At 56.8% G+C, this 57671-nt stretch carries 55 protein-coding genes and 1 pseudogene; 35 read left to right on the top strand and 21 right to left on the bottom strand.

What is annotated here, in order from left to right; translation table 11 throughout:
* Entirely contained in the window at window positions 1-270 is a 270-nt protein-coding gene (locus IM299_RS12730; RefSeq protein ID WP_028012502.1) for a GrxA family glutaredoxin, read from the bottom strand.
* A gap of 185 nt (window positions 271-455) precedes the next feature.
* On the opposite strand from IM299_RS12730, the gene nfsA reads away from it, so the two are divergent.
* The 9 genes from nfsA to rlmC all read left to right on the top strand — a co-directional run bounded on the left by nfsA (window position 456) and on the right by rlmC (window position 8905).
* Complete coding sequence (gene nfsA, locus IM299_RS12725; protein WP_028012503.1) at window positions 456-1178, top strand: nitroreductase NfsA; 723 nt, start codon at window positions 456-458, stop codon at window positions 1176-1178.
* Between the two features lie 69 nt (window positions 1179-1247).
* Entirely contained in the window at window positions 1248-2150 is a 903-nt protein-coding gene (rimK, locus tag IM299_RS12720) for a 30S ribosomal protein S6--L-glutamate ligase (RefSeq protein WP_028012504.1), read from the top strand.
* 63 nt (window positions 2151-2213) lie between these two features.
* Complete coding sequence (locus IM299_RS12715; protein ID WP_003858385.1) at window positions 2214-2690, top strand: YbjN domain-containing protein; 477 nt, start codon at window positions 2214-2216, stop codon at window positions 2688-2690.
* A 350-nt stretch (window positions 2691-3040) separates the two neighbouring features.
* Window positions 3041-4153, top strand: a complete 1113-nt coding sequence (potF, locus tag IM299_RS12710) for a spermidine/putrescine ABC transporter substrate-binding protein PotF (protein ID WP_041910676.1) — start codon at window positions 3041-3043, stop codon at window positions 4151-4153.
* Between the two features lie 103 nt (window positions 4154-4256).
* Window positions 4257-5390 carry a putrescine ABC transporter ATP-binding subunit PotG gene (potG, locus tag IM299_RS12705; RefSeq protein WP_045630953.1) on the top strand — a complete coding sequence of 378 codons (1134 nt, stop codon included), beginning with the start codon at window positions 4257-4259 and terminating at the stop codon, window positions 5388-5390.
* 9 nt (window positions 5391-5399) lie between these two features.
* Window positions 5400-6353 (top strand): putrescine ABC transporter permease PotH, encoded by a 954-nt coding sequence (gene potH, locus IM299_RS12700; protein ID WP_041910674.1) that lies wholly within the window; start codon window positions 5400-5402, stop codon window positions 6351-6353.
* A complete protein-coding gene (potI, locus tag IM299_RS12695) occupies window positions 6350-7195 on the top strand; it encodes a putrescine ABC transporter permease PotI (protein WP_028012508.1) in 846 nt (281 codons plus the stop codon). The genes potH and potI overlap by 4 nt, the downstream gene beginning before the upstream one ends.
* Before the next feature lie 65 nt (window positions 7196-7260).
* Window positions 7261-7734: a YbjO family protein gene (locus IM299_RS12690; RefSeq protein ID WP_028012509.1), complete on the top strand. Its 474-nt coding sequence runs from the start codon at window positions 7261-7263 to the stop codon at window positions 7732-7734.
* 40 nt (window positions 7735-7774) lie between these two features.
* On the top strand, window positions 7775-8905 hold the full coding sequence (gene rlmC, locus IM299_RS12685; RefSeq protein ID WP_193357588.1) for a 23S rRNA (uracil(747)-C(5))-methyltransferase RlmC: 1131 nt from the start codon (window positions 7775-7777) through the stop codon (window positions 8903-8905).
* Between the two features lie 90 nt (window positions 8906-8995).
* Here the strand turns inward: rlmC and IM299_RS12680 are convergent, their stop codons facing one another.
* The gene (locus IM299_RS12680) at window positions 8996-9445 is read right to left on the bottom strand and encodes a hypothetical protein (RefSeq protein WP_048957079.1); all 450 of its coding nucleotides are present in this window, start codon (window positions 9443-9445) and stop codon (window positions 8996-8998) included.
* Between the two features lie 430 nt (window positions 9446-9875).
* On the opposite strand from IM299_RS12680, the gene IM299_RS12675 reads away from it, so the two are divergent.
* Window positions 9876-10583 carry a response regulator transcription factor gene (locus IM299_RS12675; RefSeq protein WP_048957081.1) on the top strand — a complete coding sequence of 236 codons (708 nt, stop codon included), beginning with the start codon at window positions 9876-9878 and terminating at the stop codon, window positions 10581-10583.
* Window positions 10567-12036: an ATP-binding protein gene (locus tag IM299_RS12670; protein ID WP_193357587.1), complete on the top strand. Its 1470-nt coding sequence runs from the start codon at window positions 10567-10569 to the stop codon at window positions 12034-12036. Before IM299_RS12675 ends, IM299_RS12670 begins: the two co-directional genes overlap by 17 nt.
* Before the next feature lie 86 nt (window positions 12037-12122).
* Here the strand turns inward: IM299_RS12670 and artJ are convergent, their stop codons facing one another.
* From artJ to IM299_RS12640, 6 genes are all read right to left on the bottom strand, one after another.
* Complete coding sequence (gene artJ, locus IM299_RS12665; protein WP_010429085.1) at window positions 12123-12854, bottom strand: arginine ABC transporter substrate-binding protein ArtJ; 732 nt, start codon at window positions 12852-12854, stop codon at window positions 12123-12125.
* Window positions 12855-13033: 179 nt separating this feature from the next.
* On the bottom strand, window positions 13034-13702 hold the full coding sequence (artM, locus tag IM299_RS12660) for an arginine ABC transporter permease ArtM (RefSeq protein ID WP_010429086.1): 669 nt from the start codon (window positions 13700-13702) through the stop codon (window positions 13034-13036).
* Window positions 13702-14418, bottom strand: a complete 717-nt coding sequence (artQ, locus tag IM299_RS12655) for an arginine ABC transporter permease ArtQ (protein WP_041910669.1) — start codon at window positions 14416-14418, stop codon at window positions 13702-13704. The genes artM and artQ overlap by 1 nt, the downstream gene beginning before the upstream one ends.
* Window positions 14419-14424: 6 nt before the next feature.
* Window positions 14425-15156: an arginine ABC transporter substrate-binding protein ArtI gene (artI, locus tag IM299_RS12650; RefSeq protein WP_008500032.1), complete on the bottom strand. Its 732-nt coding sequence runs from the start codon at window positions 15154-15156 to the stop codon at window positions 14425-14427.
* 19 nt (window positions 15157-15175) lie between these two features.
* On the bottom strand, window positions 15176-15904 hold the full coding sequence (artP, locus tag IM299_RS12645) for an arginine ABC transporter ATP-binding protein ArtP (RefSeq protein ID WP_008500030.1): 729 nt from the start codon (window positions 15902-15904) through the stop codon (window positions 15176-15178).
* A 226-nt stretch (window positions 15905-16130) separates the two neighbouring features.
* A complete protein-coding gene (locus tag IM299_RS12640; RefSeq protein WP_028012515.1) occupies window positions 16131-16649 on the bottom strand; it encodes a lipoprotein in 519 nt (172 codons plus the stop codon).
* Window positions 16650-16746: 97 nt separating this feature from the next.
* Here IM299_RS12640 and IM299_RS12635 point away from each other — a divergent pair, with 97 nt between their 5' ends.
* The 3 genes from IM299_RS12635 to IM299_RS12625 all read left to right on the top strand — a co-directional run bounded on the left by IM299_RS12635 (window position 16747) and on the right by IM299_RS12625 (window position 18794).
* On the top strand, window positions 16747-17070 hold the full coding sequence (locus IM299_RS12635) for a heavy metal-binding domain-containing protein (RefSeq protein WP_028012516.1): 324 nt from the start codon (window positions 16747-16749) through the stop codon (window positions 17068-17070).
* Window positions 17067-17897, top strand: coding sequence for an N-acetylmuramoyl-L-alanine amidase (locus IM299_RS12630; protein WP_047362768.1), 831 nt, complete (start codon window positions 17067-17069; stop codon window positions 17895-17897). The genes IM299_RS12635 and IM299_RS12630 overlap by 4 nt, the downstream gene beginning before the upstream one ends.
* A 273-nt stretch (window positions 17898-18170) precedes the next feature.
* Complete coding sequence (locus IM299_RS12625; protein ID WP_028012518.1) at window positions 18171-18794, top strand: helix-turn-helix domain-containing protein; 624 nt, start codon at window positions 18171-18173, stop codon at window positions 18792-18794.
* Here the strand turns inward: IM299_RS12625 and IM299_RS12620 are convergent, their stop codons facing one another.
* Both IM299_RS12620 and IM299_RS12615 read right to left on the bottom strand, forming a co-directional pair.
* A complete protein-coding gene (locus IM299_RS12620; RefSeq protein ID WP_193357586.1) occupies window positions 18795-19433 on the bottom strand; it encodes a hypothetical protein in 639 nt (212 codons plus the stop codon).
* On the bottom strand, window positions 19433-20998 hold the full coding sequence (locus IM299_RS12615) for an ExeA family protein (RefSeq protein WP_193357585.1): 1566 nt from the start codon (window positions 20996-20998) through the stop codon (window positions 19433-19435). The genes IM299_RS12620 and IM299_RS12615 overlap by 1 nt, the downstream gene beginning before the upstream one ends.
* A gap of 301 nt (window positions 20999-21299) precedes the next feature.
* On the opposite strand from IM299_RS12615, the gene gspC reads away from it, so the two are divergent.
* The 15 genes from gspC to IM299_RS12540 all read left to right on the top strand — a co-directional run bounded on the left by gspC (window position 21300) and on the right by IM299_RS12540 (window position 37511).
* Window positions 21300-22031 (top strand): type II secretion system protein GspC, encoded by a 732-nt coding sequence (gene gspC / locus IM299_RS12610; RefSeq protein ID WP_041910664.1) that lies wholly within the window; start codon window positions 21300-21302, stop codon window positions 22029-22031.
* A gap of 13 nt (window positions 22032-22044) precedes the next feature.
* Complete coding sequence (gene gspD, locus IM299_RS12605; protein WP_193357584.1) at window positions 22045-23979, top strand: type II secretion system secretin GspD; 1935 nt, start codon at window positions 22045-22047, stop codon at window positions 23977-23979.
* A gap of 14 nt (window positions 23980-23993) precedes the next feature.
* Window positions 23994-25472 carry a type II secretion system ATPase GspE gene (gspE, locus tag IM299_RS12600; RefSeq protein ID WP_006809432.1) on the top strand — a complete coding sequence of 493 codons (1479 nt, stop codon included), beginning with the start codon at window positions 23994-23996 and terminating at the stop codon, window positions 25470-25472.
* Window positions 25472-26680 carry a type II secretion system inner membrane protein GspF gene (gene gspF / locus IM299_RS12595; protein ID WP_045261802.1) on the top strand — a complete coding sequence of 403 codons (1209 nt, stop codon included), beginning with the start codon at window positions 25472-25474 and terminating at the stop codon, window positions 26678-26680. The genes gspE and gspF overlap by 1 nt, the downstream gene beginning before the upstream one ends.
* 3 nt (window positions 26681-26683) lie before the next feature.
* Window positions 26684-27133: a type II secretion system major pseudopilin GspG gene (gene gspG, locus IM299_RS12590; protein WP_193357583.1), complete on the top strand. Its 450-nt coding sequence runs from the start codon at window positions 26684-26686 to the stop codon at window positions 27131-27133.
* Window positions 27133-27618, top strand: a complete 486-nt coding sequence (gene gspH, locus IM299_RS12585; protein WP_063154602.1) for a type II secretion system minor pseudopilin GspH — start codon at window positions 27133-27135, stop codon at window positions 27616-27618. The genes gspG and gspH overlap by 1 nt, the downstream gene beginning before the upstream one ends.
* A complete protein-coding gene (gene gspI / locus IM299_RS12580) occupies window positions 27611-27988 on the top strand; it encodes a type II secretion system minor pseudopilin GspI (protein WP_193357582.1) in 378 nt (125 codons plus the stop codon). The genes gspH and gspI overlap by 8 nt, the downstream gene beginning before the upstream one ends.
* Window positions 27985-28602: a type II secretion system minor pseudopilin GspJ gene (gene gspJ, locus IM299_RS12575; protein WP_193357581.1), complete on the top strand. Its 618-nt coding sequence runs from the start codon at window positions 27985-27987 to the stop codon at window positions 28600-28602. Before gspI ends, gspJ begins: the two co-directional genes overlap by 4 nt.
* On the top strand, window positions 28599-29609 hold the full coding sequence (gene gspK / locus IM299_RS12570) for a type II secretion system minor pseudopilin GspK (protein WP_193357580.1): 1011 nt from the start codon (window positions 28599-28601) through the stop codon (window positions 29607-29609). Before gspJ ends, gspK begins: the two co-directional genes overlap by 4 nt.
* Window positions 29610-29624: 15 nt before the next feature.
* Complete coding sequence (gene gspL, locus IM299_RS12565; RefSeq protein WP_193357579.1) at window positions 29625-30758, top strand: type II secretion system protein GspL; 1134 nt, start codon at window positions 29625-29627, stop codon at window positions 30756-30758.
* Window positions 30755-31240: a type II secretion system protein GspM gene (gspM, locus tag IM299_RS12560; RefSeq protein WP_193357578.1), complete on the top strand. Its 486-nt coding sequence runs from the start codon at window positions 30755-30757 to the stop codon at window positions 31238-31240. Before gspL ends, gspM begins: the two co-directional genes overlap by 4 nt.
* The gene (locus IM299_RS12555; protein ID WP_047362778.1) at window positions 31237-32034 is read left to right on the top strand and encodes an A24 family peptidase; all 798 of its coding nucleotides are present in this window, start codon (window positions 31237-31239) and stop codon (window positions 32032-32034) included. Before gspM ends, IM299_RS12555 begins: the two co-directional genes overlap by 4 nt.
* Window positions 32035-32290: 256 nt before the next feature.
* Entirely contained in the window at window positions 32291-35002 is a 2712-nt protein-coding gene (locus tag IM299_RS12550) for a glycosyl hydrolase family 18 protein (RefSeq protein ID WP_193357577.1), read from the top strand.
* A 108-nt stretch (window positions 35003-35110) separates the two neighbouring features.
* Complete coding sequence (iagB, locus tag IM299_RS12545) at window positions 35111-35551, top strand: type III secretion system invasion protein IagB (protein WP_045261797.1); 441 nt, start codon at window positions 35111-35113, stop codon at window positions 35549-35551.
* 133 nt (window positions 35552-35684) lie between these two features.
* Window positions 35685-37511 (top strand): chitinase, encoded by a 1827-nt coding sequence (locus IM299_RS12540; protein ID WP_193357576.1) that lies wholly within the window; start codon window positions 35685-35687, stop codon window positions 37509-37511.
* Window positions 37512-37655: 144 nt separating this feature from the next.
* Here the strand turns inward: IM299_RS12540 and IM299_RS12535 are convergent, their stop codons facing one another.
* From IM299_RS12535 to poxB, 4 genes are all read right to left on the bottom strand, one after another.
* Window positions 37656-38669 (bottom strand): NAD(P)-dependent oxidoreductase, encoded by a 1014-nt coding sequence (locus IM299_RS12535; protein WP_028012536.1) that lies wholly within the window; start codon window positions 38667-38669, stop codon window positions 37656-37658.
* A 91-nt stretch (window positions 38670-38760) separates the two neighbouring features.
* Window positions 38761-40197 carry an SDR family oxidoreductase gene (locus IM299_RS12530; RefSeq protein WP_193357575.1) on the bottom strand — a complete coding sequence of 479 codons (1437 nt, stop codon included), beginning with the start codon at window positions 40195-40197 and terminating at the stop codon, window positions 38761-38763.
* 10 nt (window positions 40198-40207) lie between these two features.
* Window positions 40208-41209, bottom strand: coding sequence for a low-specificity L-threonine aldolase (gene ltaE, locus IM299_RS12525; RefSeq protein ID WP_048957116.1), 1002 nt, complete (start codon window positions 41207-41209; stop codon window positions 40208-40210).
* 38 nt (window positions 41210-41247) lie between these two features.
* Complete coding sequence (gene poxB, locus IM299_RS12520) at window positions 41248-42966, bottom strand: ubiquinone-dependent pyruvate dehydrogenase (protein WP_041910648.1); 1719 nt, start codon at window positions 42964-42966, stop codon at window positions 41248-41250.
* Between the two features lie 151 nt (window positions 42967-43117).
* On the opposite strand from poxB, the gene IM299_RS12515 reads away from it, so the two are divergent.
* Window positions 43118-43552 carry a DoxX family protein gene (locus IM299_RS12515; protein ID WP_048957119.1) on the top strand — a complete coding sequence of 145 codons (435 nt, stop codon included), beginning with the start codon at window positions 43118-43120 and terminating at the stop codon, window positions 43550-43552.
* A 115-nt stretch (window positions 43553-43667) separates the two neighbouring features.
* Here IM299_RS12515 and hcr read toward each other — a convergent pair whose 3' ends face one another.
* From hcr to aqpZ, 4 genes are all read right to left on the bottom strand, one after another.
* A complete protein-coding gene (gene hcr, locus IM299_RS12510) occupies window positions 43668-44636 on the bottom strand; it encodes an NADH oxidoreductase (RefSeq protein ID WP_193357574.1) in 969 nt (322 codons plus the stop codon).
* A gap of 10 nt (window positions 44637-44646) precedes the next feature.
* Window positions 44647-46299: a hydroxylamine reductase gene (gene hcp / locus IM299_RS12505; protein WP_193357573.1), complete on the bottom strand. Its 1653-nt coding sequence runs from the start codon at window positions 46297-46299 to the stop codon at window positions 44647-44649.
* A gap of 144 nt (window positions 46300-46443) precedes the next feature.
* Entirely contained in the window at window positions 46444-47343 is a 900-nt protein-coding gene (locus IM299_RS12500; RefSeq protein ID WP_028012543.1) for a lysine exporter LysO family protein, read from the bottom strand.
* A 179-nt stretch (window positions 47344-47522) separates the two neighbouring features.
* Window positions 47523-48218, bottom strand: a complete 696-nt coding sequence (gene aqpZ, locus IM299_RS12495; RefSeq protein WP_041912036.1) for an aquaporin Z — start codon at window positions 48216-48218, stop codon at window positions 47523-47525.
* 291 nt (window positions 48219-48509) lie between these two features.
* On the opposite strand from aqpZ, the gene IM299_RS12490 reads away from it, so the two are divergent.
* Entirely contained in the window at window positions 48510-50168 is a 1659-nt protein-coding gene (locus IM299_RS12490; RefSeq protein ID WP_041910643.1) for an ATP-dependent endonuclease, read from the top strand.
* Here IM299_RS12490 and IM299_RS12485 read toward each other — a convergent pair.
* Window positions 50165-51121, bottom strand: a complete 957-nt coding sequence (locus tag IM299_RS12485) for a VirK/YbjX family protein (RefSeq protein WP_045630014.1) — start codon at window positions 51119-51121, stop codon at window positions 50165-50167. The two genes, IM299_RS12490 and IM299_RS12485, sit on opposite strands and share 4 nt — an antisense overlap.
* 159 nt (window positions 51122-51280) lie before the next feature.
* Between IM299_RS12485 and macA the strand changes: the two genes are divergently transcribed.
* Both macA and macB read left to right on the top strand, forming a co-directional pair.
* On the top strand, window positions 51281-52396 hold the full coding sequence (macA, locus tag IM299_RS12480) for a macrolide transporter subunit MacA (protein WP_041910641.1): 1116 nt from the start codon (window positions 51281-51283) through the stop codon (window positions 52394-52396).
* Window positions 52393-54333: a macrolide ABC transporter ATP-binding protein/permease MacB gene (gene macB, locus IM299_RS12475; protein WP_193357572.1), complete on the top strand. Its 1941-nt coding sequence runs from the start codon at window positions 52393-52395 to the stop codon at window positions 54331-54333. Before macA ends, macB begins: the two co-directional genes overlap by 4 nt.
* A 70-nt stretch (window positions 54334-54403) precedes the next feature.
* Here macB and cspD read toward each other — a convergent pair whose 3' ends face one another.
* On the bottom strand, window positions 54404-54625 hold the full coding sequence (gene cspD, locus IM299_RS12470) for a cold shock-like protein CspD (protein ID WP_006809408.1): 222 nt from the start codon (window positions 54623-54625) through the stop codon (window positions 54404-54406).
* Window positions 54626-54892: 267 nt separating this feature from the next.
* Here cspD and clpS point away from each other — a divergent pair, with 267 nt between their 5' ends.
* Window positions 54893-55213, top strand: coding sequence for an ATP-dependent Clp protease adapter ClpS (gene clpS / locus IM299_RS12465; protein ID WP_006174393.1), 321 nt, complete (start codon window positions 54893-54895; stop codon window positions 55211-55213).
* A gap of 27 nt (window positions 55214-55240) precedes the next feature.
* Window positions 55241-57520: an ATP-dependent Clp protease ATP-binding subunit ClpA gene (gene clpA / locus IM299_RS12460; RefSeq protein ID WP_028012550.1), complete on the top strand. Its 2280-nt coding sequence runs from the start codon at window positions 55241-55243 to the stop codon at window positions 57518-57520.
* Between the two features lie 64 nt (window positions 57521-57584).
* Here clpA and IM299_RS22945 read toward each other — a convergent pair.
* A pseudogene (locus tag IM299_RS22945) lies at window positions 57585-57671 on the bottom strand (hypothetical protein); the annotation flags it as partial.

The following is a 57671-nucleotide window of genomic DNA, read 5'->3' as shown; positions in this document are numbered from 1 at the left end:
TTACTGCTCGGCAAACAGGCCCAGATGCTCTTTAGCGTAGGCCTCAAAGTCGGTGCAACCGCCGATGTGTTTCTGATCGAGGAAGATCTGCGGCACGGTTTCAACCGGCTTACCGACGGTTTTTTCCAGGTCGGCCTTGGTGATGCCTTCCGCGTGGATGTCCACATAGCGGAAGTTGAAGTCATCGCGCTCTTCGGTCAGTTTCTCAGCCAGCTCTTTCGCGCGCACACAGTAAGGGCACCCTGGACGACCAAAAATTACTGCAAACATTTCTCTCTCCTCAAAAAACAAGCCTGACGGCGAATGACACGTATAGTGCCCCATAACCCGCCGTCATTAAAGAAGGTTTCGCCTGTCGTTATAATACCTATGAGCTATGTTTCGCCAATTACACCGCGCACATCATTGCCTATACTGGCTGCCATACGTATTAAGCAAGACTAAAGAGAGACAAGATGACGCCAACCATAGACCTGCTCCAGTCCCACCGCTCCATTCGCCACTTTACCGATGAGCCGATTACCGAGGCGCAGCGTAATGCGATTATTGACAGCGCAAGAGCCACCTCCAGCTCCAGCTTTTTGCAGTGCAGCTCGATTATCCGCATTACTGATAAAGCCATGCGTGAACAGCTGGTGACGCTCACCGGCGGGCAGAAGCATGTGGCTCAGGCAGCCGAGTTCTGGGTGTTCTGCGCCGACTTTAACCGCCACCTGCAGATCTGCCCTGAGGCCGAGCTGGGGCTGGCCGAACAGCTGCTGCTGGGCGTGGTGGATACCGCGCTGATGGCGCAAAACGCCTTTACGGCCGCGGAATCGCTGGGGTTAGGCGGTGTCTATATCGGCGGGCTGCGTAACAACATTCAAAGCGTGACCGACCTGCTGAAGCTGCCAAAACACGTGCTGCCGCTGTTTGGCCTCTGCCTCGGCTGGCCGGCGGACAACCCGGATCTCAAGCCGCGCATTCCTGCCGCGATGCTGGTGCATGAAAACCATTACCAGCCGGTCGATCAGGATGTCCTGAATCAATACGACGAAGAGCTGGCGAACTACTACATGACGCGCGGCAGCAATAACCGTCGCGACACCTGGACGGATCATATTCGCCGCACCATCATCAAAGAAAACCGCCCGTTTATTCTTGAGTATCTGCACAAGCAGGGCTGGGCAACGCGATAGTCCATTCCTCCTGCGCCTGCCTGCGTATATGATATGCAGGCTTTTTCCATGTCTTCAGAGAGGTGCAGGGTGAAAATTGCCATATTGTCCCGGGACGGAACGCTCTATTCATGTAAGCGCCTGCGAGAAGCGGCGGCGAAACGCGGGCATCAGGTTGAGATCCTCGACCCGATGTCCTGCTATATGAACATCGACCCCGCCGCCTCGTCGATTCACTACAAAGGCCGCAAGCTGCCGCACTTCGATGCGGTGATCCCCCGCATCGGCTCCCAGATTACCTACTACGGCACCGCCGCGCTGCGCCAGTTCGAGATGCTGGGCAGCTATCCGCTCAACGAATCCGTCGCCATTTCCCGCGCCCGCGACAAGCTGCGCTCCCTGCAGCTGCTCGCACGACAGGGGATCGATCTTCCGGTCACGGGCATTGCCCATTCACCGGACGACACCAGCGATCTGATCGATATGGTGGGCGGCGCGCCGCTGGTGATCAAGCTGGTGGAAGGCACGCAGGGCATTGGCGTGGTGTTAGCGGAAACGCGTCAGGCGGCGGAGAGCGTGATCGACGCCTTTCGCGGGCTGAATGCGCACATTCTGGTGCAGGAGTACATTGAAGAGGCGAAAGGGCGCGACATTCGCTGTTTCGTGGTGGGGAACGAGGTCGTGGCGGCCATCGAGCGCCAGGCCAAAGAGGGCGATTTCCGCTCTAACCTTCACCGCGGCGGCGTTGCGCGGGTAGCCGATATTAGCGAACGCGAACGGGAAATAGCCGTGAAAGCGGCGCAAACCCTGGGGCTGGACGTAGCGGGCGTGGACCTTCTGCGCGCGACGCGCGGGCCGCTGGTGATGGAGGTGAACGCCTCCCCGGGGCTGGAAGGTGTGGAAAAAACCACAGGGGTCGATATTGCAGGTAAAATGATCTCATGGATCGAGCGTCATGCCACGCCGGGTTACTGTCTGAAAACGGGCGGTTAAATGGATTACCGGGCGCTTTTTGAGTACCCTATGCGAAGTTTTTACTAAAGAGGCTGCAAAGCGATGGATTTACAGGTCGTACCTACACTGGATACGTTACGTCAATGGCTTGATGATGCCGGGATCACCTTCTTCGAATGTGATTCCTGCCAGGCGCTGCATCTGCCTCATATGCAGAATTTCGACGGCATTTTCGATGCCAAAATCGATCTGATTAACGACGTGATCCTTTTTTCCGCGCTGGCCGAAGTGAAGCCTTCTGCGCTGCTGGCGCTGGCCTCCGATCTCTCGGCTATCAACGCCAGTTCTTTGACGGTGAAAGCATTTCTCGATATACAGGACGATAATCTGCCAAAACTGGTCGTTTGCCAGTCTTTATTCTCCGGGGCGGGGCTGTCGTTCAAGCAGTTCGCCTGGTTTATGCGCCTGAGCGAAGAGCAAATTTCCATGGTTATGATGGAAGCCAATGCACATCATCTGCTGTATAGCGCGGAAGACGATGCTGAGAATAATGATGCATCTCCCAATTTTCTTCACTAAGCCTGTCTGACTTTTGCGCAGTCGCTGCCATAGCGGCTGCAGAAGGCCATTTTTTCTGCTGCCTTTAACCTTTCTTTAAAGAATTTTTCACCTCCCTCAAGGCCATTTCGGCTTATCACGTAGACTTAACCTGCATAAAAAATTGATAAAAGGCGTTTTTTCGTCTGGGCTATAGCCGGAGACACGGGCTACAGTTATTCTTGCGATGCTTAAAAAAGCGAGCGGATCCTGCCGGGTAAAGAGGTTTCTTTTTATTTTGAGCAGAGCGACAAACTATGCATGATTTTTGCATATATCCAGATTGCACAGTTTAGTTCGTTTGTTAACGAGCTTTCAGAAGGAATAACACTATGATCGCCTTGAATAAAAAATGGTTATCGGGTCTGGTTGCGGGTGCTCTGATGGCCGTCTCTGCCGGCACGCTCGCTGCGGAACAAAAAACGCTGCACGTATACAACTGGTCTGACTATATTGCGCCGGACACGGTCGCTAATTTTGAAAAAGAGACCGGCATTAAAGTGGTCTATGACGTTTTCGATTCCAACGAAGTGCTGGAAGGAAAGCTGATGGCAGGCAGCACCGGTTTTGACCTGGTCGTACCTTCCGCAAGCTTCCTGGAACGTCAGCTGACGGCGGGCGTCTTCCAGCCGCTGGACAAGAGCAAGTTATCGAACTGGAAAAACCTCGATCCGGAAGTGCTGAAGCTGGTGGCGAAGCACGACCCGGACAACAAATACGCCATGCCTTACCTGTGGGCGACCACCGGTATCGGCTATAACGTGGATAAAGTCAAAGCCGCGCTGGGCCCGGACGTTAAGCTGGACAGCTGGGACGTGGTGCTGAAGCCGGAAAACCTTGAGAAGCTGAAAAGCTGCGGCGTCTCCTTCCTCGATGCGCCGGAAGAGATTTTCGCCACCGTGCTGAACTACCTGGGCAAAGACCCGAACAGCAATAAAGCCGATGATTACACCGGCCCGGCGACCGATCTGCTGCTGAAGCTGCGTCCAAACATTCGTTACTTCCACTCGTCCCAGTACATCAACGACCTGGCGAACGGCGACATCTGCGTGGCGATCGGCTGGGCAGGGGACGTGTGGCAAGCGGCGAACCGCGCGAAAGAGGCGAAAAACGGTGTGAATGTGTCCTACTTCATTCCGAAAGAGGGGGCGCTGGCCTTCTTTGACGTCTTCGCCATGCCGGCTGACGCGAAAAACAAAGACGAAGCCTACCAGTTCCTGAATTACCTGATGCGTCCTGAGGTGATTGCCCACATCAGCGACCACGTTTACTACGCCAACGGTAACAAGGCCTCCGTGCCGCTGGTGAGCGAAGCGATCCGCAGTAACCCGGCAATCTATCCGCCAGCGGACGTGTTCGCCAAGCTGTTCACCCTGAAGGTTCAGGATCCAAAAATTGACCGCGTACGTACCCGCGCGTGGACCAAGGTGAAGAGCGGTAAATAAGTTACCGTGAGTCGTAGGCCGGGCAAGCGTTAGCGCCCCCGGCAACAGGCGCACCGTTCTGGTGCGCCTGCACCATGATTTGATCTCTACCGGAGAGCACCCCGTGAATGACGCGATCCCCCGCCCGCAGGCGAAAGTCCGTAAAGCGCTGACCCCGCTTCTTGAAATTCGTAACCTCACCAAATCTTTCGATGGCCAGCATGCCGTGGACGACGTCAGCCTGACTATCTATAAAGGCGAAATATTCGCGCTACTGGGCGCATCGGGCTGCGGTAAATCGACCCTGCTGCGTATGCTGGCCGGTTTTGAACAGCCCACCGCCGGGCAAATCATGCTCGATGGTGTGGATCTCTCCAGCGTGCCGCCGTATCAGCGCCCGATTAATATGATGTTCCAGTCTTACGCGCTGTTTCCGCACATGACGGTGGAGCAAAACATCGCCTTTGGCCTGAAGCAGGACAAGCTGCCGAAAGCCGAAATCACCGCGCGCGTGGCCGAAATGCTGAGCCTGGTGCATATGCAGGAGTTCGCGAAGCGGAAGCCGCACCAGCTCTCCGGCGGCCAGCGTCAGCGCGTGGCGCTGGCGAGAAGCCTGGCGAAACGCCCGAAACTGCTGCTGCTCGACGAGCCGATGGGCGCGCTGGACAAAAAGCTGCGCGACCGTATGCAGCTCGAAGTGGTCGATATCCTCGAGCGCGTGGGGGTGACCTGCGTGATGGTCACCCATGACCAGGAAGAGGCCATGACCATGGCCGGGCGTATCGCGATCATGAACCGCGGGAAGTTCGTGCAGATTGGCGAGCCGGAAGAGATTTACGAGCATCCGACCACCCGCTACAGCGCGGAGTTCATCGGCTCGGTTAACGTCTTCGAAGGGCTGCTGAAGGATCGTCAGGAGGATGGTCTGGTCATCGAATCGCCGGGGCTGCAGCATCCGCTTAAGGTCGATCCTGACAGCTCGGTGGTGGATAACGTGCCGGTCTACGTGGCGCTGCGCCCGGAGAAGATCATGCTCTGTGACGATCCGCCTGCCGATGGCTATAACTTTGCCGTCGGGGAAGTGGTGCACATTGCCTATCTGGGCGATCTCTCCATTTACCACGTGCGCCTGAAAAGCGGACAGATGCTCAGCGCGCAGCTACAGAACGAACATCGCTACCGCAAGGGGCAGCCGACCTGGGGCGACGAAGTGCGCCTGTGCTGGGACGCGGACAGTTGCGTCGTGCTGACGGTATAAGGAGCGATCATGAGCACACTTGAACCTCCAGCCCGCGTCAAAAAACCGGGCGGCTTTGCCCACTGGCTGACGCGCCTTAAGATGAACCACGGGCGCAAGCTTGTAATCGCCATGCCTTACGTGTGGCTGATCCTGCTGTTCCTGCTGCCGTTCCTGATCGTCTTTAAGATCAGCCTGGCGGAGATGGCGCGGGCGATCCCGCCGTATACCGATCTGTGGGAGTGGGCCGACGGGCAACTGACGCTGACGCTGAATCTGGGCAACTTCCTCCAGCTCACCGAGGATCCGCTCTATTTCGAAGCCTATCTGCAGTCTCTGCAGGTGGCGGCGATCTCGACGCTCTGCTGTCTGGTGATGGGCTACCCGCTGGCGTGGGCCGTGGCGCACAGCAAGCCGTCGACGCGTAACATCCTGCTGCTGCTGGTGATCCTGCCGTCGTGGACATCGTTTCTGATACGCGTTTACGCGTGGATGGGGATCCTGAAAAACAACGGGGTGCTAAATAATTTTCTGATGTGGCTTGGGGTTATCGATCAGCCGCTGACCATCCTGCACACCAACCTAGCGGTCTATATCGGCATTGTGTATGCCTATCTGCCGTTTATGGTGCTGCCGATTTACACCGCCCTGACGCGGATTGACTACTCGCTGGTGGAAGCCTCGCTCGATCTCGGCGCGCGTCCGCTGAAGACCTTCTTCAGCGTGATTGTCCCGCTGACCAAAGGCGGAATCATTGCCGGGTCGATGCTGGTGTTTATTCCGGCGGTCGGAGAGTTTGTGATCCCGGAACTGCTCGGCGGGCCGGACAGCATCATGATTGGCCGCGTGCTGTGGCAGGAGTTCTTCAATAACCGCGACTGGCCGGTGGCGTCGGCGGTGGCGATTATCATGCTCCTGCTGCTGATCGTCCCGATCATGTGGTTCCATAAGCATCAGCAGAAACAGATGGGAGATCGCGGATGAACAACTTACCGGTAGTACGCTCCCCGTGGCGCATTCTGATCCTCGTTATCGGCTTCACCTTCCTGTATGCGCCGATGCTGATGCTGGTGATCTACTCGTTCAACAGTTCCAAACTGGTGACGGTCTGGGCGGGCTGGTCGACGCGCTGGTACAGCGAACTGTTCCACGACGACGCAATGATGAGCGCGGTGGGGCTGAGCCTGACCATTGCCGCGCTGGCGGCCACGATGGCCTGCGTTCTGGGCACCATCGCCGCGCTGGTGATGGTGCGCTTCGGGCGTTTTCGCGGCTCAAACGGTTTCGCCTTTATGATCACTGCCCCGCTGGTGATGCCGGACGTCATCACCGGCCTGTCGCTGCTGCTGCTGTTCGTGGCCCTGGCGCACGCCATCGGCTGGCCGGCGGATCGCGGCATGCTCACCATCTGGCTGGCGCACGTCACCTTCTGTACCGCGTATGTGGCGGTGGTGATCTCCTCGCGCCTGCGCGAGCTGGACCGCTCCATTGAAGAGGCGGCGATGGATCTCGGCGCCACGCCGCTAAAGGTCTTTTTCATCATTACCCTGCCGATGATTATGCCGGCGGTGATCTCCGGCTGGCTGCTGGCGTTCACGCTCTCCCTCGACGATCTGGTTATCGCCAGCTTTGTCTCAGGGCCGGGCGCGACGACGCTGCCGATGCTGGTCTTCTCCAGCGTGCGCATGGGGGTGAACCCGGAGATCAATGCTCTGGCCTCTATCATCCTCGGCGTGGTCGGAATTGTCGGATTTATCGCCTGGTATTTGATGGCGCGCGCGGAAAAACAGCGCGTGCGCGATATCCAGCGTGCAAGACGCGGCTGAAGGATTTAAAATTTCCGGTGATGTGCCGCGCATGACGCGGCACTGTTTTTCAGGGAAGTAAAACATTGGGATTAGTAAAAAAATCACGTATTACGCACGCTCGTCCTAACGTTCCTGCGCTGGTTCAGGTGGCGGCGCTCGCCATTATTATGATCCGCTGCCTGGACGTGCTGATGATTTTGAATACGCTGGGCGTGCGCGGCATCGGGGAATTCATTCACCGCAGCGTGCAGACGTGGAATCTGACGCTGGTCTTTTTAAGCAGCCTGGTGCTGGTGTTTATCGAGATCTACTGCGCGTTTTCGCTGGTCAAAGGGCGAAACTGGGCGCGCTGGGTCTATCTGCTCACGCAGGTGACCGCCGCCAGCTATCTGTGGGCCGCCTCGCTGGGCTATGGCTATCCTGAGCTGTTCAGCATTCCGGGTGAGTCGCGACGTGAGATTTTCCATGCGCTGGTCATGCAAAAACTGCCGGATATGCTGGTGCTCTGCCTGCTTTTCGTTCCGGCGTCCAGTCGACGGTTCTTCCGACTGCAATAATGTGTATAATCGCAGCCCTCGTTTTCCTTAAGGTTTTCATATGCAGTGCGCACTCTATGACGCCGGACGCTGCCGCTCCTGTCAGTGGATAGAACAGCCGGTTTCTCAACAACTCACCGCCAAAATGGCCGACCTGCAACAGCTGCTGGCAGCGCACGCGGTGGGCGAGTGGTGCGCACCCGTCAGCGGCCCGGAGCAGGGCTTTCGCAACAAAGCCAAAATGGTGGTCAGCGGCAGCGTTGAAAAACCGCTGCTGGGGATGCTGCACCGCGACGGCACGCCGGAAGACTTAACCGACTGCCCGCTCTATCCCGCCTCGTTTGAGCCGGTCTTTGCCGCACTGAAACCGTTTATCGCTCGCGCGGGGTTAACGCCTTACAACGTTGCCCGCAGGCGCGGCGAGCTGAAGTACCTTCTCCTGACGGAAAGCCAGATCGACGGCGGGATGATGCTGCGCTTCGTGCTGCGCTCGGAAGCCAAGCTGGAGCAGCTGCGCGCGGCGCTGCCGTGGCTGCAGGAACAGCTTCCTCAGTTAAAGGTGATTACCGCAAACATTCAGCCGGTGCATATGGCGATCATGGAAGGGGAGAAAGAGGTTTTCTTCACCGACCAGCACGCGCTGGCGGAGAGCTTCAACGACGTGCCGCTGTGGATCCGCCCGCAAAGCTTCTTCCAGACCAACCCGACCGTGGCAAGCAGCCTGTACGCCACCGCCCGCGACTGGGTGCGCGCGTTAAACATCCATCATATGTGGGACCTGTTCTGCGGCGTGGGCGGTTTTGGCCTGCACTGCGCCACGCCGGAGATGCAGCTCACCGGCATTGAGATCTCCGCCGAAGCGATTGCCTGCGCAAAGCAGTCCGCCGCCGAGTTGGGGTTAACCAATCTGCACTTTCAGGCGCTGGACTCCACGCAGTTCGCGACCGGGCAGGGCAACGTGCCGGAGCTGGTGCTGGTTAATCCGCCGCGTCGTGGGATTGGCAAATCCCTGTGCGACTACCTGAGCCAGATGGCGCCGGAATACATCGTCTATTCAAGCTGTAACGCACAGACCATGGCGAAAGACATCGCTCAACTGCCGGGCTATCGCATTGCACGCGTGCAGCTTTTCGATATGTTCCCGCATACCGCGCATTATGAAGTGCTGACGTTGTTGGTGAAAACGCGCTAATCCTAAACATCGCCCGGTGGCGCTGCGCTTACCGGGCCTACAATCTGGAGTAGGCCGGGTAAGGCGTAGCCGCCACCCGGCTTTGTTTGCTCAGCCCAGTAATGCGACTCCCGCCTCTGTATTTAGCCAGCGTGGCGCTTTCAGCTGGTCGGCAAAATAGCCTGTCAGCTCAAAGAGCAGATCACCCATCACGCGGGCTGACTCCGGCGCAAGTACTCCCCCAATTAAGAGTTGCGTAATCTCCTCACAGTAACGGCACAATTGATCAGGCTCTGCGTTGAACGCGGGTTCGCTTTCCGGGAAAACATCCACCGTTAATCGTTCATACAAATGCTCCGGCACAGGCTCCAGCAGCATCGGGCGGAGCAAGGCAAGACAGGCGGCGAGGCGGCTACAGAGCGCGATTTTTCTGGCAGGGTCGGTTTCTTCAACCAGCGCTTCGCAGTAGCGCTGGCAGTTGTCGGCCAGATCGGTGAAATCGGTATTGTGATGAACAGGAAGTGTGAGAAGTGTGTCTGAAAAAGACGAGACAATAGACATATAAACATCCTCAGTATGTTGGTTTGTCACCGCCACTGAAAATGCCAATTTTCTTTGGTGGCGGAGTCGGACGAGGTTGGCATAACCGGACATACTGAGAACCGGCGCGCTTTTCAGCGCCCTCGTCCGACTCACCATTGAAGTGTAACCGGACGCACAGCGTAAAAAAAGTATCACGCCGTCAGTATGTTATGCAGGATGCCAATCCCGGCACCAGATTTTGCTGGTGTGAGATGAACATACGCCTGTAAAACCTTAATAAAAAGAGGGGTAGCAAGGATAAGTTAAATCCTGCGAGGCTGCTTCAGAAAATACAGAGGGGACCGGTTTGTATGGTTGGTTTGCCTTCAAATGTTCAACAAAATGTGAACTCTTCATCCCGGCGAAATCAGGTAAGCTTACGTCATAAGACATGAATACAGGCTTACCCATGAAGCAGATCCTGCTGGTGGAAGACGACCACGATATCGCGGCGCTTCTGCGACTCAATTTAGAAGACGAAGGCTACGCCATCACCCACGAGCCCGACGGGGGCAACGCCTTACAGCGTCTTGAAGCCCAGACCTGGGATGCGGTGATCCTCGACCTGATGCTGCCCAACGTTGACGGTCTGGAGATTTGCCGCCGCATCCGCCAGATGACCCGCTACCTGCCGGTGATCATCATCAGCGCCCGCAGCAGCGAAACCGACCGCATCACCGGGCTGGAAACCGGCGCCGATGATTATCTGGCAAAACCCTTTTCAGTGCAGGAACTGATTGCCCGCATCAAAGCGCTGTTCCGCCGCCAGCAGGCGATGGGGCAGGCGCAGGCTGACGGGCAAATCCAGGCCCATGGCCTGACGATCGATCCTCTGGCGCGCAGCGTGCTGCTTCACGGCCAGGTGGTGGATCTCACCCCGCGCGAATTCGAACTGCTGTACTTCTTCGCCCGCCATCCTGGCGAGGTGTTTTCCCGTCTGGCACTGCTGGAGCAGGTGTGGGGCTATCAGCACGAGGGCTATGAGCACACCGTCAACACCCATATCAACCGCCTGCGCATCAAGATTGAGAAGGACGCCGCCGAGCCGGAGATAATTCGCACCGTCTGGGGCAAGGGCTATAAATTTGCGGAGCCAAACCATGATGCGCCGCTTTAGCCTGAGCCAGCGCCTGACGCTGCTGTTTGTCCTGCTGATGATGCTCTGCGCTACCGTCGCCTGCGCGGTACAGCTCTACAGCAGTATGCAGTACGGCAACGCGATGGTGCAGCGGTTGTCAGGCGGCCTGGCGCAGCAGATCGTCCAGCGGGAACCGATTCTGGACGCGCAGGGCAGAGTTGACCGCACCGCGCTGAAGCCGCTGTTCGACCGGCTGATGACCTTCAACCCGAGCGTTGAACTGTACGTTATCTCGCCGGACGGCGAAATCCTGGCCGATGCCGCACCGCCGGGCCATATTCAGCGGCAAAAAATCGACCTGGCACCGATTCAGACCTTCCTGAGCGGTACCGCCATACCGGTACTGGGCGACGACCCGCGCAGTCAAAATAAAAAAGTGTTCAGCGCCACGCCGCTGCGGCAGGACGGCGAGCTTAAGGGCTATCTGTACATCATTTTGCAGGGCGAGGAGTCGAACGCGCTGGCGGAAATGGCCTGGCATAAGGCGCTCTGGAGCACGGTGCTCTGGTCATTGCTGTGGGTCGCGCTGTTTGGCCTGCTGGCGGGACTGCTGGTCTGGTACTGGGTGACGCGTCCGGTTAAGCGCCTGACGGAAGAGGTCACCGGCCTGGAGCAGGACAGCATTAGCGCAATCAGGCTGCTCGCAGCACAGCCGCCGGATGCCGCGGCCAATGACGAAGTGGCGCTCCTGCGCAACAGTTTCATCGAGCTGGCGCGGAAAATTACCCGCCAGTGGGACCAGCTGGCCGACAGCGATCGCCAGCGCCGGGAGTTTATCGCCAACATTTCGCACGATCTTCGCACGCCGCTGACCTCGCTGCTGGGCTATCTTGAAACCCTGTCGCTCAAATCCGCCACCCTGACGCCGCAGGAGCACCAGCAGTATCTCGCCACCGCGCTGCGTCAGGGACAAAAGGTACGACATCTTTCCCAGCAGCTTTTCGAGCTGGCGCGCCTTGAGCACGGCGGCATTAAGCCGCAGCGCGAGCGTTTCGCGATGGGAGAGCTGATTTCCGACGTGGCGCAGAAGTTTGAGCTCACCGCCCGCACGCGCGAGGTGAATCTGCATATTGACGTGCCGGGACCGCTGCCGCTGGTGTTTGCCGATGTGTCGATGATCGAGCGCGTGGTGACCAACCTGCTCGATAACGCAATGCGCCATACGCCGACCGGCGGGGAAATTCGTCTGGCGGTCTGGCAGGAGAATGAACAGCTTCAGGTCGAAGTGGCAGACAGCGGAACGGGCGTCGATGCCGCGCTGCGAGACGATCTGTTCCAGCGGCCGTCGGCATTGACGACCCAGGCGTCGCGTGAGGATCGCGGTGGATTAGGGCTGCTGATTGTTAATCGAATGCTGGAACTGCACGGCGGCGGGATCAGGCTGATGGAGTCGGCGAGCGGGGCGCGGTTCAGGTTCTTTGTGCCGTTGTGAGAGAGTGCCGGGTGGCGCTGCGCTTACCCGGCCTGGAACTCCCCCCGTAGGCCGGGTAAGGCGCAGCCGTCACCCGGCAAAAACCATTACTGCGGGAACCACTGGTCGCTGATTTTCTGATACGTACCGTCGGCTTTAATCGCTTTCAGTGCACCGTTCAGTTTTTCCAGCAGGGCTTTATTATCCGGACGTACCGCGATGCCCAGACCCGTGCCGAAGTACTGTGGATCGGTCACCTTCTCGGTTGCGGTCCCCAGCTGCGGATTGGTTTTCAGCCATTCGTTCACCACCGCGGTATCGCCGAACACACCGTCGATGCGGCCGTTTTTCAGGTCGATAATCGCATTCTGGTAACTGTCATAGGCCACGGTTTTCACTTCAGGATGTTTGTCCTGCAGGTATTTCTGGTGCGTGGTGCCGTTTTCCATCCCGATGCGTTTGCCTTTCAGCTGGTCGAATGAGGTGTACGCGCCTTTCTTCGCAATCACCACCGCAGAGTTCGCGTAGTACGGGTCGGTGAAGGAGACCTGCTTGCTGCGCTCTGGCGTGATGTCCATCCCGGAGATCACCGCGTCGTATTTCTTGAATTTCAGCGACGGGATCAGGCTGTCGAAGGCATGGTTGGTAAAGGTGCAGTCGGCCTGCATTTGTTTGCACAGCGCTTTCGCCAGATCGATGTCAAAACCGACGATCTGGTTGCTGGCATCCAGCGATTCAAACGGCGGATAGGTGGCGGAAACGCCGAAATTGATTTTGTCTGCGGCGGATGCGCCAGCGGCGAAGGTTGCCAGTAATGCGGCCAGAACTAACTTTTTCATTGTAATGCTCCCGTCTGTCTATCTTGTCATTATGCGCCGTGTCTGCGGCATGGATGTACAATGCCAGTTAATGAATTTATATGCAATAAATATGATTAAATATTATATCTCACACAAAAAAAAGCGGATAACCCATCAGGTTACCCGCCTTTGATATACAGATTTATGCATTTTCCAGGTTAATTTCTGCGCTCAAAAGCCAGCGCTTTACGCTCGATCAGGCGCATCATCAGCGTCAACAGACCGTTGACCACCAGATACACCAGCCCCGCCGCACCAAACACCATGACGTCGTAGGTGCGTCCGTACAGCAGCTGTCCGTGGCCCATCACTTCCATCAGCGTGATGGTGTAGGCCAGAGAAGTACTCTTGAACACCAGCACCACTTCGTTGGAATAGGAAGAGAGCGCGCGCTTGAAGGCGTACGGCAGCAGGATCGCCAGCGTGTCTTTCTTGCTCATGCCCAGCGCCCCGCATGACTGCCATTGTCCTTCCGGGATGGCGCGGATCGCCCCGTAGAACAGTTGGGTAGTATAGGCCGCACTGTTTAGTGAGAGCGCAATCAAGGCACACAGCCACGGCTCAGAGAGCAGATGCCAGATAACCGGATACTCCTGCAGCGACGGGAACTGGCCCGGGCCATAGTAAATCAGGAAGATCTGCACCAGCAGCGGCGTGCCGGTAAACAGGGTGATATAGGCACGCACGATCCACACCAGCACCGGCGTTTTCAGCGTCAGGATGATGGTGAAGATCAGCGCCAGGATCAGCGCCACGACGATGGACGCCACGGTCAGCGTCAGGCTGGTGTGCAGCCCCTTCATCAGCTCGGGTAAGTAGTCAAGCATCAGCCCGGTCTCCGTTCAAAACGCGTTGCACGCAGGTCGATGCGCTTGAGGATGTACTGACTCAGCAACGTGATCACCAGGTAGATCGCCGCCGCCACGATGTACCAGGTAAACGGCTCCTGGGTACGGGTGGCGATACTTTTGGTCTGCAGCATTAAATCGTTCACGCTGATGAGGCTCACCAACGCGGTATCTTTCAGCAACACCAGCCACTGGTTACCCAGTCCCGGAAGAGCATGACGCCACATCTGCGGCATCACCAGACGGAAGAAGATCGCTGCTTTCGACATGCCCAGCGCCTGACCGGATTCCCACTGCCCCTGCGGTACCGCTTTCAGCGCACCGCGCAGGGTTTGCGACGCGTACGCGGAGTAGAGCAGGGAGAGGGCAATCACGCCGCACAGGAACGGGCTGACGTCAAAGTTGTCAATCTGCATCTGCACCGGGATCTGCGCAAAGCCAAGATTGAGGGTGAAGCCGTCCGACAGCGTGAGCAGCAGCTGTGAGGAGCCGAAATAGATGAACAGGACCACCAGAATTTCCGGTAGCCCACGCAGTACGGTGACCAGCGCGGAGCCCGCCCAGGCGACGGGGAACCATTTTGCTGATTCCCACACCGCAAAGAACATCGCCAGCACCAGGCCGATAATCAGTGCGCAAACGGCAAGGCCGACGGTCATCCCGGCGGCGCTTGCTAAAGGAAAAATTTCATTCATCAGGAATTACTTCTGGAACCATTTTTTGTAGATGGTTTCGTAGGTGCCGTCTTTCTTCACTTTTTCCAGCGCAGCGTTGAATTTCTGCTGCAGCTCGGTGTTGCCCTGACGAACGGCAATCCCCAGACCGGTACCGAAGTAATCTTTATCGGTCACTTTGTCGCCCACTGGCGCCAGTTTGTCGTTGGCTTTCAGCCACTCGGTCACGACAGCGGTATCACCAAATACGCCGTCGATACGGCCATTCTGCAGATCCAGCTTCGCGTTCTGGTAGCTGTCGTACGGAACGGTGGTGATTTCCGGATGTTTATCCATGATGAACTTCTGGTGCGTGGTGCCGTTCTGCACGCCGACTTTCTTACCTTTCAGCTGATCGACAGAGGTGAATTTACCTTTCTGACCAATAAACAGGGCGGAGTTGTCATAGTAAGGGGTGGTGAACAGCACCTGCTTTTCGCGCTCAGGAGTGATGTCCATACCGGCCATGACGGCGTCAATACGGCGGAACTTCAGGCTTGGGATCAGGCTGTCGAACGCCTGATTGCTGAAGGTACAGGTTGCGTCGATCTCTTTACACAGGGCGTTTGCCAGGTCTACGTCGAAGCCAACAATTTTGTTGTTCGCATCAATGGATTCAAACGGAGGGTAAGAGGCTTCCGTGGCGAAACGAATAGTCTGAGCTGCGGTAGCGGAAAGGGTAACGCCAGCAAGCAGCACGGCAAGTAATACTTTTTTCATTATATTTCCCCTGACACAATCAATGAGATAAATAGTTTTTGAAGGCATCGGTTTGCGGGTTCGCGAAGCAGCTCGCGTCACCTTGCTCAACGATATACCCGTTTTCCATGTAGACCACACGGCTGGCGGTTTTACGCGCCACTTCCACTTCGTGGGTAACAATGACCTGCGTAATATTGGTTTCCGCCAGCTCGCGAATGATGCTGACGATCTGGGCGGTGATTTCCGGGTCCAGCGCCGCGGTCGGCTCATCAAACAGCAGTACCGCGGGCTCCATCATCAGCGCGCGGGCAATCGCCACGCGCTGCTGCTGACCCCCAGAGAGGTGCAGCGGATAGCGGTCGCTGTAGGGCTTAAGGCGCAGACGCTCCAGCAGCTTTTCAGCACGCGCGATGGCCTGATCTTTGCTTAACCCCAGCACGCGGCACGGGGCTTCAATCAGGTTTTGCAGCACCGTCAGGTGCGGCCAGAGATTGTATTGCTGGAAGACCATGCCGACGTTTTGACGCAGTTCGCGTATAGCTTTATCTGACGGGGTTTTCGCGAAATCAAAATGGTTACCGGCGATAGCCAGCGTACCGGAACGGGGCATTTCAAGCAGATTAAGGACGCGCAGAAGGGAGCTTTTGCCTGCACCGCTTGGGCCAAGTAAAACCAGCGTTTCGCCTTCAGGGCAGTTCAGCGTGATGTCAAACAGCGCCTGGTGTGCGCCGTAGAAGCAGTTAATGCCGTTTAGTTTAATACTCATCGGGGCAGTCTTTACTCATCCAGGCAATCTATAGCAATTGAGGCCGCAGATAGTACCGTTGACAGAATAGTTATGCAATATTTCTGCGTTAAAAGTTAAATATAACCCGCATTTCCTCTTAAACATAGCACAAAATAGCGAACGGCAAGGTCGGCGAGTATAAATGTCGGCATTCCGCGTGAAATGCCGGACATTTTACGGGGGTAACATTTTTATCACTAGTGATCTAGCGGTTCTCAATCGACTGGCGCAGCGTGCCGGCCGGGGCATGAACGCTGCCGCCGATATAGCGCACATCGTCCACCGCCCAGCACTGGCCTTCACGGATCATCAGCACTTCGTCCTGCCAGGTTTGGGTTCCCTGGGTCAGCTTCACGCGCAGCGGAATGTTCCGCGCATCGGTGTTCGGGATGGTTGACGCGCTGGCCACCTCGGCGCTGTCCGGCAGCGTGGTGCGGCTGGAGAACGGATCGGATTTCAGCAGGGCGTTATGCTGCGGATCGCGAGTGGCATCGTTGAGCAGTTTTGCAAGATTATCGCTCAGGTACGGGCGCAGGGCGGTGAGATCATTTCCGCGATGCTGAATGCGGTAATCATAGAACTGTTGCGCCACGGTATCCGGGCCGCCGTCTATGCAGGGGCCGCTGCGGGTACCGATATCCTTAAAGGCTGGCGTGACCGTGGTAGTACAGGCGCTGAGCACCAGCGCGCAGGGCACTAAAAGTGTTAAAGCAGAGTAGCGCATGTTGATTTCCTTATTTATTAACTATCCTTTCAATCATAGCGTAACGAACCGATAATGCTGTTGCTAACGCATTGAACGCTAAAGAAGGAGAGAAAGTATGCAGTTTTCAACAACGCCAACCCTGGAAGGACAGACCATTACCGAGTATTGCGGCGTGGTCACCGGCGAAGCGATTCTGGGCGCGAACATTTTCCGGGATTTCTTTGCCGGGATTCGTGACATCGTCGGTGGACGCTCTGGCGCGTACGAAAAAGAGCTGCGTAAAGCGCGCGAAATTGCGTTTAAGGAGCTGGGCGAGCAGGCCAAAGCGCTGGGTGCAGATGCCGTTGTAGGAATCGATATTGATTATGAAACCGTCGGCAAAGATTCGAGCATGCTGATGGTGAGCGTAAGCGGCACGGCGGTGAAAACCCGTCGATGAAGCGCTCGCTTTCAACGCTCCTGCTGGCGATGTTGCTGGCAGGATGCGTCCAGGAAAAAGGCATTGTTGATAAAGGTGCCTACGAGCTGGATACCCGCCATCAGGCGCAGGCGGCCTACCCGCGCATAAAGGTGCTGGTGATCCACTACACCGCCGACGACTTCGACACCTCGCTGGCCACGCTGACGGACAAAAACGTCAGCTCCCACTATCTCATCCCCGCAAAACCGCCGACGCCGGACGGGAAGCCGCGCATCTGGCAGCTGGTGCCGGAGAGCGAGCTGGCCTGGCATGCGGGCATCAGCTTCTGGCGCGGCACCAACCGCATCAACGACACGTCTGTCGGCATTGAGCTGGAGAACCGCGGCTGGCAGAAGCGCGACGGTGTGAAAGTTTTCGCCCCGTTTGAGCCCGCGCAAATCGCGGCGCTTATCCCGCTGGCGAAAGACATTATCGCCCGGTACGACATTAAACCGCAGAATGTGGTGGCGCATGCTGATATCGCGCCCCAGCGTAAGGACGATCCCGGCCCGCTGTTTCCCTGGCAGGCGCTGGCGAAGCAGGGGATTGGGGCCTGGCCCGATGCCGGGCGCGTGAACTTCTATATCAATGGTCGTCCGCGCTATCAGGAGGTAGATCGTGCAGCCCTGCTCGATCTGCTGATGCGCTATGGCTATGAGGTGCCGGACAACGCCACGGATCAGCAGCAGCAACGCGTTATCACCGCCTTCCAGATGCACTATCGCCCGCAGGTATGGAACGGCGTCGCGGATGTGGAAACGATGGCCATTGCAGAAGCCCTTTTAGAGAAATACGGGCAAGGGTAAACCTTCGGTTTGCGCCCGAATGCGCGTTTTCCCCTTATTTGTGCTTGAGATTAATCTTAAGTACAAACTCAATTCATTTTTAGTAAATTGACTTAAAATTATCCGGATTTAAGATAGACACATAGCTTGCTAAGTAAATCAAAAAAATATTGCTGGCGGCAGGCATTCTTATTTTCTCCTTGAGCCTTTCAACAGGAAAAGATTGTTGGTTTTTCGGTTTTAATACCGCGGCCATGCTATGTCTAATAAATCTAATCTTAAATGGGTATAACAATGTTAAGCATTTACGGTAAAAAATTACGTCCACAACCTGAAATGGAAGCCATTATTTCTGCCACTGAAGGTTTTGAAGAGAAAACCTTAAAGAAATGGCAGAAAATTTCCACGGCTGACTCTCAGTATATTCATATTATCGTCAGCGGCGAAGTCGAATTCCGTCGTGAATCAGACGAACTCTGCATGTTTACCGTCACCGGACAGTGCGTGTTTGGCCTGTCCGCTATTTTCTATCAGTCAGCCCATATGTACGGCCTGGTCCGCGCAAATACCGTGGTACGCAGCATCAAAAAAGAGGCCTTCGCGCAGCTTATGACCGAGAAAAATCTGTGGCCTGAATTGACCAAAGTGCTCTCCTGGTACATCTGCCTGCTGAGCAAACGCGATGATGTTCTGGTCGCCCGTAGCGCCTATTCTGTGGTCCGCGAATTCCTCTACGAAATTAATGAGCTGATTGTTCACCAACAGCGCGATATTAATATCTATGACTATATTCAGGAATATACCAATCTGGCCCGCAGTACCATTATTAAAATCCTCTCCGACCTGAAAAAAGGTCAATATATTGTGGTGGAGAAAGGTCGTCTGCTTAACCTCACTACGCTGCCTGAAAAATATTAACTACTCCAGCCGGTCTCCTTTTTTACTCAAAGGAGACTGGACGTTATCGTTATGCAACAAACTGCTTTGTGATTGATCCTGCGTTTCGTCAACCGGCGGCGCGGGAATTTTGCCTTGAGAATAATCCTGCTCTTGTTCTTTTAACGCCTGCTTAAACAATTCGGCTAACGAAGCATCTTCACTACCCGACGACGCGGTGGCGTTTTTGTGCGCCTCGGTTCCCGGCAGGGTATCACGCGACGTATCGTGCCCGACATCCTGCGGCACGGTGCTGTCAGGGGCCTGCTGCCAGTCAGCATCATCGGTGCTTATCGGCAGATCCTGCATGGGCGGCATCTCTTCCCGTACCGGCGCCGGTTTAGGATGCGGATGCGGGAACGGTTTACTCACGTACACATAATGCATATCGGAAAGCTGCGTTTCCGGTTTAGCGACGCTCGCTTTTACCGGTTCAGGGGCCGGGTGGCGCAAATTCCAGTAAATATGCGCGTACAGCCCTGCCATGACCAGGGCGCACAAACCCAATACCCATAAAAAGGTATGATCGCAAATTTTTCTCAGGCTGGGGAGGCGGTACGAAAACCAGACCGCCTCTCCGGTGGTGTAGCTGCGCTGAGCCGCAAGACAGATGGTAGACATTAGGAATGCTTCTCCTGCGTGTTGGCGTCCGGTGTGGCATGCGTGGCCTGAATCAACACGCTCGGCGTGGTATGGGTTTCACGCATTAACTGCATCAGCGTATCTTCCCCTGGAATGCCATCCACATGCAGATGCATTTTTTGCTGGAACTCGCGGGTGCGTTTCATCATCTCAGCCGTCCAGGTCTGAGCATGGGTTTCAGGCTGGCCAAGAGCCAGACTCAGCGCCTGATCCAGCCAGCCCATGTCTTTCGCATCGCTGGCGGCGCTGATGGCATCTTTGCCTTCCGGCGTCAGGCGATGCAGCTGGGTAAAGTTACCGGTGGCATGCTGGTTAAACCAGCTGCGGCTCACCTGCCAGGTGCGGTTATTCATCAGCAGATCCATCGAGTCATCGCCTACGCGGGCGACAACAGCGTAGTTAAGATGGTTACCGGTTTTGAGTTCACTGACCCACGGATAACCCTCCTGTGCCAGCGTATCCGGTGACGCGTTGCCCTGTTTACACATCAGATTGACCTTCCCGGCGTTCTGACACAGCGCATCATCCGCGGAGGCGTCATACCCCCACATCAGGTACAGCTGGTGCATCGCATCCGGCTGATTAACCACTTCATTGTCGATAACCGGCACGACAGGCGCGTCGGCTTTTGGCTTCTGCTGTTTCCAGCTCGCCGGTACGGGAAGCTGAATCGGCAGTTTTGCATTGATTGAGGCGGTTAAATACCATCCGCAGGCGGCGAACAGAACCGAGGCGAACAATCCCACGGTCGCCAGGCGCTTACCGTGTTTTTTTGCCGGGAGGATCTCGCCTGCCGCCAGGCGTAAATGACGCGGGCTGACCTGCGCGGCACGTTCGGTCCAGGCCGCGAGCATTGACAGGTGCGCCAGTTCATTCAGTTTGCTGATGTTGCCTTTGGTCAGCGCGTGCATCTTGCGCACGCGCGCCGGGGTTAGCGGCGAATTCTCGCACCCGTGTTCTTCACACTGCGCCTGCACATAGCTGAGAAATTCCCGGCAGGTCAGGGGACGCAATGTATGACGGGTATGGGCATATTCGCAAAGTTCAGATGGGTGTAAGAGGGCGGCTTCCTGCTCCGCGCTGCCCATCAGCACGATGGACAGACGGAACTCCAGCTCCTGAGCACGCGTAAGCAACATTCCCAGCACCTCACGGCAGGTCTCCTTCATCGCTTCCGCGTGACGGATGACCAGGGTTTTGCTGCGGTTTTTTCCGCCCTGCCACTGATGCAGCACGGCATCCACCGCCTGAATGCGGCTCTTGCTCTCTTTCGTTCCTGGGTTGAGCTTGTACAGCAGGCTACTGGCACTCAGCTTAGAAAACGCGTTGATGGCAATGGCGCCAGGAAGGCTGGCCTTCAGCGCATCGCTGAAGTGGCCCAGCAGCGGTGCGTCGTTGCAAAAGAGCCCGATAATTCCCGCCACCTGGCTTTTCTCTTTCAGCAGGTTGAATACGTCCTGATGATAAGGCACCAGAAAATCGCCGGAGAAACCCATGATTGTTCTGAATGGCGGTTGTTTAAATTTAAAGTGGCTCTGATACATAACGACTTACCGTCTCTGATTAGGAATAGCAACAGGACGAGAAAGTAAAGCAACGCCACAGGGTGGTCAATTTGCGCACAGGGTAAAAATATCCAGTTGCAATGACCTAACATCCCGATTTTATTTGGTCAATAGTTTTTTTTATTAAAGTTAATGGCGAAGTCGATGGTCGTATTTACGGCAGTTAATTACTCTTTTTCACACATATTGGCGCAGCCCGACGCTGCTTATTTCCGCTTTGCTAAAGGCCAGATGAAAAATGAGGTTCTCATTTCTGTCACGGTGGATAACGCCTTGTATTATGTTTGTGCTGTTAATTTTTTGCGGCCAGCAAGGCTATCTGACGTTTAAAGATTATAAAAAAGTTACGAATAAGTTGGCTAAGTCTGATGAACAGCCGCTGAAAAATCGTCGTGAAGAAAAGACATTTACTCTGTTCACGGCTGCGGTGCGTCAGGATAACTTACCGGCTGCCGCGAAAGCCCCGCTGGCAGCGGAAATTGAAGGAATTGTCAGCAGTGACGATGCCTGGCTCTCCTTTGCGGTGATTAAAACCCCGGCAGGCCAGCGCAGCTATCGTGAAGGCGAGCCGCTGACCGGTTTTAACGATGCTTTTATTCAGGAAATTAACAAAGACAATGTGGTGGTTAATTACGAAGGTGCTACGCAGGTACTGGCGTTAAATAAGCCTGACTATTTTAAGGGCGGCGTTGATAGCGGCCCGGTAACCAAATCGACGAAAGATGCAGGCGCGGAAAGCGTGCATCTGGATGATTATCTGGTGTTAAAACCGGTAATCGAAAAAGGCCAACTGGAAGGCTACAACATCAATCCAAGGAATGCCTCAGCGTTCTTCAGCCATTCCGGGCTGGAAAAAGGCGACGTGGCTGTGAAAGTCAACTCTGTCGATATGACCGATGAAGCAAAGGCAAAAAGTATTATTGCCAACTGGTCGAAAATGAAAGAAGCGGAGGTCGTCGTCAGACGTCACGCTCACCTTGAAAATATTCGGGTTAATGTTCTAAACAATTAACAAGTGTACAGACATGAAGAAATTTCCTTGGGCGTGCGTGGCGCTGACCGCATTGTCGTTATATTCCAGTTCGCTGCTTGCAGCCAACTTTAGCGCGAGCTTTAAAAATACCGATATCCGCGAGTTTATCGATACGGTAGGCCGCAATCTTAACAAAACGATTCTCGTCGACCCGTCCGTTCAGGGCACGGTGTCGGTCAGAACCTATAACGTGCTGACGGAAGATGAGTATTACCAGTTCTTCCTGAGCGTGCTGGACCTGTACGGTCTGTCGGTGATCCCGATGGACAACGGCATGGTCAAAGTGGTGCGCTCAAGCGTAGCCCGCACCGCCGGGGCCCCGCTGGCAGACAGCAAAAATCCGGGCAAAGGCGATGAGATCATCACCCGCGTCGTGCGCATGGAAAACGTGCCGGTGCGTGAGCTGGCGCCGCTGCTGCGCCAGCTGAACGATGCCACCGGTATCGGTAACGTGGTGCATTTTGAGCCGTCGAACGTCCTGCTGTTAACCGGGAAAGCCTCGGTGGTGAACCGCCTGGTGGATCTGGTGCAGCGCGTCGACAGAGACGGCATTCAGCGTCGCGAAATCGTGCCGCTGCGCTTTGCGTCCGCCAAAGAGCTCTCCGACATGTTGAACAACCTCAACAACGAAGAGCAGAAGGGGCAGAACGCGCCGCAGCTCGCCACCAAGGTGGTAGCGGATGACGAGACCAACAGCCTGGTGATCAGCGGTTCGGAAGATGCGCGCATGCGCACCCGTTCCCTGATCCATCAGCTGGATCGCGAGCAGAACAACGAGGGGAATACCCGCGTCTTCTACCTCAAATACGCCAGCGCCACCAAAGTGGTTCCGGTGCTGACCGGTATTGGCGAGCAGCTGAAAGACAAGGCGGGTGCGCCGAAATCGAAAACCGCCACGGCGGCCAGCGATCTGAATATTAGCGCCGACGAGTCAACGAACTCGCTGGTGATCACCGCGCAGCCTAACGTGATGAACTCCCTGGAGAAGGTGATCGACAAGCTCGACATCCGCCGTCCGCAGGTGCTGGTGGAAGCGATCATTGCTGAAGTGCAGGACGGTAACGGCCTGGATCTCGGGGTGCAGTGGACCGGCAAGCACGGCGGCGTGCAGTTCGGCTCCACCGGCCTGCCAATCAGCCAGATTAAGAACGGCACCATGAAAGGGGCGAGCTTCACCGGCCTGGCGACCGGTTTCTTCAACGGCGACTTCGGCGCCCTGATGACCGCGCTCTCCACCGACGGTAAAAACGACATTCTCTCCACGCCGAGCGTAGTCACGCTGGATAACAAAGAAGCGTCGTTTAACGTGGGCCAGGACGTGCCGGTCCTTGCCGGTTCGCAGACCACCAGCGGCGACAACGTCTTTAACTCCGTTGAGCGTAAGACCGTCGGTACCAAGCTGAAAATTGTGCCGCAGATTAACGACGGTGACATGATCCACCTGAAGATTGAGCAGGAAGTCTCCAGCGTTGACAACAGCGCGACGGAAGACGCCAGCCTCGGCCCGACCTTCAACACTCGCACCATTAATAACGAAGTGATGGTCCACAGTGGCCAGACGGTGGTGCTCGGCGGCCTGATGGAAAACGTCACCAAGCAGTCGGTTTCCAAAGTGCCGCTGCTCGGCGATATCCCGCTGGTGGGCCAGCTGTTCCGCTACACCTCGCAGGACACGTCGAAACGCAACCTGATGGTGTTTATCCATACCACCGTCCTGCGTGACGACGACAACTACAGCGCCGCGTCGAAAGAGAAATATGACCAGATCCGCGTTCGCCAGATGCAGCGCGTGGAGGAGAAAAAGCTCGGCATTATTGAGCCAGCGGATAACGCCATTCTGCCCGCGTTTCCGTCTGCCGACACTAAGACGGCCACCCATGCCGCACCGGTGAAAACCAGCGCGACACGCAATCCGTTTAAAGAGTAAGGCGGAGGGGCAACGTGGACGAACTGAGTAAAACACTGTGTAGCAGCAGCTACGCAAAAGATAACGGCGTTTTATTTTATAACAATGACGTCTATATCCGTGATGACACCCCGGCATTTGCACTGCTGGAAGTGCGCCGGGTGCTGGGACGCGCGTTCGTCCCGGTCACCCTCACGCCGGAAGCGTTTGACGAGATGCTGGCCAAAATCTGGCAGCAGAGCAGCGGCGTCTCGCAGCAGCTGGTGGACGATATGGACGCCGATATCGACCTGATGGCGTTAACCGAGGAGATCCCGGATAACGAAGATCTGCTCGATAACGACGAAAACTCGCCGGTGATCCGCCTGATCAACGCCATTCTCGGCGAGGCGGTGAAGGACGGCGCGTCGGATATTCATATCGAAACCTTTGAGCGCACGCTGAGCATTCGCTTCCGCGTTGACGGCGTGCTGCGCCCGGTGCTGCAGCCTGCGCGCAAGCTCGCGCCGCTGCTGGTATCGCGCATCAAGGTCATGTCAAAACTCGACATCGCCGAGAAGCGCCTGCCGCAGGATGGCCGTATCTCCCTGCGCATTGGTCGCAAGGCGATCGACGTGCGCGTCTCGACCATTCCGTCCCAGTACGGCGAGCGCGTGGTGATGCGTCTGCTCGATAAAAGCAATCTTAAGCCTGACATCAACAAGCTGGGCCTGATTGATGAAGAGCTGGAGAAGCTGAAAGGGCTGATTGACCGCCCGCACGGCATTATCCTGGTCACCGGGCCGACAGGCTCCGGTAAAAGTACCACCCTGTACGCCATTCTTTCGGCGCTGAACGGTCACGAACGCAACATTCTGACCGTAGAAGACCCGATTGAATACGAGCTGGAAGGGGTGGGACAGACGCAGGTTAACCCGCGCGTGGACATGACCTTTGCCCGCGGGCTGCGCGCCATTCTGCGTCAGGACCCGGACGTGGTGATGATCGGGGAAATTCGTGACGGTGAGACCGCGCAAATTGCGGTGCAGGCGTCGCTTACCGGTCACCTGGTCATGTCTACGCTGCACACCAACAGCGCCGCAGGGGCGATAACCCGCCTGCGGGATATGGGGCTGGAATCCTTTTTAATCGGTTCATCGTTGCTCGGTGTCATTGCCCAGCGTCTGGTGCGTCGGCTGTGTACGCACTGCCGGACCACCAGTCCGCTGGATGCCAATGAAAAAGCGCTGTTCAGCTTTATGGACGCGCCGCCAAAAGCAATCTACCGCGCGGTGGGCTGTGAACACTGCCGCCAGAGCGGCTATCAGGGCCGGGCCGGTATTCATGAGTTCCTGGTGGTGGACAGCACCATGCGCCGCGCCATTCATGAAGATAAGGACGAAATGTCTATCGAGACGCAGCTCTTTAAGCAGGCTTACAGCCTGCGTGAAAACGGGCTGCTGAAGGTGATTAGCGGCGTGACCTCGCTGGAAGAGGTGATGCGCGTCACCGCCGAGCGCGGGGGGGATGCGTAATGGCCTTCTACGCCTGGACGGCAACGGACGGCGCGGGGAAAACCCAGCGCGGCACGCTGCAGGCCGAGGGGCAAAAGCAGGTTCGCCAGTGGCTTCGCGAGCAAAAGCTGATGCCCGTCAGCATCAACGAAACCCGCGAAGCGGCGGCGTCCGGTAAAGCGAAAACCGGCGCAAAGCTCTCCACGCCGGTGCTGTCGATGTTTACCCGCCAGCTTTCGACGCTGGTCAACGCCGCGCTGCCGCTGGAAAGCGCCCTGAAGGCTATCTCGAAGCAGACGGAGGACAAAAAGCTAGCGGCGATGGTGGTGGAGATCCGCGAGAAAGTAGTGGAAGGCCACACGCTGTTCGACGCGTTTAGCCAGTTCCCGCGCACCTTCGACAAGCTCTACTGCACCCTGGTGATGGCCGGCGAAAAAACCGGCCACCTGGGCGACGTGCTGGAGAAGCTGGCGGAGTACAACGAGCAGCGCCAGAAGATGAAAAGCAAGCTGACGCAGGCGATGGTCTACCCGATTACCCTGACCGTGGTCGCCATCGCGGTCATCAGCATTTTGCTGGTGGCGGTGGTGCCGCAGGTGATCGAGCAGTTCACCCACATGAAGCAGCAACTGCCGATCACCACCCGCACGCTGATTGCGGTGAGTGATTTTCTGCAGGCGTACGGGATCTACATCGTAGGGATCCTCGGCGGCGGGTTTGTCGGCTTTAAGACCTGGCTGAGAAACGCCAAAAACCGTTTTCGCTGGCACAGCTGGCTGGTGAACGGATCGCCGATCAAAAAGCTGGTATGCGCCATCAACAGCGCCCGCTACATCCGTACCCTGAGCATTTTGCAGGCCAGCAGCGTGCCGCTGCTGGAGGGGATGTATATCGCGATGGACGGTATCGAAAACCTCTATGCCCGGCAGGTGCTGGAGCAGGCGGCGGACACCGTGCGCCAGGGGGCATCACTCTATGCCGCGCTGGAACAGGCGAAATTATTCCCGCCAACCATGCTGTATATGATTGCCTCCGGCGAAGAGAGCGGGGAATTAGGGAATTTAATGGACCGCGCGGCGGAAAACCAGGAATCGGCATTGCAGCATCGAATTACATTAACGCTGTCGGTATTTGAACCGGCGCTGGTGGTATCCATGGCGACGATTGTTTTATTCATCGTGCTGTCAATATTACAACCGCTTCTGCAACTTAATAATATGGTAGGTTAAATCATGGCTTTAAAACATAAAAACCTGGCGCGTCAGGCGGGTTTCACCTTGCTCGAATTAATGGTGGTCATTGTTATTCTCGGCGTACTGGCGAGCATGGTGGTGCCAAACTTAATGGGCAATAAAGAAAAAGCAGATACGCAAAAAGCAACCAGCGATATTGTCGCGCTCGAAGGTTCGCTGGATATGTATAAGCTGGATAACCACCGCTACCCGACAACCGAGCAGGGTTTACAGGCGCTGGTAACCAAGCCTGAAATCGCGCCAATCCCGAACGGCTACCGTGCTGATGGCTATATCCGTCGCCTGCCGCAGGACCCGTGGGGCGGAGATTATATTCTGGTTAGCCCGGGCGAACACGGCGCGGTCGACGTCTTCTCCGCCGGTCCGGACGGTGAAGCCAATACCGCCGATGATATTACGAACTGGTCTCTGGATAAGAAAGAGAAATAATGAATAAACAACGCGGCTTTACGTTGCTGGAAATTATTCTGGCGCTGGTGATATTTGCCAGCTGCGCCATGATGGTGGTGTCAACCATACCCTCACGCAGCGGTGCGGATATATTTGGCCAGCAATTAAAAGCCCTCGTTGATTATGGTTCAGACCGTGCGGTGATGGACGGAAATATCGTCGGGCTGGTCATCACGACGGATAATTATCAGCTGGTGACGCTCGAGGATAAAAACGGCGAACATCGCTGGGTGCCATTATCCGCCGGGCGTATTACCACCAAAGGCGATTTCCCGGAAGAGATGCACGTTTCGCTCTCGCCCCAGCGCCTTGCCGCCACGGTAAGCGCCGATCCGCAGGTGCTCTTTTTACCGGACGGCGAAATCAGCCGCTTCACGCTGACGCTGCAAAGCTATGACAAACAGCACCATTTCCGCGTGGTGTCGCAAGGCGCTGCGCCTGTATCGGTAGAGAACGATGGCTAACGGCAAAAAGCAAAAGGGGATGACGCTGCTGGAGGTGATGGTCGCGCTGGTGATCTTCTCCACCGCCGCGCTGGCGCTGATGAATTCGGTCTCCCTGAACGTGCGTTTCACTCACGGCCTGGCCGACACGCTGCAGGCCAGCTGGGTGGCGGAAAATCAGCTGGCGGAAGCGCAGCTCACGAAAACCGACTTCCCGGACGCCGAGACGCAGGGGACGGAAATCATGGGCGGGCGCAGCTGGAACTGGCGCAAGCAGCGGGTGAAAACCACCGACAACGGCTGGGCGAACGCCATTCGCGTCTACGCGGAAGGGGACGACAGCCAGCCGGTTATCGCTTTGCAAATCGTTCCGCCGGGAGAGAGCAAGTGAAAAAAACGCGACGCCAGCGCGGGTTTACCCTGCTGGAGATCATGATTGCCCTGACCATTTTCGCGGTGATCAGCACCCTGGCCTGGCAAATTCTGGACGGCGCAATGCGCACCAGTTCGGCAACCGACGCCAGCGCCGCGAAGCTCAATCAGCTGCAGCGGGCCTGGAATCTGATGGAGCGCGATTTCTACCAGCTGCAGGCGCGCGCCCCGCGTAACGAGCCGGATCTGTTTCGTCAGGTAGATGATGCGCTTGAGCTGACCACGCTGAATGGCGTGAGCGGAACGATCCAGCTGGAGCGTGTGCGCTGGTGCCTGGAAGAGGGGCGTCTGTATCGCGACGTCTGGCCGGTGATTGATGGCCCGGTGGACGCGAAGCCCGATGAAGTGCCGATTGTCAGTGAGGTGAAATCGCTGCAGTGGCGTTTTTACCGTCAGGGCTGGCAGAAAAGCTGGAGCGACCCGGCGCATCTGCCGGACGGCGTGGAGCTGACGCTGACCATGGAAAACGGCGATATATGGCGCTGGGTCTTTACGACCCCGGGCGACCTGCCTGAGGCGGCTGCGCCAGAGACCGCGCCTGCGCCGCTGCCGGCACCGGAAGCAAAATCATGAGTGCATTACGTAAACAGAAAGGGGTAGCGCTGCTGGTGGTGCTGATCCTGCTGGTCATGATGTCGGCGCTGGCCGCCAAAATTAGCCAGCAGTTCTGTCGCAATCTGCAGAAAACCCATTATCAGGTCAGCCAGCAGCAGTTGCGCTGGGCGATGCAGGCGCAGGAGAAGGTGGTGAAGGACCGCCTGCAGACCGACGCCACCGGTGAAAACAAGGCTCTGAACCTGGACGGCGACTGGCACCAGCCGCTGGAGACGCGGGGCGAAGATTACACGGTGGTCAGCCAGGTGGAAGACGAGCAGGACTGCTTTAACGTCAATAACCTGCTGGCCGCAGAGAAAATACCACAGGGGCAAAACGCGCCCGCCGTGCCGGAAAAACCGCGCAACGAGCAGATTGTCGAACAGATCCTGACGGAAAGCGGCATCAGCCACACTACGGCAGAAGAGGTGTATCAACAGCTGGTGGACTATCTCGATGGCGACGCGACGACGGCCAAAGACGGTGCAGAGAGCGATGCCTGGGCGGGCGTCTTGCCCGCCCGACAGCCCGCGAACCAGATGATGCGCACCATTGCGGAGATCAAACAGCTGCCCGCGTTCCCGGTAGCGGCATACCCGAAGGTGAGCAAGCTGCTCTGCGCGCTGCCGGACTCTGCCAGCAAGGTGGATGTGAACACCCTGAAACCGGAACAGGCCGCCTTACTGGCCGCGCTGTTCCCCGGAAAATTAACGGAAGATGATGCCGTTCGCCTGATTGATTCGCGTCCAGAAACCGGCTGGGAAAATATGGAAACCTTCAGCAAAGCGCTGGAGCAGACCTTCCCGCAGTTGAAAGACGATCTCCCACAGGTGGCTGAGCTTCTCTCCATCAGCAGCCGGTATTTCCGCGTGAACTATACCGGCAATACCGATGAATTAACGCTTCGCGTGGTTAGCCAGCTTCAGGTCAATAACGAGGCCGGTGAGATCGTGACGTGGCAACGTCGTTACCGAATGATTGAATAAGAAAAGTAGATCGCTATGAAACAGGTACTTTTTGTTCGTCCCGATAACCGCGAGGGCGGGAAAATAATGGGGTGTGTCTCCGGCAGCCAGCAGGTAGAAACGCTGGAGAGCCTCGACGCGCTGGCGGAGCATCCGCTGGCTGACCGGGTTTGTCTGTTGCTGCCCGCCAGCAGCATGATCTTCCGCCATTTTACGCTGCCGAAGAAAGTCGCCTCGCTGGCGACGGCGTTCTCGTGGATGGCCGAGGAGACGCTGATTGGCGAGGTGGATAATCTTCACTGGACGGTGCTTCACAAAAAGGGTGCCGAAGTCGATGCGGTGGCGATTGATGCCGAACTGCTGCGCGGATGGTTAAACCGCTGTCAGGAGGCGGGGTTAAAAGTGATCCAGGTGCTGCCGGATGCCTGGCTGCTGCCCGTGACGGCTGGCGGAAGTACTCTTGTCGCTCAGGACGACGGCTACTGGCTACGTTTATCACCGCATGTTGCCAGCGAAATGGAAGCGAGCCTGCTGCCGCTTCTGATGCAGAAGGCCGGAGAGGGGGAGGTGTGCTGTTACGGCGAAGCGCCTGCTGGTGTGGACGTCGACATCGCCCAGCCCTGGCAGCATCCGCTGGTGCTGATCCAGCCGCAGTGGCAGGCCTGTCGCGTGAATCTGCTTCACGGTGAATTCAGCCTTAAGGCCGGTAACGGGCGTGGCGCGAAAAGCATGAAAGCCGCAGTGGCGATTGCGGGCCTGCTGTCCGTTGGCCTGCTGCTGGGGCCGCGCATTGCAATGGCCTGGATGCTGGTGCAGCAGGAAAACCAGATACAGGAGGAGATCCTCCAGGTGTATAAGCACCATTTCCCCAGCATGCGGCACCAGACCAATATCAAATATCACTTTGGTCAGAACGTCAAAAAACAGAGTAAGGGGATCTTCCTTCAGCTGGACGAGCTGGCGGCCGCCCGGCAATCAGTGCCTGCGATGGAAATCGATCTGCTGGAATACGATGCGCAACAAAACACGCTGACGCTGAGCGTCAGCGCGCAAAACCAGCCCGCGTTGCAGGCGTTTGTTAACCAGACCCGTGAGAATTTCGATTTTACCTTACAGCCTGTTTCAACCACCGAACCCTATACCGCCATGATCGCAGGGAAACATAAATGAAAGAGCGAATCGCGCAGCTGAAATCACGCTACCAGAACTACAGCGCCCGGGAGAAAGTTATTTTAAAACTCTGCATCGTTGCCCTGCTTGGGGCTGCGGTGTATTACGCAGGAGTCATCCCTTTGGATAATATGATTCAAAATAGTAAATCGACGCTTAAAAGACAAAAAGAGACGCTTAACTGGATGCGCAATGAAATTGATAAAAATCATCTTCAGGTTCAGTTAGTCAAAACGGATAATCCACGCACGGTGGTCGAGAAAAGCGCCCATGAAATTAACCTGTCGCTGGCGGACGTGCGCCAGGAGGGACAAACTTTATCGTTTGTGGTTAATCGGGTAAATGTTTATGAATTAAAAAACTGGCTGCGCGAAATTAATCAAACCTCCGGCGTCAGATTGCAAAAAATAAACCTCACGCCGGTTGATCATCTCAGCGATGTAAAAGCGCAGGTGCAGCTCACCTGGGCAAAAAACGCATGAATACCTTCTCGCTGATCCGGGAGGCCTGCCCGGTTAGTTTTCCGATAATGAGTGCGATCCTGGGCGGGATTATGGGCAGTTTTCTTGGCGTTGTTGCCGAGCGCCTGCCTGGGATTGTGATGGATGAAGAGGGAAGCGGCAATCTGCTCTTTCCTGCCTCACACTGTCCGGTGTGCCAGCACACGCTTGCTGCATGGGAAAATATCCCCCTGGTCAGCTGGCTGTTATTACGGGGACGCTGCCACCAGTGCGGCACGACCATCCCGCTGCGGTTATTTTTAATCGAATTTTTCTCGGCGCTGTTTTTTGGCGTTACGGCCTGGTGCATGCCGGACGTTCAGGGTTTGTTTTCGCTGTGGTTACTCGCGCTGTTTTTACTGCCTCTGGCGATGATCGACTGGCAGCATCAGCTTCTCCCGGACTGCCTGACCCAGCCGCTGTTGTGGGCAGGTCTCTTACTCCATGCATTTGACCACAGATTGCCGTTGCAGGACGCGCTGTTCGGTGCGGTAGCGGGCTATCTTTCGCTCTGGCTGCTCTACTGGGCCTTTCGCCTGCTGACCGGGCGGGAAGGACTGGGCTACGGCGATTTTAAGCTGCTGGCGGCCTTAGGCGCCTGGTGCGGCTGGCAGGCGCTGCCTTCAATTGAACTTGCCGCAGCGTTGAGCGGTATCGCGGGCTATTTCGCGTTAAATAATTTAAATAAAAATAACCTCACTATTTCTTTCGGACCCTATCTGTCATTTGCTGGAATAGTCGTGTTTATTGGACAGCAGTTTGCTTTCATATTTTAAATATACAGGTCAAGTTTTTTTATAAGTTTTTTTGACGGTGGAAGAGAAGGACGTCTCTTTACGCTCAGTGTATCGTAAGGGATATAAGCTACACGGAATTTGGGCTTGTATCTTTTTATGGAGGAATACAGCGCAGCAAAACGTTTTTTTTTCACGGTTGTCAGGTTGGTTTAATACGCATTATGCAAAACAAATCCATGTTCTCAAGGAAGGCATGGTTTATTAACGTTACGAATAAATTTATCAGGAAATAAAAATGAAATTTATGAAGCCTAAATATCTGGCGCTCTTTATTGCAGCGGCTACCAGCTCTGCATTTGCAGCGGCGCCAGGCACTCCGTCTATTAGCAGCGGCAATGATAAATTTGCGCTTGTAGAAGTCGATCAGGCGGCACAGGACTATAACAGCCTCGTTAAAGTTCACCCTGACGGTGTGGATGTGAAGGTTGAGTGGAACGTCTGGAGCGGCGACGCGCCAACCTCTGCCAAAGTCTTGCTGGACGGCCAGACCGTCTGGTCCGGCGCGGGCAGCGCATCTGGCTCTGCGACCTTCAAAGTGAAAAAAGGCGGACGCTACCAGGAGCAAGTGGAACTCTGTAATGCCAGCGGCTGCACCAAAAGCGCCAGCAAGCTGATTATCGTTGCGGACACCGACGGTAGCCACCTGCTGCCGCTGAACGCGCCGATGCAGGAAAACAACAAAACCTTCGCGCAGCATACCGATAAAGTGGTCGGCGCCTACTTCCCTGAGTGGGGCGTGTATGGCCGCAACTTCCCGGTGGATAAAATCCCTGCGGCTAACCTGAACCACATTCTGTACGGCTTCATTCCCATCTGCGGCGGCGACGGTATCAACGACAGCCTGAAATCCATTGAGGGCGGCAACAGCTTTGAAGCCCTGAAACGCGCCTGTAACGGCCGTCAGGACTACACTGTGGCTATCCACGACCCCTGGGCTGCTCTGCAAAAACCGCAGGCCGGTGTCTCCGGATGGGATGACCCGTACAAAGGTAACTTTGGTCAACTGATGGCGCTGAAAAAAGCCCACCCGGGCCTGAAGGTACTGCCGTCTATCGGCGGCTGGACCCTGTCAGACCCGTTCTATCAGATGAACGATCCGGCCATTCGCGCACGCTTCGTCTCCTCCGTGAAAGAGTTCCTGCAGACCTGGAAGTTCTTTGACGGCGTGGATATCGACTGGGAATTCCCGGGCGGCGGCGGTGAGAACGCAGCATTGGGTAACCCGCAGCAGGATAAGGCAACCTACACTGCGCTGATGCACGACCTGCGCGCAATGATGGATGAGCTTTCTGCACAAACCGGCCGTACCTACGAACTGACCACGGCGATTGGTTCCGGTAAAGATAAGATTGAAGATGTGGACTACACCACGGCACAGCAGTATCTCGATCATATCTTCCTGATGAGCTACGACTTCTACGGCGCGTGGAGCAACACGGTTCTGGGCCATCAGGCGGCGCTGCACGCGCCGGCATGGCGTCCTGACACGGACTACACCACCGAAAACGGCGTGAACGCGCTGCTGCAGCAGGGCGTACAGCCTGGCAAAATTGTGGTGGGTGCGGGCATGTACGGTCGCGGCTGGACCGGCGTACACGGCCAGACGGGCAACAATCCGTTCACCGGTACCGCAACGGGTCCGGTGAAAGGTACCTGGGAACCGGGCGTGGTGGATTACCGTCAAATTGTGAACGAGTACAAAGGCAAGCCAGGCTGGGAATACGGTTATGACGCTGACGCAGAAGCGCCTTACGTCTTCAACAAGTCAACCGGCGACCTGATCTCTTACGAGGATGCGCGCTCCGCTGCGGCAAAAGGCAAATACGTTCTGGCCAACCACCTGGGCGGTCTGTTCTCCTGGTCTATTGACTCTGACAACGGCGACATTCTGAATGCGATGAACGAAAGCCTGCTGGGCGGCTCGACTCCGGTTGAACCGGTGGTCACTAACCACGCGCCAATCGCGTCATCTGCCGATCAGAACGTCTCTGGCCCGGCAACCGTCACGCTTGATGGCTCTGCTTCCAGCGATCCAGACGGCGATGCGATCACCTACAAATGGACCCAGATCTCTGGTCCATCGGTGGCCCTCACCAACAGCACCAAAGCGAAAGCAACCTTCAACGTTGCGGCAGCGACCAGCGACCAGACCATGGCGTTCCGCCTGACGGTAACGGATGCAAAAGGGCTTAGCAACGCGATTGACGTGCAGGTTGTGAACAAAGCGCCGAAAGCGAACCAGGCACCCGTGGTGAACGCCATGGAAGCGGTGACGCTGCAGGCCGGTGAAACCTACGCTCTGCACGCGCAGGCTGTCGATCCAGACGGTGATGCGCTGACTTACGCCTGGAGCGTTCCGGCGGATATGCACGCGACCGGTACTGATACCGCGAACGTGACCATCACTGCGCCAGAAGTGACCGCAACCTCTACCTACACCCTGAGCGTAGTGGTAGGCGACGGTAAAACCAGCGTGCAGTCTAACGTACAGGTGACAGTGAATCCGAAACCGGCTGACGTTACGCCACCGGCTGATGAGGTTACCCCACCTTCTGACGAGGTTACCCCTCCGGCTGATGACGTGGCTCCGCCATCCGAGGAAGGCACTGCAACCGGTAGCTGCGACGCGCCTGTCGATGCTAACGCCAGCAAATATGTCGCGTGGGATGCCAGCAAAATCTACAACAATGGCGATACCGTAAGCTTCGATCATCTGGTGTGGAAAGCGAAGTACTGGACGCAGGGCAACCAGCCTGGCTTCGGTGTGGATGCATGGGAACTGGTGAGCAACGTGAAGATGAACTGGCGTTCTGACCTGGTCTATAACGGCGGTGATACCACCACTTACCAGGGCAGCGTTTACCGTGCCAAATGGTGGACCCGTGGTGATAACCCGGCCAACAGCGACGTATGGGTAAAAGAAGGCGCAGCAACAGACTGCAAATAATCTAACCCGATAATCACTCACCATCTCCGCCGGAGGTGGTGAGTGATTCAAAATTCATTTTACAGGATGTTGCTAAGGAGAAATCACTGACGCTTACAGCAGGTAAAAATGAAAAAGTTAATATTGTTGTTATTGATAATAAGCCAAAGCGCACTGGCAAATTGTTGGGACAGAGCTGCGCATTATTATCATGTCGATCCTTATTTGCTGTATGCCATTGCTAACGTTGAATCCGGGATGAACCCGTATGCGGTTGGGCAAAACCACGATGGCACTCGCGATGTGGGATTAATGCAAATAAACAGCTCGCACTTTACTGAGCTTGAGAGCAAAGGCATTGATGAATATCAGTTGATGGCCGAACCCTGTACCTCAATTATGGTGGGAGCGTCAATTCTCTCAAACATGATTAAGGTCTACGGCTATAACTGGGAAGCGGTGGGAGCTTATAACGCCGGGTTGAAAAAAGAGAATTATCCGCAGCGTATGATGTATGCCCACAAAGTCTGGAAAAAATATCAGGAATTGAAATTAGCAGCGCGTTATTAACGTTTTTTATTTTTGAAGAATTCCTTTTGGTGTTCTTCGAAAAGTGAAAACAGCTGTCTGTGGTTTATTTATTAATGGATTAATACATAAACCGGGATTCTTTTTTTAATCTTAACGAAACAGGAATATTGAAATGAACAAAAGGACGTTACTGAGTGTACTTGTTGCTGGTGCTTGCGTTGCACCTTTTATGGCGCAGGCTGCCTCTTTGCAGGCGACCACCGGCGAGCCGTACACCATGAAAGCCAGCGATCTGGCGAAGAAAGAGCAGGAGCTCACTAACTTCCCGCTGATGACCTCCGTTAAAGAGACGATTCAGACCCTTGATAACGCGCAGGTCGAAATGATTGAGCCAGGCCGTGCGGCGAACCCGGACAACGTTAAGCGCGTGGAAGGGATCGTGAAGGCCAGCGACTGGGATTATCTCTTCCCGCTGCGCGCTCAGGCCTATACCTACAGCAACTTCCTGAAAGCCGTAGGTAAATTCCCGGCGCTGTGTAAGACCTATAACGACGGTCGCGACAGCGATGCGATCTGCCGCAAAGAGCTGGCCACCATGTTTGCCCACTTTGCCCAGGAAACCGGCGGCCACGAAAGCTGGCGTCCGGAAGCCGAGTGGCGTCAGGCGCTGGTCCACGTGCGTGAAATGGGCTGGAGCGAAGGGCAGAAGGGCGGCTATAACGGCGAATGTGACCCGAAAGTATGGCAGGGCCAGACCTGGCCGTGCGGTAAGGATAAAGACGGCGACTTCCTGAGCTACTTCGGTCGCGGCGCGAAGCAGCTGTCCTACAACTACAACTACGGTCCGTTCTCCGAAGCAATGTACGGCGACGTGCGTACCCTGCTGGATAAACCTGAGCTGGTGGCGGATACCTGGCTGAACCTGGCGAGCGCGATCTTCTTCTTTGCCTACCCGCAGCCGCCAAAACCAAGCATGCTGCAGGTTATCGACGGCACGTGGCAGCCGAACGATCATGATAAAGCCAACGGTCTGGTCCCTGGCTTCGGTGTGACCACCCAGATCATCAACGGCGGCGTAGAGTGCGGCGGCCCGACTGAAATTGCTCAGTCTCAGAACCGTATCAAGTACTACAAAGAGTTCGCGAACTACCTGAAAGTGCCTGTTCCGGCCAATGAAGTGCTGGGCTGCGCCAACATGAAGCAGTTCGACGAATACGGTGCCGGCGCCCTGAAGATCTTCTGGGAGCAGGACTGGGGATGGAGCGCGGATACGCCAGACGGTAAGACCTACGCGTGCCAGCTGGTGGGCTACCAGACGCCGTTCAGCGCGTTCAAAGACGGCGACTATACCAAGTGCGTGCAGAAGTTCTATAACGTCAATATCGTGAACGATGACGGCTCTGCCGTAACGCCGGACGAAACCCCGGTAACGCCAGCGCCAACGCCTTCAGAAGATGAAACGCCGGCACCAGCTCCAGCGCCAACGCCGGATGAAACCCCGGCTGAACCTGTTGCGGTGAACCACGCGCCGGTTGCGCAGATTGCGGGTCCAATCGGTGCCGTTGAAGCGGGCGCACAGGTTTCTCTGAGCGCGGAAGGCTCTACCGACGCGGACGGCAACAAGCTGACCTACACCTGGCATTCTCAGGATGGCCAGACTGTGACCGGCGAAGATAAAGCGGTGGTGACCTTCAAGGCGCCTGAGTCCGCAACGGCGCAGCAGATTGAAATCAGCCTGACCGTCAGCGATGGCGAGCTGACCAATACCACCACTTACCTGCTGAACGTGAAAGCGAAAGCGGCAACGCCATCAGGTGACGAAGGTGCTTACCCGGCGTGGAGCGCGAACAGCAAGTACAACGCAGGTGATATCGTGAACAACCACGGTAAACTGTTCCAGTGCAAACCGTTCCCGTACAGCGGCTGGTGTAACAACGCCCCGGCATACTATGAACCAGGAGCAGGTCTGGCATGGGCTGATGCCTGGACGGCATTATAAACAGCAAACGGCAACCCTCGGGTTGCCGTTTTAGTGTCTGCACCCTCTCCCCGTGGGAGAGGGTCGGGGTGAGGGCATCAGGCCGCACACTCTGTCTTTTGCCGGGTGGCGCTGCGCTTACCCGGCCTACATGAGGCTGGAGGCTTACCGGTGCAACTTCCCGTGATCCCGTAACCACGCCGCCGTGCGCACAATGCCTTCATCCAGCGTCACAATCGGCTTATACCCCAGCTCAGTCTCCGCGCGCGTGATATCCAGCGTAAAATCAAAGTTAAGCTTCGATACGCCGTAGTGCGTCAGCGCGGGCTCTTTGGCGGATTTACTGCCAAAACGCTCCATGCTGCGGGCGATCATGTCCAGCATCGGGTAGGGCACGGAACGGATACGGCAGTCGATCTGCAGTTCATCAATCAGCCGCTGCACGATGCTGCGCAATGTGCACGGTTCACCGTTGGTGATGTTATAGGCGCGACCGGAGATAAGCTTATCGCAGTCCGGCTGGCTTGCCAGCCACATGGCGTGGACGGCATTTTCGTAATAGGTCATGTCCACCAGCGCATCGCCGCCGCGCGGCAGCAGCACGCTGCCGTAGTGGTGCATCATCTGCGCCAGACGCGGAATAAACACTTTGTCGTGCGGTCCGAAGAGGCTTTGCGGGCGCAGGACGGTAAAACGGGTATGCGGGTTTGACTGCGCCAGCAGGTCGATCACCTCTTCGCTGGCCGCCTTGCTGCGGGCAAACTCGCAGGCAAAGCGAGCAGGGCGGAAATCTTCCTGCACGTCGCGATGGTGGTGATAATCAAAATAGAGCGACGGGGAGGAGATATGGATAAAGTTACGCACGCCCCAGGCGACGGCCCATTCGCCCAGACGACGCGTGGCGCGCACGTTGGCGAGATCGAAGGCTTCCTGGGTTCCCCACGGGGAGGTAAAACTGGAGCAGTGCCACAGCGTGTCGATACCGGCGAGCATCACCTTCGCCTGCGAGGAGACCAGCTCCGTCAGGTCGGCATGGACGAACTCCGCGCCCATTTTTTGCAGCAGTTTCCCCATCGCTTCGTTGCGACCGGTGGCCCTGACGCTGATGCCCTTGTTGCGCAGAAATTCGACCGCATTTCGGCCTAAGCCGCTGGTCGCCCCGGTAACCAGTACCTTCATATCAATCCACTGTGTTGAAAAGAATTTCGTGCGCATTCTTTCGTGAATTACGATGTGTTGCAATGGGAAAGGTGAAAGAAAGAGGGTTTTATTAACTTATTTTCGTCTTTTGTTCTGCCAGTTGCGCAATGCGTTTTGCCATTCCCCGGAAGATAAACAGATGGGCGGGGATCATAAACAGCCAGTAGAACAGACCCGGCATCCCGTGTGGGTGCCACCAGGCGCGAACGTCCAGTTCCCGATGGTCGCCTTTGTCCTTAAGCGTAAAGCAGAGCCGCCCCAGCCCCGGCGCCTTCATGCCGAACAGTAGCGCCAGCTGTTTTTCCGGCTCGACGACGATCACCTTCCAGCTGTCGACCGCATCGCCTGGCTTAAGATACGGATGCGCCGGGCGGCCTTTCGCCAGCCGGTGACCGACCAGCAGATCCATCGCACCGCGCGTCTGCCAGAGGATATTGCCGAAGAAATAGCGCTCTTTGCCGCCGATCTGGTTCACCACTTCCCACAGCGCGTGAAGGCTGGCAGAGGTTTTTACCGTGCAGCCCGCCTGTTTCGGGTAATAGCCGTACTCGGGGCGCCAGCGGGCAAAGGCCTGCGCGTCGTAGCCCCAGTCGCTGGAGTTCACCAGCTTCTCTTCTTCTTTCAGCGTATGGCGCACCGCGTCGTCAAAGCGGATCAACGCCTGGGGGATCAATGCGCGCAGCGCGCGATCGTCCGCCAGCAGATCGTGCTTTAGCCCCTGGATCAGTGCTTTGGCAGTCGTCGGGGGAACCGAGGTGATCACATTCAAAAACCACACCGATATCCAGCGGGTCGGGAAGGGGATGGGGATCAGCCAGCGGCGGCGTCCGCTGACGCGCATGAAATGTTCGAACTGCTCCTGATAGCTCAGCACTTCCGGGCCTGCCGCCTCCAGCACGCGGTGTTGCTCTGCCGGGTGATCCAGCAGGGCCACCAGATAGTGGAGCAAATTCTCCAGCGCAATCGGCGTGGTGCGCGAGCGCACCCAGCGCGGCGGGGTCAGCACCGGCAGGTTGTAGACCATATCGCGCATTACTTCGAAGGCGGCGGAACCCGCGCCGACGATGATCCCGGCGCGCAGTTCGGTGACGGGAATATTCGCCCCGCGCAGCGTGTCTGCCGTCAGCTGGCGGGCGCGCAGATGGTCGGACTGCTCGCGTTCGGGTGCCTGGAGCGAGCTTAAAAAAATCACCTGCTTAACCGGGGTTTGCAGCAGGGCATCGCGGACGTTCATCGCCACCTGACGCTCGTGGGCGATAAAATCCCCGCCTTCGCCCATGCTGTGGACCAGGTAGTAAAGCGTGTCGACCCCTTCCAGCAGCGCGGGGAGTTCCTTCGGCCAGTTGAGATCGACGTTGTGACAGGTCACGCCAGGCAAACCAAGCTTTTGCAGGCGCTCGGTATTGCGTGCCGCTGCCCGCACCTGATGCCCCTGCTGGCTTAATGCAGTAGTGAGGTGCTGACCGATATATCCGCTGGCGCCAAGCACCAGAATACGTTGCGGCACGTGATGCTCCTTAACGCTGTAAAAACGCCTGCCAGTGTTTCACCACGTCCGCCAGCTGTTCGCGGTTCACGTCGAGATGCATCACCAGGCGCACGACCGGGGAGGCGTTGATCAGTACGCCACGCGCTTTCATAAATTCACCCAGCGCAGCGGCGTGCTCGTCGCCCACGCGCACAAAAAGCATGTTGGTGTCGTGACGCATCACGTCCGCGCCTATCTCGCGCAGCTGCGTTGCCATCCACGCGGCGTTGTCATGATCGTCCTTGAGGCGTGCCACGTTATTTTTTAACGCGTACAGTCCCGCAGCCGCCAGAATGCCCGCCTGACGCATGCCGCCGCCGGTCATTTTACGCCAGCGGTTGGCGCGCTTGATGTAGTCTGCGCTGCCGACCAGCAGCGAACCCACCGGCGTACCCAGCCCTTTTGAGAGGCAAATGGTGAACGAGTCGCAATATTGTGTGATGTCCTTCAGCTCGCAGCCATACTCCACCACGGCGTTAAAGATGCGCGCGCCGTCGACGTGCAGGCCGAGGTTGCGCTCGCGGGTAAACGCCCATGCTGCTTTCAGGTATTCGCGCGGCAGCACTTTACCGTTGTGGGTGTTTTCGAGGCTGAGCAGCCGGGTGCGGGCGAAGTGAATATCGTCAGCTTTGATTTTTGCCGCGACTTTATCCAGCGGCAGGGTGCCGTCCGACGCGGCGTCAATCGGCTGCGGCTGAATGCTACCGAGCACCGCCGCGCCGCCAGCTTCGTACAGGTAGTTATGCGCACCCTGGCCGACGATATACTCTTCGCCGCGCTCGCAGTGGCTGAGCAGCGCCACCAGGTTAGCCTGCGTGCCGGTCGGCAGGAACAGCGCGGCCTCCTTGCCGCTCAGCTCTGCCGCATAGCGCTGCAGTTCGTTGACCGTCGGGTCATCGCCGTAGACGTCGTCCCCGACTGGGGCGGCCATCATCTCTTCGAGCATGGCGCGGCTCGGGCGGGTAACGGTATCACTACGCAAATCAATCATTTCACATCCCTTTATTTTAAGAGGTCATGCGAAACGTTTTACCTGAGCCAGTTGGTTTTTGCCAGTTCGATCACTTCGTCACCGCGCCCGCTGATGATGGCGCGCAGCATGTAGAGGCTAAAACCTTTGGCCTGTTCCAGCTTGATCTGCGGCGGGATCGCCAGCTCTTCTTTGGCGACGACGACGTCAACCAGTACCGGACCGTCGATGGAGAAGGCGCGCTGCAGGGCTTCATCCACCTCTGAGGCTTTCTCCACGCGAATACCGGTGATGCCGCACGCTTCGGCGATGCGGGCAAAGTTGGTGTCGTGCAACTCGGTGCCATCCGTGAGATAGCCTCCGGCCTTCATCTCCATCGCCACGAAGCCCAGCACGCTGTTGTTAAAGACCACGATTTTCAGCGGAAGCTTCATCTGCACCACCGACAGGAAATCCCCCATCAGCATGCTGAACCCGCCGTCGCCGCACATCGCCACGACCTGACGCTCCGGTGCCGTCGCTTTTGCCCCCAGCGCCTGCGGCATGGCGTTGGCCATCGAGCCGTGGTTGAACGAGCCGAGCAGGCGACGTTTGCCGTTCATCTTCAGGTAGCGCGCCGCCCAGACGGTTGGCGTGCCGACGTCGCAGGTAAAAATAGCGTCGTCGTCCGCAAAATGGCTGATCTGCTGCGCCAGATACTGCGGGTGGATGGCTTTGTCGCTCGGTTTGGCGAGGTCGTCCAGCCCCTTGCGCGCATCGCGGTAGTCGCTCAACGCTTTATCGAGGAATTTGCGGTCGGTTTTCTCTTCCAGCAGCGGCAGCAGGGCGGCAAGGGTGGATTTAATATCGCCCACCAGCGCCATATCGACCTTGCTGTGCGCGCCGATGCTGGCCGGGTTGATATCAATCTGAATGATTTTGGCATCCGTCGGGTAGAACGCGCGGTACGGGAACTGGGTGCCGAGCAGGATCAGCGTGTCGGCGTTCATCATGGTGTGGAAGCCGGAAGAAAAACCGATCAGCCCGGTCATGCCCACATCGTACGGGTTATCGTATTCGACGTGCTCTTTGCCGCGCAGGGCGTGGACGATGGGCGCTTTGAGCTTACCGGCAAATTCCAGCAGCTCTTTATGCGCGCCCGCACAGCCGCTGCCGCACATCAGGGCGATATTGCTGGAGTAGCGCAGCAGCTGCGCCAGCTTTTTCAGCTCCTCTTCGGCTGGCGTTACCACCGGCTGCGGAGCGTGATACCAGTGGGTGCTGGCCCCTTCAGGCGCAGCCTTGAGCGCCACATCTCCCGGGATAACGACCACGGAAACGCCACGGTTTAGCACGGCTTTGCGCATGGCGATCGCCAGCACCTGCGGGATCTGCTCCGGGGATGAAACCAGCTCACAGTAGTGGCTGCATTCACGGAACAGCTCCTGCGGATGCGTCTCCTGAAAATAGCCGCTGCCGATTTCGGAAGAGGGGATATGGGCGGCAATCGCCAGCACCGGCACGTGGTTACGGTGACAGTCGAACAGGCCGTTGATCAGATGCAGGTTGCCAGGCCCGCACGAGCCTGCACATACGGCCAGTTCTCCTGTGAGCTGCGCTTCGGCACCGGCAGCGAAGGCAGCGACCTCCTCATGACGGGTCGGCATCCATTCGATGGTTTTCATCTTGTTCAGGCTGTCGCTAAGCCCGTTCAGGGAATCGCCTGTCACGCCCCAGATACGTTTTACGCCAGCCTGTTCGAGCGTTTTCGCTATATATGCAGCCACGGTTTGTTTCATGGTTGTCCGTCTCCTTTTTGTGATATCGCTTACAAGCTTAGAAGAAAGTCACTGTATTGCCCGTCAAATCCCCCCATTTAAAAGGTGCTTTTCACGCGCCACGCTTAGGCATAATCTGGTGATGCCTCAGTGAAAACAGGAATCATTTCAAATGGTTAAATCATTGTTAATTGCTGTTAATAAAAAGCTATCGTGCGACGATCTTGGCAAACTCTTGTTACGACTTGCCGTCGGCGGGCTGATGCTTTTTCACGGTTTGCATAAGCTGTTTGGCGGCGTGGGCTTTATCAGCGGCATGCTGGTAGAGAAAGGGCTGCCGGGATTTATTGCCTACGGCGTGTTGATTGGCGAAGTGGTGGCACCGATCCTGATTATTGTCGGGCTCTTTACGCGCCCGGCTGCGCTGGTGCTGGCGTTTACGATGATTGTAGCGTGGCTGATGGTGGGAACGAGTGAAACGTTCGCTCTCGATAAGGTTGGGGCATGGGCGATTGAAAGCCTGGTGTACTTCTTTATTGGCTCGCTGGCAGTCGCGTTTTTAGGGGCAGGGCGGTTTGCGGTAGGGAAAGCTCCAGCGTGGCGGTGAGGATAACAAAAGCCCGGTGGCGCTAGCGCTTACCGGGCCTGTGAAGAGCAAACCTGTACAAAGTAGGCTGGGTAAACGCAGTGCCACCCGGCAAAGAAGGGGGCACCGCAGCGGATTACGCCAGCACCAGATCCCCCTGCGGATGACAGGAACATGCCAGCACATAGCCCTCGGCAATTTCCGCGTCGGTCAGCGTCATGGTACTGGTGACGCTGTACTCCCCGGAAACCACCTTCGTCTTACAGCAGCCGCACACGCCCGCACGGCAGGCCGCGACTACCGGCATCTTGTTGCTTTCCAGCGCTTCCAGCAGCGTGGTGCCCACGCGGCCAAAGAAGGTCTGTGCGGGCTGCAGTTTGGTGAACTGAATCCCGCTGGTTGCCGCTTCCGCCACCGGCGTGAAGAACTGCTCTTTGAAGAAGCGGGTCACGCCAAGCGCTCTAACTTCTTTCTCCACGATATCCATGTACGGCGCAGGGCCGCAGGTCATCACGGTACGGTTCGCAATGTCCGGCACGCTTTGCAGTAGCTCGCGGCTCAGGCGACCGGGCACAAAACCGTGGGTCGCGTTGTGTTCCGCCACCAGCGTCACCGGATAATCACGCCACTCCTCGGCAAAAATCACATCTTCCGGAGAGCGCACGCTGAAGATTGTCTGCACGTCGGCCTGCGGGCGGTTCTTCGCCAGCCAGCGGCGCATCGACATGATCGGCGTTACGCCGCAGCCCGCCGCCAGCAGCAGGAATTTATCGTCTGCCTTGTCGTCACAGGTGAAATCCCCCTGCGCGTCAGACAGCCAGATGTAATCCCCGCGCTTCACGTCACGGGTCAGCCACTGGGAGCCTGCACCGTCATCAATGCGGCGGATAGTGAGCGTAATGTACTCGCTCACGCCCGGCGTGGAGGAGATCGTATAGGCGCGAAGCGTGTCCGCCGAGTTGCGAACGCTGACCAGCGCATACTGGCCCGCACGGTACGGATAGTAGTCGTGGCAGAGCAGCGACAGCGTCCACACATCCGGCGTCTCCTGATGGATGTGATGAACCTGCATCCGCCACGGACATTGTGAGGTTGGCATGGTCATGAATCGCTCCTTACGCGCTCAGCAGTTGCTTCATATCATCTTCAACGTTGGTCACGGAACGCAGACCGAATTTCTCGTTCAGCACCGCCAGCAGGTCCGGCGTCAGGAAGCCTGGCGCGGTCGGGCCGGTTACGATGTTGGTCACGCCGAGAGAAAGCAGGGTGAGCAGGATGACAATCGCTTTCTGCTCGAACCAGGAGAGCACCAGCGACAGCGGCAGATCGTTCACGCCGCAGCCGAGTTTTTCCGCCAGCGTGACCGCCAGAATGATGGCCGAGTAAGCATCGTTGCACTGGCCTGCATCAATCAGGCGCGGCAGGCCTTCGATGTTGCCGAAGTCCAGCTTGTTGAAACGGTATTTACCGCACGCCAGGGTCAGGATCAGGCAATCATCCGGCACGCTGGTGGCGAAATCGGTGAAGTAGTTACGCTCGCCGCGCGCGCCGTCGCATCCGCCAACGAGGAAGATGTGGCGCAGCTTTTCACGGCTGACGAGGTCAATCAGAGAATCTGCCGCACCCAGCAGCGTTTCGCGACCGAAGCCGACGGTGATCAGATGTTCGATTTCGCTGTACGGGAAGCCCGCCATCTGCTGCGCCTGCTCGATAACCGGACCGAAATCGTCGCCTTCAAGGTGGCTCACGCCCGGCCAGCCGACGATGCTGCGGGTCCAGATGCGGTCGTCATACGCGCCCACGGTAGGGTCGATGATGCAGTTGGAGGTCATCACGATAGGGCCAGGGAAGCGGGCGAACTCTATCTGCTGATTCTGCCAGCCGCTGCCGTAGTTACCCACCAGATGCTTGAACTTGCGCAGTTCCGGGTAGCCGTGGGCGGGCAGCATTTCGCCGTGGGTATAGACGTTAACGCCGGTGCCTTCGGTCTGCTTCAGCAGGTTGTAGAGATCTTTCAGGTCGTGGCCGGAAATCAGGATGCATTTGCCTTCGGTCGCTTTGACGTTGACCTGCGTCGGGGTCGGATGACCGTAGGTGCTGGTTTCACCGGCATCCAGAATGCTCATGACCTTGAAGTTCATCTGGCCGATTTCCATTGCGCACTCGAGCAGGGCGTTCATGTCGGAAGGCCAGGTGCCGAGCCACGCCATAATTTTGTGGTACTGGGCGTAAATGTCGTTATCTGACTTCCCGAGAACGTGCGCGTGTTCCATATAGGCCGCTGCACCTTTCAGGCCGTACAGGCATAGCAGACGCAGGCCGAGGATGTTCTCGCCAATCGCCGCTTTGTCCTTATTAGGGGTAAATTCTGCGGCCTGGCGCTGTAGCTCGCCGAGGTCCTCGCTCACCAGCTGAAGCTCCGCCATTGGGTTGTCCACGCGGGCACTGGTATCGGCATTCAGGCACTGCGCTTTCAAAGCTTCGCGCAGGGCAATCGCTTCGCGGGCATAACCGACGATGCGCGGAGAATCGAAGTTAACGTTAGTCAGCGTGGAGAAAAACGCGCGCGGCGCGAAGCTGTCGACGTAATGGTCGACGATGCCGTATTCACGGGCTTTGAAGGCCCAGGCGGAAAGACCATGCAGGGTGGCTATCAGCAGATCCTGCAGGTCTGATGTTTCTGCGGTTTTACCGCACATACCCTGCGCGTAAGAGCAGCCGTTGCCTGCCGGGGTACGGATGGTTTGTTCACATTGCACACAAAACATAATCACACCTGTAAAAGTTATATTTAATATACATGTTTAAGGGTATGCCTGTGCCAGAACGGTGAAAAGAGCTTTCTGCGACAAAATAGAGGGAGATTGATTTAGCGCAATTTTGGCGGCAGGAGCCCTACCGCCACAGAGGTATCAGGCAGAGAAAAACGCCATCAGGACGGGAACCAGCAGGCTCAAAATAAAGCCGTGAACGATGGCTGCGGGCACCATCTCCAGCCCGCCCGACCGCTGGAGGACCGGCAGGGTAAAGTCCATCGACGTGGCGCCGCACAGGCCCAGTGCCGTCGAGCGGCTGCGGCGAACCAGACCCGGGATCAGCATGATGGCAATCAGCTCTCGCGCCAGATCGTTAAAGAAGGCAGCGCTGCCGATCACCGGGCCGAAGGATTCGGTCAGCAGAATACCGGAGAGGGAGTACCAGCCAAACCCGGAGGCCATCGCCAGGCCGGTTTTTAGCGGCAGATCGAGAATAAAGGCATTAATCACGCCCGCGACCATGGAGCTGACGACAACCATAACGGCAACGATCATTCCCCGACGGTTCAGGACAATCTGTTTCAGCGTCATACCGTTATTTCGCAGCTGAATACCAATCAGGAACAGCAGGAAGATCAGGGTATATTCGCTGGCGTCCGTCGCGTGCTGCAAAAATGTCCATCCGGTAAGGCCCAGAAGAAATCCAAGCACCACGACGCCGCAGAGCTTTAATGATTCCAGCGCCATTGCAATTCGGGAGGGAAGCTTTTCCTGGTGGTGATTATTTTTCCACGGAATAGTGCGTTCCAGCCACAGCAGGGCGGCAATATTGCACAGCAAAATAACCACCACGGTGACCGCAGAATAATGCAGGATGGAAAGTAAATTTGTCGCCAGATTATCCAGGAAGGCCAGGCTGATCCCCATAAAGAACAGAATGACGTAAACAATCCAGCTGAGAAAACGGTTAATAAGCTTTAAGGCCGATTCATGACGCAGCGGAATAAGATAGCCCACAATCAGGGGCAGCAGAATAATGAGGAGTCCTGAAAACATGAACAGCCGGTCCTTTGAGTTTCTGTTAAGCGCCAGAGACACTACCCAATAAAGGCTGCCCAGTAAAGAGGCAAAAGAAAGCCGGGTGGCGGCTACGCCTTACCCGGCTTGTGTCTATGTGGGGGTGCGGCCTGTTGCCCTCACCCCGGCCCTCTCCCACGGGGAGAGGGAGGGAAAGATTAATCGCGTTTTTCCAGCAGAGAGCGGTACAGCACGCCGCCCAGAATACCGCCGACGATCGGCATCACCCAGAACAGCCACAGCTGCTCAAGCGCCCAGCCGCCCTGGAAAATGGCGACGGCGGTGCTGCGCGCCGGGTTAACGGAGGTGTTGGTCACCGGAATGGAGATCAGGTGGATCAGCGTCAGCGCCAGACCAATGGCGATAGGCGCGAAGCCTGCAGGCGCGTGTTTGTCGGTTGCACCGTGGATCACCAGCAGGAAGCCTGCGGTCAGTACAATTTCAATTACAATGGCAGAAAGCATGGAATAACCGCCCGGAGAGTGTTCGCCAAAGCCGTTAGAGGCGAAGCCGCTGGCCGCCGCGTCAAAGCCTGCTTTACCGCTGGCAATGACGTACAGCACGCCCGCCGCAATAATACCGCCAACCACCTGCGCCACGATGTAGCCAATAACCTCTTTCGCCGGGAAACGTCCGCCCGCCCATAAGCCTAATGTCACCGCCGGGTTAAAATGACCGCCGGAAATATGCCCCACGGCGAAAGCCATGGTTAATACGGTTAAGCCAAATGCCAGCGCGACGCCGACAAAACCAATACCTAATTCCGGGAATGCTGCTGCCAGAACGGCGCTACCGCAGCCACCAAATACCAGCCAGAATGTACCAAAGCATTCTGCTGCCAATTTTCTAAACATAACCACCTCAAAATAATTTTCCACGCGTTTTCCCGCGCGCGGGATATATCGCCATAAAGGGATGACGACTCAAAGAGCCCGTATTTTAAAAACCAACAACATCCCTTCGCCACTTAAATAAATTCGGTTAATTTGATTTAAGGCAATGTGATGTCAATCCTTGTTCAAATCAGCGGTAAATAGAGCATAGTTCAAATCTCACAAGGGTGAATGTTCTGCTGTCGTGCCAGGGTTCCTGCCGCTATACTGCTGATAACTTAAAGGAAAAAGTGATCATTTCGCGGGGGATTTATGCTTCTCGAACGTGTGGAAATTGTCGGGTTTCGCGGTATTAACCGCCTGTCGCTGCAGCTGGAGCAGAACAACGTCCTGATCGGCGAGAACGCGTGGGGTAAGTCCAGCCTGCTTGATGCGCTGACGCTGCTGCTTTCACCCGAAGACAAGCTGTATCACTTCGTCCACGATGATTTCTGGTTCCCGCCCGGCGATATCGCGGGCCGCGAGAAGCACCTGCATATCATCCTGACGTTCCGTGAATCTGAACCCGGCCGTCACCGCGTGCGTCGCTTCCGCCCGCTGTCGCCCTGCTGGGTGCCCTGCGACGACGGTTTCCACCGGATTTTCTATCGGCTGGAAGGTGAAATGGCGGAAAACGAGGGGGTACTGACCCTGCGTGAATTCCTCGATGAGAAAGCCAACCCGATTCCGCTGGAGAATATCGACGATCTGGCGCGTCACCTTATCCGCCTGACGCCGGTGTTACGCCTGCGCGATGCGCGCTTTATGCGCCGTATTCGTAACGGCACCGTACCGAATATGCCGGAGGTGGAAGTCACCGCCCGCGAGCTGGATTTCCTGGCGCGAGAGCTGGTGTCGCGTCCGCAAAACCTCACCGATGGTCAAATTCGTCAGGGGCTGTCGGCGATGGTGCAACTGCTGGAGCACTATTTTTCCGAGCAGGGCACCTCGGAGTCGCGCCATCGTTTGATGCGCCGCCGTTCTCATGATGAACAGCGCAGCTGGCGCTATCTCGACATCATCAACCGGATGATCGACCGGCCCGGCGGGCGTACTCATCGGGTGATTTTGCTGGGGCTGTTTTCAACGCTTCTGCAGGCGAAGGGCACCGTGCGTCTTGACCGGGATGCCCGCCCGCTGCTTCTGGTGGAAGATCCGGAAACGCGCCTGCACCCCATCATGCTCTCCGTGGCGTGGCACCTGCTGAATCTGCTGCCGCTCCAGCGGATTACCACCACCAACTCCGGTGAGCTGCTATCGCTGACGCCGGTGGAGCACATCTGCCGTCTGGTTCGCGAGTCCTCCCGCGTATCTGCATACCGCCTCGGGCCCGGCGGGATGAACGCCGAAGACGGGCGGCGAATCGCGTTTCATATACGCTTTAATCGCGCCTCGTCGCTCTTCGCCCGCTGCTGGCTGCTGGTGGAAGGGGAAACGGAGACCTGGGTCATCAACGAACTGGCGCGCCAGTGCGGCCACCATTTTGATGCGGAAGGCATCAAGGTGATTGAATTCGCCCAGTCGGGACTCAAGCCGCTGATCAAATTTGCCCGCCGAATGGGAATTGAATGGCATGTGCTGGTGGACGGCGACGAGGCGGGGAAAAAATATGCCTCAACCGTGCGCAGCCTGCTGAACAACGAGCGGGAAGAAGAACGGGACCATTTAACGATGCTGCCCGCGATGGACATGGAGCATTTTATGTACCGTCAGGGCTTTGACGACGTATTCCACCGCATTGCGATGGTGCCGGTCGACGTCCCGATGAACATGCGGCGCGTGATCGCCAAAGCTATTCACCGTTCGTCGAAACCGGACTTAGCCATTGAAGTGGCGACGGAAGCGGGAAGGCGGGGCGTAGAGGCGGTTCCGACCCTGCTGCGGAAAATGTTCTCCCGCGTGCTGTGGCTGGCACGCGGAAGGGCGGATTAACGTTCGGTCGCCTGTTTCACCTGCTGAATCAGGCTATCCAGCAGCGCGTAGCGGCGACGGTATTCGGCGCGTTTTTTGCTCGCGATCTCTTCTACGGGTTTACGCGGCATGGCAAGCGGCAGCATAAAGTGGCCGCTCTCCTGTTTTTCCCCACCGAGGGAACTCCAGAAGCCGTCGTAATCGGCCAGCAGTTTTCCCTCTTTTTTCTTGCGGTAGCGCCAGCTGCGATAAATATGAGTGGCGTTACTGACGGCAACAATCTGCGCGACCGGGAATGCGGCGCCGAACGTCATGGCGGCTTCAACCAGCAGGCGTTTCGGGAACAGACCGTGGCAGGCCTTCGTCGCTTTCTGGATCAGCTCATGGGGAACATGCGCTTTCGCGCCCTGCAAACCGCCGATGAACAGCGTCGATTTTCCTTCAAACTGGCAGAGCGTAAAGGTTAGCTCCGCCAGCACCGTATTCTGAACGTCGCAGAAGGTGAGGGTGGCCTCTCCCTCTTTATCCAGGAACGCATCGGCACACAGGCGGACGGTAAATTGCTGTTCATCTTTCCCGGTTAAGGTCAGCAGCGTAGTCCCCTGCGTCGAAAGATAGCCCTTCAGGAGCGTGGCCGGGAGCTGGCGGCTCATGGCCTGATAATGCCAGTTCAGGGATTCCAGCGCGTGCTGGCGATCCATCTTCACCGTCAGCCAGGGACGATGAAGCCGACACGGCAAACCGGGCTGCACCTGTAGCATCTGCATCAGACGCGGCTGCTTAGCGAGGTTTGTTAACAGGCGAGACGTGCTCACGGGCGTCGCCAGAGAACGCAGCATGAACTTACGGCGATAGGCGGGGTTCTGCCATGCAAGGCCGGGCGCGATCTTGCCGAACGCCAGATTTTTGAAGAGCTGCCAGCCGGATGTCGGCTGCGTCAGGTTTGGAAGAGGTGTATCGACGATAGAAGACATGATAAATCCTGAGTCTTTTGGAATACCGCTATTTCAGCAGGGGAAATATCAACGTCTTGTAAACAAATTAAGGTGATTTCGGAGAACAGGGGTTTCGTTAAGGAGTCGTTTAGATAGAATCAACGTTTATTATTGCCAGAACATTTATTTGGAATATTTATGAACCTCAAGGGAAAACGCAGAACGCTGTTTCTGCTGCTGGCGCTGGTGATTGTAGCCGGTGGATTCTGGTTATGGCAGGTGCTTAACGCGCCTGTGCCGCAGTACCAGACGCTGATCGTCCGTCCGGGTGAACTGCAGCAAAATGTCCTTGCGACGGGCAAACTTGATGCGCTGCGCAAAGTTGACGTGGGCGCTCAGGTCAGCGGCCAGCTGAAAACGCTGTCGGTAGAGATTGGCGACAAGGTGAAAAAAGGCCAGCTGCTTGGCGTTATCGATCCCGAGCAGGCTGAGAACCAGATCCGCGAAGTGGAAGCGACGCTGATGGAGCTGCGAGCGCAGCGCGCGCAGGCGCAGGCAGAGCGTAACCTGGCGCAGGTGACGCTGACCCGCCAGCAGGCGCTGGCGAAAACCCAGGCTATCTCGAAACAGGATTTAGACACCGCCGCGACTGAACTGGCGGTGAAACAGGCGCAGATTGGCACGATCGACGCGCAAATCAAGCGTAATCAGGCCTCGCTGGATACGGCGAAAACCAATCTTGATTACACAAAGATCGTCGCGCCGATGGCCGGGGAAGTGACGCAAATTACCACGCTGCAGGGCCAGACGGTGATTGCCGCCCAGCAGGCGCCAAACATTCTGACGCTGGCGGACATGAGCACCATGCTGGTGAAGGCCCAGGTCTCCGAGGCGGACGTGATCCATCTTAAGCCGGGGCAGAATGCCTGGTTTACCGTACTCGGCGATCCGCAGACCCGCTACGAGGGCGTGCTGAAAGACATTCTGCCGACGCCGGAAAAGGTTAACGACGCCATTTTCTACTATGCGCGTTTTGAAGTGCCAAACCCGAAGGGCGTGCTGCGCCTGGACATGACCGCGCAGGTGCACATCCAACTGACCGGCGTGAAGAACGTGCTGACCGTTCCGCTCTCCGCGCTGGGTGAATCCGCCGGGGACAATCGCTACAAGGTGAAAGTGCTGCGCAACGGTGAAACGCGCGAGCGCGAGGTGGTGATTGGCGCGCGCAACGACACCGACGTGGTGGTGGAGAAAGGGCTGGAAGAGGGCGAGGAGGTTGTTGTCAGCGAAAGCCTGCCCGGAGCCGCTAAATGACCGCGCTGCTTGAGCTGAAGGACATTCGTCGCAGCTATCCGTCCGGCGACGGCCCGGTGGAGGTGCTGAAAGGCATCTCCCTGAGCGTGGAGGCGGGCGAGATGGTAGCGATTGTAGGCGCGTCGGGCTCCGGTAAATCGACGCTGATGAACATTCTCGGCTGTCTGGATAAGCCGACCAGCGGTACCTATCGCGTGGCCGGAACCGATATCTCCACGCTGGACGGCGACGCGCTGGCGAAGCTGCGCCGGGAACACTTTGGCTTTATCTTCCAGCGTTACCACTTGCTCTCTCACCTGAGCGCGGCGCAGAACGTGGAGGTTCCCGCGGTGTATGCGGGCGTTGAGCGGAAGAAACGCCTTGAGCGCGCGAAGGCGCTGTTAACGCGTCTGGGGCTGGCGGAGCGGGTGGAGTACCAGCCGTCGCAGTTGTCCGGCGGCCAGCAGCAGCGCGTGAGTATTGCCCGCGCGCTGATGAACGGCGGGCAGGTGATCCTCGCGGATGAACCGACCGGGGCGCTCGACAGCCGCTCCGGCGAAGAGGTGATGGCGATCCTGCACCAGCTGCGCGATCAGGGCCACACGGTGATTATCGTTACCCACGATCCGCAGGTAGCGGCGCAGGCCGAACGGATTATAGAGATCCACGACGGCGAGCTGGTGAGCAACCCGCCGCCGCGTGAGTCCCGCGCGGCGGCACCGAAGGAAGCGCTGCCTGCGTCGACCGGCTGGGCGCAGTTCTCCAGCGGCTTTCGTGAAGCGCTGACCATGGCCTGGCTGGCGATGGCGGCCAACAAAATGCGCACCCTGCTGACCATGCTCGGCATCATTATCGGTATTGCCTCGGTGGTGTCGATTGTGGTGGTGGGCGACGCGGCCAAGCAGCTGGTGCTGGCGGATATCCGCGCCATCGGGACCAACACCATTGACGTCTATCCCGGCAAAGACTTCGGCGACGACGAGCCGCAGTATCAGCAGGCGCTCAAGTATGACGATCTGGCGGCGATTCAGAAGCAGCCGTGGGTGAACTCCGCCACGCCTGCGGTCTCGCAAAACCTGCGTCTGCGCTACGGCAACATTGACGTGGCGGCCAGCGCCAACGGCGTGAGCGGCGACTACTTCAACGTCTACGGCATGACCTTCAGCGAAGGTGCCACCTTCAACGCCGAGCAGCTGGCGGGGAGGGCGCAGGTGGTGGTGCTGGACGCCAACTCGCGCAGGCAGCTTTTCCCCAATAAAGCGAACGTGGTGGGCGAAGTGATCCTCGTCGGCAACATGCCTGCCACGGTCATTGGCGTGGCGGAAGAGAAGCAGTCGATGTTCGGCAGCAGCAAGATCCTGCGCGTCTGGCTGCCGTATACCACCATCTCCGGGCGGATTATGGGCCAGTCGTGGCTTAACTCCATCACCGTGCGCGTAAAGGAGGGCTACGACAGCGCGCTGGCGGAACAGCAGCTGGAACGGCTGTTAACGTTGCGCCATGGGAAGAAGGATTTCTTCACCTGGAATATGGACGGCCTCTTGAAAACGGCGGAAAAGACCACACGTACTCTTCAGTTGTTCCTGACGCTGGTGGCGGTGATCTCGCTGGTCGTTGGCGGTATCGGGGTGATGAATATCATGCTGGTGTCGGTAACTGAACGCACCCGGGAGATTGGCATCCGCATGGCGGTTGGGGCCAGGGCCAGCGACGTGCTTCAGCAGTTTTTAATTGAAGCGGTGCTGGTATGCCTGGTGGGCGGCGCGATGGGCATTGCGCTCTCGATGATGATTGCCTTTGCGCTCCAGCTCTTTTTACCCGGCTGGGAGATTGGCTTCTCACCGATGGCGATACTCACCGCGTTTTTGTGTTCCACCTTTACCGGGATTTTGTTTGGCTGGCTGCCTGCGCGCAACGCGGCGCGGCTGGATCCGGTGGACGCGCTGGCTCGGGAATAACCCGAAAATAAAAATGCCAGCCGATCGGGCTGGCATTTTGACTGCGTGATGTACACAATAAAACAGAGAGCTATGCAACCGTTTCTGCTTCAACGGGTACGATTAGGCTTGCATGATTGCCTTTTGGTCCCTGGTGTACATCGAACCGGACGGACTGCCCGGCTTTGAGCGTCCTGTAACCATCCATCTGAATGGTGGAATAGTGAGCGAAGATATCTTCGCCGCCGCCTTCGGGGCAGATGAAGCCAAACCCCTTGGCGTTGTTGAACCACTTAACAGTACCCATTTCCATGCTTCGACATCCTTCGTAAATCTTATAAATTAAGATGGAATGAACCGGTGGTGGAGTGGGGGCTGTTCAAAACCTCGCCATCTCACGCTTGTACAATTTAGAGAAACGAAAGACGTCGTCAAGCGTTTGGCGCTGGAGTTGGGACAATAATCAACCAAAGTTTGAAGCAGTTAACGCTATTGCAACAGTTTGTGACAGACATCGCGGATGACAGTAATAGATGATTGTTATCTAACATCTGAGGTAGATTCAAAGTGGTTATGCAAAATGGGTAAGACCAACGACTGGCTGGATTTTGACCAGCTGGCGGAAGATAAAGTGCGCGACGCGCTAAAACCGCCATCTATGTATAAAGTTATGTTAATGAACGATGATTACACGCCGATGGAATTTGTTATTGACGTGCTACAAAAGTTCTTTTCTTATGATGTAGAACGTGCAACGCAACTGATGCTTACCGTTCATTATCGTGGCAAAGCTATCTGCGGCATCTTTACGGCAGAAGTGGCGGAAACCAAAGTGGCGATGGTGAACGACTATGCGAGGGAGAACGAGCATCCGTTGCTGTGTACGCTGGAAAAGGCCTGATAAGGCATAAAATTGGGGGAGGTGCCTATGCTCAATCAAGAACTGGAACTCAGTTTAAACATGGCTTTCGCCAGAGCGCGTGAGCACCGACATGAGTTTATGACCGTCGAGCATTTACTGCTCGCACTGCTTAGCAACCCATCTGCCCGCGAAGCGCTGGAAGCCTGCTCCGTGGATCTGGTGGCGCTACGTCAGGAACTCGAAGCCTTCATCGAACAAACCACACCGGTGCTGCCAGCCAGTGAAGAAGAGCGCGACACGCAGCCGACGCTCAGCTTCCAGCGCGTGCTGCAGCGCGCGGTATTCCACGTCCAGTCTTCCGGGCGTAGTGAAGTGACTGGCGCAAATGTCTTAGTCGCCATCTTCAGCGAGCAGGAGTCACAGGCTGCCTACCTGCTGCGCAAACACGAAGTCAGCCGCCTCGACGTGGTTAACTTTATTTCTCACGGAACGCGCAAAGACGAGCCTAACCAGGCATCGGATTCCAGCAATCAGGTCAATAACAATGAAGAGCAAGCAGGCGGGGAGGATCGTATGGAAAACTTCACCACCAACCTTAATCAGCTTGCTCGCGTTGGCGGCATCGACCCGCTGATTGGCCGCGATAAAGAGCTGGAGCGCGCGATTCAGGTGCTGTGCCGTCGCCGCAAGAACAACCCGCTGCTGGTGGGCGAGTCAGGCGTGGGTAAAACGGCGATTGCCGAAGGTCTTGCCTGGCGCATTGTGCAGGGCGACGTGCCGGAAGTGATTGCCGACTGCACCATCTACTCGCTGGATATTGGCTCGCTGCTGGCGGGCACTAAATACCGCGGTGATTTTGAAAAACGCTTCAAGGCGCTGTTAAAACAGCTGGAGCAGGACACCAACAGCATCCTGTTTATCGATGAGATCCACACCATCATCGGCGCAGGTGCGGCTTCCGGTGGCCAGGTGGATGCGGCAAACCTGATCAAACCGCTGCTTTCAAGCGGCAAGATCCGCGTGATGGGCTCCACGACGTACCAGGAGTTCAGCAACATTTTTGAGAAAGATCGCGCGCTGGCGCGTCGTTTCCAGAAAATCGACGTCACCGAGCCGTCGGTTGACGAAACGGTGCAGATCATCAACGGCCTGAAAACCAAGTACGAAGCGCACCACGACGTGCGTTACACCGCGAAAGCGGTGCGTGCGGCGGTGGAGCTGGCGGTGAAATACATCAACGACCGTCACCTGCCGGATAAGGCGATTGACGTGATTGATGAGGCCGGGGCGCGTGCGCGCCTGATGCCGGCCAGCAAGCGTAAGAAAACCGTGAACGTGGCGGATATCGAGTCCGTGGTCGCCCGCATCGCGCGTATTCCTGAGAAGAGCGTTTCTCAGAGCGATCGCGATACGCTGCGCACCCTCGGCAATCGCCTGAAAATGCTGGTCTTTGGTCAGGATAAAGCCATTGAGGCCTTAACCGAAGCGATCAAGATGGCCCGTGCCGGCCTGGGGCATGACCACAAGCCCGTTGGTTCCTTCCTGTTTGCCGGTCCGACCGGCGTGGGGAAAACCGAGGTGACGGTTCAGCTCTCCAAAGCGCTGGGCATTGAGCTGCTGCGCTTTGATATGTCCGAGTATATGGAGCGTCACACCGTCAGCCGTTTGATTGGTGCACCTCCGGGCTACGTGGGCTTTGACCAGGGCGGCCTGCTCACCGACGCGGTGATCAAGCATCCGCACGCGGTACTGCTGCTCGATGAAATCGAGAAAGCGCATCCGGACGTGTTCAACATCCTGTTGCAGGTGATGGACAACGGGACGCTGACCGATAACAACGGGCGCAAGGCGGACTTCCGCAACGTGGTGCTGGTGATGACCACTAACGCCGGGGTTCGTGAAACCGAGCGCAAATCCATCGGCCTGATCCACCAGGATAACAGCACCGATGCGATGGAGGAGATCAAGAAGATCTTCACGCCGGAGTTCCGTAACCGTCTGGACAACATTATCTGGTTCGATCACCTGTCTACCGAGGTGATCCATCAGGTGGTGGATAAGTTCATCGTCGAGCTGCAGGTTCAGCTGGATCAGAAAGGCGTCTCGCTGGAAGTGAGCCAGGAGGCCCGCAACTGGCTGGCCGAGAAAGGCTACGACCGCGCGATGGGGGCCCGTCCGATGGCGCGCGTGATTCAGGACAACCTGAAGAAACCGCTGGCGAACGAGCTGCTGTTTGGCTCGCTGGTGGACGGCGGTCAGGTGACCGTGGCGCTGGATCAGGCGAAAAACGAGCTGACGTACGATTTCCAGAGTGCGGCGAAGCACAAGCCAGAAGCGGCTCATTGAGTTGAAAGGTAAAAGCAAAACGGCAACCTGGGTTGTAATGCCAGTCAGTTAAGCAACTGACTGGCTTTTTTCGGGGCTGTGGGCTGGTTTTCAGCTTCACCAGATAGTCGCCTTTACCCAGCTTTCTGACCTCTTCATACTGTGCTCCCTT

The sequence above is a fragment of the Enterobacter cloacae complex sp. P47BA genome (assembly GCF_014930485.1).
Lineage (GTDB): Bacteria > Pseudomonadota > Gammaproteobacteria > Enterobacterales > Enterobacteriaceae > Enterobacter > Enterobacter bugandensis.
This window is presented reverse-complemented; position numbering and strand designations above follow the sequence as displayed.

Bases quoted from the DNA above. Each gene is read 5' to 3' on its own strand.
- IM299_RS12730 (WP_028012502.1), bottom strand. From the start codon at position 270: ATGTTTGCAGTAATTTTTGGTCGTCCAGGGTGCCCTTACTGTGTGCGC.
- nfsA (WP_028012503.1), top strand. From the start codon at position 456: ATGACGCCAACCATAGACCTGCTCCAGTCCCACCGCTCCATTCGCCAC.
- IM299_RS12715 (WP_003858385.1), top strand. From the start codon at position 2,214: ATGGATTTACAGGTCGTACCTACACTGGATACGTTACGTCAATGGCTT.
- potF (WP_041910676.1), top strand. From the start codon at position 3,041: ATGATCGCCTTGAATAAAAAATGGTTATCGGGTCTGGTTGCGGGTGCT.
- potH (WP_041910674.1), top strand. From the start codon at position 5,400: ATGAGCACACTTGAACCTCCAGCCCGCGTCAAAAAACCGGGCGGCTTT.
- potI (WP_028012508.1), top strand. From the start codon at position 6,350: ATGAACAACTTACCGGTAGTACGCTCCCCGTGGCGCATTCTGATCCTC.
- rlmC (WP_193357588.1), top strand. From the start codon at position 7,775: ATGCAGTGCGCACTCTATGACGCCGGACGCTGCCGCTCCTGTCAGTGG.
- IM299_RS12680 (WP_048957079.1), bottom strand. From the start codon at position 9,445: ATGTCTATTGTCTCGTCTTTTTCAGACACACTTCTCACACTTCCTGTT.
- IM299_RS12675 (WP_048957081.1), top strand. From the start codon at position 9,876: ATGAAGCAGATCCTGCTGGTGGAAGACGACCACGATATCGCGGCGCTT.
- IM299_RS12670 (WP_193357587.1), top strand. From the start codon at position 10,567: ATGATGCGCCGCTTTAGCCTGAGCCAGCGCCTGACGCTGCTGTTTGTC.
- artJ (WP_010429085.1), bottom strand. From the start codon at position 12,854: ATGAAAAAGTTAGTTCTGGCCGCATTACTGGCAACCTTCGCCGCTGGC.
- artM (WP_010429086.1), bottom strand. From the start codon at position 13,702: ATGCTTGACTACTTACCCGAGCTGATGAAGGGGCTGCACACCAGCCTG.
- artQ (WP_041910669.1), bottom strand. From the start codon at position 14,418: ATGAATGAAATTTTTCCTTTAGCAAGCGCCGCCGGGATGACCGTCGGC.
- artI (WP_008500032.1), bottom strand. From the start codon at position 15,156: ATGAAAAAAGTATTACTTGCCGTGCTGCTTGCTGGCGTTACCCTTTCC.
- artP (WP_008500030.1), bottom strand. From the start codon at position 15,904: ATGAGTATTAAACTAAACGGCATTAACTGCTTCTACGGCGCACACCAG.
- IM299_RS12640 (WP_028012515.1), bottom strand. From the start codon at position 16,649: ATGCGCTACTCTGCTTTAACACTTTTAGTGCCCTGCGCGCTGGTGCTC.
- IM299_RS12635 (WP_028012516.1), top strand. From the start codon at position 16,747: ATGCAGTTTTCAACAACGCCAACCCTGGAAGGACAGACCATTACCGAG.
- IM299_RS12630 (WP_047362768.1), top strand. From the start codon at position 17,067: ATGAAGCGCTCGCTTTCAACGCTCCTGCTGGCGATGTTGCTGGCAGGA.
- IM299_RS12625 (WP_028012518.1), top strand. From the start codon at position 18,171: ATGTTAAGCATTTACGGTAAAAAATTACGTCCACAACCTGAAATGGAA.
- IM299_RS12620 (WP_193357586.1), bottom strand. From the start codon at position 19,433: ATGTCTACCATCTGTCTTGCGGCTCAGCGCAGCTACACCACCGGAGAG.
- IM299_RS12615 (WP_193357585.1), bottom strand. From the start codon at position 20,998: ATGTATCAGAGCCACTTTAAATTTAAACAACCGCCATTCAGAACAATC.
- gspC (WP_041910664.1), top strand. From the start codon at position 21,300: ATGTTTGTGCTGTTAATTTTTTGCGGCCAGCAAGGCTATCTGACGTTT.
- gspD (WP_193357584.1), top strand. From the start codon at position 22,045: ATGAAGAAATTTCCTTGGGCGTGCGTGGCGCTGACCGCATTGTCGTTA.
- gspF (WP_045261802.1), top strand. From the start codon at position 25,472: ATGGCCTTCTACGCCTGGACGGCAACGGACGGCGCGGGGAAAACCCAG.
- gspG (WP_193357583.1), top strand. From the start codon at position 26,684: ATGGCTTTAAAACATAAAAACCTGGCGCGTCAGGCGGGTTTCACCTTG.
- gspH (WP_063154602.1), top strand. From the start codon at position 27,133: ATGAATAAACAACGCGGCTTTACGTTGCTGGAAATTATTCTGGCGCTG.
- gspI (WP_193357582.1), top strand. From the start codon at position 27,611: ATGGCTAACGGCAAAAAGCAAAAGGGGATGACGCTGCTGGAGGTGATG.
- gspK (WP_193357580.1), top strand. From the start codon at position 28,599: ATGAGTGCATTACGTAAACAGAAAGGGGTAGCGCTGCTGGTGGTGCTG.
- gspL (WP_193357579.1), top strand. From the start codon at position 29,625: ATGAAACAGGTACTTTTTGTTCGTCCCGATAACCGCGAGGGCGGGAAA.
- gspM (WP_193357578.1), top strand. From the start codon at position 30,755: ATGAAAGAGCGAATCGCGCAGCTGAAATCACGCTACCAGAACTACAGC.
- IM299_RS12555 (WP_047362778.1), top strand. From the start codon at position 31,237: ATGAATACCTTCTCGCTGATCCGGGAGGCCTGCCCGGTTAGTTTTCCG.
- IM299_RS12550 (WP_193357577.1), top strand. From the start codon at position 32,291: ATGAAATTTATGAAGCCTAAATATCTGGCGCTCTTTATTGCAGCGGCT.
- iagB (WP_045261797.1), top strand. From the start codon at position 35,111: ATGAAAAAGTTAATATTGTTGTTATTGATAATAAGCCAAAGCGCACTG.
- IM299_RS12540 (WP_193357576.1), top strand. From the start codon at position 35,685: ATGAACAAAAGGACGTTACTGAGTGTACTTGTTGCTGGTGCTTGCGTT.
- IM299_RS12535 (WP_028012536.1), bottom strand. From the start codon at position 38,669: ATGAAGGTACTGGTTACCGGGGCGACCAGCGGCTTAGGCCGAAATGCG.
- ltaE (WP_048957116.1), bottom strand. From the start codon at position 41,209: ATGATTGATTTGCGTAGTGATACCGTTACCCGCCCGAGCCGCGCCATG.
- poxB (WP_041910648.1), bottom strand. From the start codon at position 42,966: ATGAAACAAACCGTGGCTGCATATATAGCGAAAACGCTCGAACAGGCT.
- IM299_RS12515 (WP_048957119.1), top strand. From the start codon at position 43,118: ATGGTTAAATCATTGTTAATTGCTGTTAATAAAAAGCTATCGTGCGAC.
- hcr (WP_193357574.1), bottom strand. From the start codon at position 44,636: ATGACCATGCCAACCTCACAATGTCCGTGGCGGATGCAGGTTCATCAC.
- hcp (WP_193357573.1), bottom strand. From the start codon at position 46,299: ATGTTTTGTGTGCAATGTGAACAAACCATCCGTACCCCGGCAGGCAAC.
- IM299_RS12500 (WP_028012543.1), bottom strand. From the start codon at position 47,343: ATGTTTTCAGGACTCCTCATTATTCTGCTGCCCCTGATTGTGGGCTAT.
- aqpZ (WP_041912036.1), bottom strand. From the start codon at position 48,218: ATGTTTAGAAAATTGGCAGCAGAATGCTTTGGTACATTCTGGCTGGTA.
- IM299_RS12490 (WP_041910643.1), top strand. From the start codon at position 48,510: ATGCTTCTCGAACGTGTGGAAATTGTCGGGTTTCGCGGTATTAACCGC.
- IM299_RS12485 (WP_045630014.1), bottom strand. From the start codon at position 51,121: ATGTCTTCTATCGTCGATACACCTCTTCCAAACCTGACGCAGCCGACA.
- macA (WP_041910641.1), top strand. From the start codon at position 51,281: ATGAACCTCAAGGGAAAACGCAGAACGCTGTTTCTGCTGCTGGCGCTG.
- macB (WP_193357572.1), top strand. From the start codon at position 52,393: ATGACCGCGCTGCTTGAGCTGAAGGACATTCGTCGCAGCTATCCGTCC.
- cspD (WP_006809408.1), bottom strand. From the start codon at position 54,625: ATGGAAATGGGTACTGTTAAGTGGTTCAACAACGCCAAGGGGTTTGGC.
- clpS (WP_006174393.1), top strand. From the start codon at position 54,893: ATGGGTAAGACCAACGACTGGCTGGATTTTGACCAGCTGGCGGAAGAT.
- clpA (WP_028012550.1), top strand. From the start codon at position 55,241: ATGCTCAATCAAGAACTGGAACTCAGTTTAAACATGGCTTTCGCCAGA.